Here is a 57,188-nt window from a genome sequence, read left to right on the forward strand (position 1 = left end):
AGGCCCGATTTTGCCTCTTGACAATGTCCTGCTCATATTAAAAGGAACGTCCCTAGCTGCCGGTTGTGGGACAATACCGAGCGAACGTGATTGGGCGTCTGGGAAAAGGGGTCGCGATGAACAGGTTGAGGACGCTTTCCGACGTACTGCGACAGGCTGGCTTTGCACGCATCACGGGTCTGTTTCTTATCTTTTACCTGCTGTGCTCGACGGCTGTCTGGCTGTCCGAGCCCACGACCCTCACGTTTGGCGATGGTCTCTGGTTTAGCTTTGAGACGGTCTCGACGATCGGCTTTGGCGACATTCCGGCCGAGACACCGGTTGCCCGCGCCATTACCGTCATTCTGAGCATCATCAGCATCTTCTACATCGCCATGCTCACGGGCGTGGCGGTGAACTACTGCAATACGCTTATCAAGCTGCGCCAAAAGGACACCATGGCGCGCTTTATGGACGATCTTGAGCATTTGGAAGAGCTCGATCGTGACGAGCTCGCCGATCTTTCGCGTCGCGTGCGCGAGTATCGTCGACGCCAGCGCTAAGACGAACGTCGTGCGCCACAACAAGGGGGACCAAATATGAATATCACCGTGTATCTGGGTGCCAGTGCCGGCAATGATCCGGCGTTTCTGCCCGCGGTGCAGGAGCTGGGCAACTGGATTGGCGCCAACGGACACGCGTTGGTATACGGCGGGTCCAAATCGGGCCTGATGGGTGCGCTCGCCGATAGCGTGCTCGATGCTGGCGGACACGTGACGGGTGTTGAGCCGAGCTTTTTTATCGAGGCCGAGTTTCAACATGACGGTATCGACGACCTCATCGTGACGAGTGATATGGCCGAGCGCAAAGCCAAGATGATTGAGCTCGGCGATGCGTTCATCGCCTTTCCCGGTGGGACGGGCACGCTCGAGGAGATTGCCGAGGTCATGTCCGCGGTGTCGTTGGGGCACCTGAGTGCTCCGTGCATCCTGTATAACCTGGACGGTTACTACAACGACCTCAAGGCGCTGCTCGGGCACATGATTGATAAAGGGCTTTCGAGCCCGAGGCGCCAGCACGGCATCTACTTTGCCGACGATTTGCGTGAGATTGCCTCGATTATCAACGGATAAGTCTTGAGCCTGCTCCACTATGACTCCCAATGGTGCCGTTTGCGGCGCAGGTGGTTGGCTCGTTCGGGCAACGCGCGCTCTACAATAAAATGTATCTATGTCGACTTTGACCGCGGGAGGACCCGATGGATAACCTTGCCAAACCCACAAACCGCGCGCTGTTTTTGGTCAGCGTTGCTGTGACCGGTGCACTCGCGGGTGCTGCAGTCTGGCTATTCTTCTTTGCGATGGAGCACGGCATCGACTATCTATGGACTGAGATCCCGCACGCACTGGGCGTCGCTTCGCCCGAGCTCGCCAGCGGCCCGTTTGGCTTTTTGCCGTACCCGTTTTTCGTTTGCCTGTTGGGCGGCTTGGTGATTGGCCTATACGAAAAGATGACGGGCATCAAGACCGATGACCTCAACCAGGTGATGGCAAAGGTTAAGCAAGACGGGCGCTACCCGTACGACAACCTGGGCAAGCTTTCGCTCGCGGCATTGCTGCCGCTGCTGTTTGGTGGAAGTATTGGACCGGAGGCCGGCCTGACCGGCGTCATCGCGGGTCTGTGCAGCTGGGTCGGCGATCGCATGCGTCGCTTTGGCGCCGAGTTTAGGGAGCTCACGCTGCTGGGCACCCAGGCTGCTCTGACGGCGCTCTTTACCGCGCCCGTGTTTGGCTTTGTGGCGCCGCTTGCCGGAAGTGCTGACGGCCAGGGTGCCGGCGATGGTGAGGATTCCGAATCCGGTGAGATCACCATCAGGCTGCCCAAGGCGCAAAAGACCGTGGTTTACGGCATCGCGATTGCTGGCGGCCTGGGCACCTACCTGCTGCTCGGCCAGCTCATGGGCGGCGGCATGGGTATGCCGAGGTTCGAGGCTGCCGTGGTGGGCAATCTGGAGCTTATCTGGCTCATCCCTCTGTCGCTGATCGGAACAATCTGCGGCTGGCTGTACTTTGTCTCTGAGCACGCGAGCGAAGCGCTTGCTCATGCAATAGGGGCGCGCCCTGTCGTCAAAGCCATGCTGGCCGGTCTGGCGCTCGCCATCTGCGGCACGGTCCTGCCCTACACCATGTTTGCCGGCGAGACCCAGGCCGACGTGCTCATGGAGACCTATCTGACCATCCCCGCCGGCGTGCTTATCGCGACCGGTCTTGTTAAGGCCATGCTGACGCCCGCCCTCATCAACCTTGGTTGGCGCGGCGGTCACTTCTTCCCGGTTATCTTCTCGGGTGTGAGCCTGGGCTATGGCCTTGCTATCCTCACCGGCGCCGATCCGGTCTTTTGCGTCGCCGTCTGCACGGCATCGACGATGGGCGCCGTCATGCGCCAGCCGGTCATGGTCGTGGGCCTGCTGCTCATGTGCTTCCCACTCAAGGGTATCGTCTGCATGATCATCGCCGCCGTTATCGCCGCCGGCATTCCGCTGCCCAAGCCGCTGCGCAAGTAGCGCGGTTTTTCACGAGTCAATTCCAGGGGTACGAGATGATCCTGTACTTTAGCGCGACAGGGAACAGCGAGCATGTGGCGCGTCGCATTGCAGCGGCGACAAGCGACAAAGTTATGTCGATTGAGCGCTTTGATGCCGAGATCCTTCACCTTGCTGTGATGGAAGGCCCCTGTCGGCTGGGGTTTGTCGCCCCGGTATACGCCTGGGGCTTGCCGACGCCAATGATCGAGTTTTTGAAGACTGTCGACCTATCGGTTGCTGCCGGCACAAAGGGCGGCGAGCGCCCCTATACGTTCTATGTCTCGACATATGGTTCGACGACCGGGCAATCGGCCAAGTTCGCCCGCGATCTGCTACACGAGCGTGGGCTCGAGTTAGATGCGGCGATGAGCGTCAAGATGCCCGATACCTGGACGCCTGTTTTCGACCTGTCTGACCCTCAAAAGGTTGAGGGTATCAATAGAGCTGCCGAGGCGCAGATTGATGCCGTGATCGAGGCGGTGCGGGCACGCCGCACGGGCAACATGATGCGCCATCGCGTGCCTCTGTTTGCATCGTGCGCGTATCACGCAATTGGGCTGCCGCGCATGCAACAGACGAGCAAGTTTGCCGTCGATGCCGATCGCTGCATCGGCTGCGGCCTGTGTGCCAAGCGCTGCCCCATGGCGGCGATTGAGATGCGCGACGGCCTTCCCGTCTGGACAAAGCCGGAGTGCGCAGCCTGCCTTCGTTGCCTGCATTGTTGTCCCAAATTTGCCATCTCGCACGGTAAGCGCACGGCATCCCACGGTCAGTACAGGCATCCCAAGCCAGGTGTGAGGATGTAGCGGCTGCTGGCCGCGCTACTTCCAAACTGCGAGCGCGGCGGTGCCCAGTACGATGAGGGCGAGACCGATGACGCTGTGTCGTGAGAGTTTTTCGTTGAATGTCAGGCGCGCAAATAGTACTGATACGACAATCGATAGTTTGTCGATCTGCACCACGACGCTCACCTGGCCTGTGGCGATGGCGTAGTAATAGAGCAGCCACGATGCTCCGGTCGCGATGCCCGATGTTGCGAGAAATGTGAGTTCGCGCCGGTCAGCGTGCGCGACCTGATCCAGTTTTCCCTTGGCTGCCACGATCGCCCATGCCATAACCAGTACCACGCAGGTGCGGATTGCCGTGGCCAGGTTTGACTCGACGCCTTCGATGCCAACCTTGGCAAGGATGGACGTGAGCGCCGCGAACACGGCAGCGCCGAGGGCGTAAGCGAGCCAGGTCCGGTCTTGCTGCTGTTCGGGTCCGGCAGACTGCTTCTTCTCGATCATTAAAAACGTGCCGAGGGTGATGACAGCGGTTCCCACGAGCTTAACCGCAAGGTTGCTCGTCTCGCCAAAAAGCACGATGGCGATCAGTGCGGCGAGTACGGTGCTCATCTTGTCGACCGGTACGACCTTATTGACGTCTCCGATGCCCAGCGCCTTAAAGTAACAGATCCACGAAGCGCCGGTAGCGAGTCCCGAGAGGACGAGAAAGAGCCAAGATCTGGGTTCGATGCTGCCGATGGTTCCAATGGATCCAGAAATGCCCGCCATTGCCCAGGCGAAAACGAGCACCACGCAGGTGCGAATGGCCGTCGCGACATCGGAGTCGGTCTGCTTGATGCCGCATTTGGCCAGGACAGATGTGACGCCGGCAAAGAAAGCCGACACAAATGCTGCTGCGACCCACGACACGGGTGAAATGCCTCCCCAAAGAACGACCGCGCCAGATTTACGGCGCTCGTCCGATGATACCGCCCCGCCATGAAGCTTTGGTATCGCTGTGGTGAGACAGGGGCCATAGTTCGAGAGGGCATTTGGTTAAGGCTCGAATCGAAGGTGAATGGTTTTCCGCGAAGTGAACGAGTAAATCTGGACCCCTGGAACATACACACTTTTTACGAACAAAACTGCAGGATTCTTAGACAAAAACCGCAGGAATTGAGTCCTTAAAAATGTCGATGCTACAGGGCACTGTTTTTACTCGTTCACTTCTCGGAAAAGTATTCACCTTCGATATGCTGACGGTGTCTTTTTGGTTGCCAAGAACTAGACGGCCTGCTGTGAAGGGCGGTGGTGACGCTATGCCGCCTCGTTACATTGAAAAAATAAGCGGGGTACCACCTAAGCTTTTTTAGCCGTCGATTACAGATCGCGTGCTCGATAAACCTTGGTGCTGACAGCGCAGCTGATTACACATAGTGCGAGCGCCAGTACGGCAATTCCTGCACACAGACAGCCAAGGACGGCAGGATCGGGATTCGCCCCGGCAATCGACATGAGCCAGTTGCTGATGGGGTTGGAGGAGCTCAGCGTGGCCATGGTGCCGCAACCAAGCAGGGCAAACAGGCCAACGGATAGGCGCAGCGCCTCCATGTGACCAAATCGAAAGAACAGCGGCTGCGCCAAAAACACCATCATGAGGGAGATGAGCATCGATGCTGCCGAGGCGATTGCGATTTCAAAGACCGTCTGTCCCGTCGAAGGAATGCCCGCGCTGTTGAAGAGCGGGATGGAGGCGATGCTCAAAAGCGTAGCTGCACATGCCATGACGGCGGAGAAGACAATAACGCTCAGGTAGCGTGCGCGGATGATGTCTTTGCGCGAGAAGGGCAGCGTTGCCCGGTAGCGCTCCCAACCGTTTTGATTGTCGAAACCGGCCAGTGAGTTCATGACTATGATGGGCGACATGGCACTGACGGCGCAGGCGCCGGCGCTCATACCGGAATCGCCATCCGACGCGTTGACGAGCGTCAGCACAACGAAGATGAACAAGCCGACGCCCGCAATGCTCGGGATGAGCGTGCGAACGATGGCGAGTTCGGACATAAAGGCGCGTTTCATTTCGAAGCCCCTTTCAGTATGAGGCGCAGATAGTCATCAATGGTTGCCCGATCGCAGGGAATCTCGGGAAAGGCCTCGAGCGTTTCGCGACGGTTGGGTACGAGTACGTCCACGCTGTAGGCGTGACGGGCGGCACGGGCGCCTTCGACGCAAGCCATAAGCTCGGCAGCCTGCGATTGGGTGCAGTGGGCGATGCCGGCGCGGTCGGTAATGTCCTCGCGCGGCAGGTCAAAAATAATCGAGCCATTATCGATGCAGATGACGCGATCAGCGGTGCGATCGAGGTCGGACGTAATGTGGCTCGAGAGCAGCACACTGTGCTGGCCGTCGGCGACAAAGGCAAGCAGCTCATCAAGCAGTTCCTCGCGTGCCATGGGATCGAGGCCCGCGGTGGCTTCGTCCAAAACGAGCAGCTTGGCCTTGTGACTGAGCGCACAGGCAAGCTGCAGTTTCATGCCCATGCCGCGGGAGAGGTCCTTGACCTTTGTCTTGGGATCGAGGCCAAATCGGTTGATGAATCCGGCGAACGTTTCGCGGTCCCACGTGGGGTACGCCGGGCCTACGAGCGACTCGATCTGGCCCACCCTGAGCGTGGAGGGGAAGGGGCACGTGTCCAGGACAAGACCGACGCGGGAGCGTAGATGACGTTGCGATTCATCGGGCGCGTCGGCGCCACAGCGCAGCCCAAACAGGTGCACCTCGCCGGCATCGAGCTTTATAAGCCCGAGCGCGGCGCGAATGGTCGTTGTCTTGCCGGCGCCGTTTGCGCCTACAAAGCCAACGATCTGGCCGGGCTCCACAGCGAGCGTGACGTCGCGTAGTGAAAAGCGGTCGCTCACACGGCGTGAGATGCCTTTGAGTTCTAAAAGGTTTTGCATGGTATAGCCTTTCTTGCAGATGGCTACTGCATGGTTTCGGGGGCTACCAGGTCGAGCATCTCGTGCAGTTTGTCGCGCGTGACGCCCAGGGTTTCGGCTTGGCTCGCCGCTTTCGCAAGTAGCTCTTCGATATGGCAGAGCTGGTTTTCGCGCAAGAGTTCCTGGTTGCCCTCGGCGACAAAGCAGCCCTTGCCCTGCACGGTGCAGATAAACCCGAGTTGCTCTAGGTCGGCGTAGGCGCGCTTGGTGGTGATGACGCTCACGCCAAGATCGCTCGCGAGTGCACGGATGCTGGGGAGTATGGCGCCCGCAGCGAGCGTGCCCGATAAAATCTGAGCTTTGACCTGCGAGGTTATCTGCTCGTAGATGGGCTTATCGCTCGAATTGGATAGGATGATGTCCACAGCGGCTCCTTAGCTGATGGGCTACACGTGTATATAACCGGTAAGCACAGTATATATACACTATGCACAGTTATGCAAGAGGCAAATGCTGATTGGGCCGGCTACCCAGGCCCCAACTGATGAATTTGTCCTGATAGGCGCCCTAGAGCGAGATTTCGCGGCTACAATAGTGCGGTTACAACGACGTAATGCACTCAATGCAAGAAAGGATCCGCATGGCAAGCCTGTCGGATGAAATCTCGTCGCGCCGCACATTCGCGATCATCAGCCACCCGGACGCCGGTAAGACCACGCTTACCGAGAAGCTGCTGCTCTATACCGGCAGCATCCAGACCGCCGGCTCGGTCAAGGGCAAGAGCTCGGCCAAGCATGCCGTTTCGGACTGGATGGACATCGAGAAGGAGCGCGGCATTTCCGTTACCTCCTCGGTGCTGCAGTTCACCTACAACGGCGCCTGCGTCAACATCCTCGATACCCCCGGCCACCAGGACTTCTCGGAGGATACCTACCGTACCCTTATGGCCGCCGACGCCGCGGTCATGGTCATCGACGGCGCCAAGGGCGTCGAGGCCCAGACCAAAAAGCTCTTTAAGGTCTGCACGCTGCGCCACATTCCCATCTTCACCTTTGTGAACAAGCTCGACCACGAGGCCCGCGATCCGTTTGAGCTCATGGAAGAGATCGAGAATGTCCTGGGCATCAATACGTATCCCATGAACTGGCCGATCGGCAGCGGCCGCAACTTCCGCGGTGTGTTCGATCGCCAGACCCGTCGCGTTATCGCCTTTGAGGGCGACGGCCACGCTAACGCCACCAAGAAGGTCGCCGAGGTCGAGGCCGAGCTGGGCGACCCCGCTATGGACGAGCTCATCGGCGAGGAGAACCATAAGAACCTGATGGACGACATCGAGTTGCTCGATGGTGCCGGCGACGAGCTCGACTTGGATGCCGTGGCCTGCGGCAAGCTAAGCCCGGCGTTCTTTGGCTCGGCGCTCACCAACTTTGGCGTGGAGCCCTTCCTCAAGGAGTTCCTGCGCCTGGCCCCGACGCCGCGCGCCTATACCGATACGCTCACCAACGAGCCGGTCGATCCCTGCCGCGACGACTTCAGCGGCTTTGTGTTTAAGATCCAGGCCAACATGGACAAGAACCACCGCGACCGCATCGCCTTTGTGCGCATTTGCTCGGGCAAGTTCGAGCGCGGCATGGACGCCTTCCACGTGCAGGGCAACCGCAAGCTCAAGCTTGCCACGGGTACCTCGATGATGGCCGATGACCGCGCCATCGTGGACGAGGCGTATGCGGGCGATATCGTGGGCCTGTTCGACCCGGGTATCTTTAGCATCGGCGACACCGTGTGCTCCGGCAAGCGCCACGTGCAGTATCCGCAGATCCCGACGTTTGCCCCCGAGATGTTCGCTCGCATTACGCAGGTCGATACGCTCAAACGCAAGCAGTTCGTCAAGGGCATGGAGGAGCTTGCCCAGGAGGGAGCTATCCAGATCTTCCGCGAGCTGGGTGCCGGTATGGAGAGCGTCATCGTGGGCGTGGTCGGCGTGCTGCAGTTTGAGGTACTCGAGCGCCGCCTCAAGGCCGAGTACCGTGTTGAGGTTCGTCGCCAGCCGCTGCCCTATACGGACATCCGCTGGATCCAGAACGACCCCGACACCATCGATATCCCGGGCCTTTCGCTCACGCGCGACACCCTGCGCGTCGAGGACATGCGCGGCGGCAAGCTGCTGCTGTTCACGAGTCCGTGGAACGTGGATTGGGCAACCGACCACAACCCCGACCTTATCCTGTCGGAGTTTGGCAACGTAGCGTTTTAACGCATCGGCGCGGTGGCCCTGCGGAGCTGCCGCGCCGTTTGCTTGCCTGATGCCGTGTGAGCGGCTATCATACCCACCGTCGTCTCAAGACCGGGGCGTCCGAGCAGTTCGGGTCCGATATCCTGCTCGTTAAACCTAAAACCAAAGGAGTACATAATGATCAAGAAGGTCATGGAGGACTACAAGGTCCTGTTGCGGAGCATTCCCGCGGCAACGGTTTCGCTGTTTTTCGTGAGTGTCATCATGATGAACCTGCTGGCCAACAAAGAGCTCATCAGCCTGCCGTATCTGGCACTCGATTGCGGCTTTGTGGTGAGCTGGGTTTCGTTTTTGTGCCAGGACATGATCTGCAAACGCTTTGGCGCCAAGGCATCCATCAAAATCTCTATCCTCGCGCTGCTGGTCAACCTGGCCGTGAGCCTGTGCTTTTGGGCATGCTCGCTCACGCCCGGTATGTGGGGCGCCTACTACGACACGGGCATGATCGAGGTTAACACTGCCCTTAACGCTACCATCGGTGGCACCTGGTACGTGGTGCTGGGCTCTTCGCTGGCAATGCTCGTCTCTGCCGTGGTTAACTCCACGCTCAACCAGTCGCTCGGCCGCATGCTCAAAAAGAATAATTTTGCGAGCTTCGCCTTCCGCTCCTATGTGTCCACGGGTGTTGGCCAGTTTATCGACAACCTGGTCTTTGCCATTGTGGTGAGCCACACGTTCTTTGGTTGGACCTGGGTGCAGGTCCTTATGTGTTCGCTGACCGGCGCTGTCGCCGAGCTGCTGTGCGAGGTCTTCCTGAGCCCCGTGGGCTACAAGGTCGTGCGTGGCTGGGAGCGTGAGAATGTGGGCGCCGAGTACCTCGAGCGCCACGCAACCGCCTAAGGAGCGAGTATGCGGGTTTTGATCACGGGCGCTTCGGGCGGTATCGGAGCCGCGTGCGTGCAGCGCTTTTTGGACGAGGGCCACGAGGTCGTGGGTTTTGATCTACTGCCGGCGGCGATCGAACACGAGCGCTACCGCCATCTGATCGTTGATGTCCGCGAGCCGGACTCGTTTCCAGGCGACCTTGAACCCCAGGTAATCGTGAACGTTGCCGGTACGCAGGATTCGGCCGACGATATTGCTGCCAACCTGCGTGGCACCATCAACGTGACCGAGCACTACGCCTTTGTGGGGGAGGGGCTTGCCGCCAAGCCGACACTGGCTATCAAATCCGTGGTCAATGTGGGGTCGGCGAGCGGACATACGGGATCGGAGTTTCCCGCCTATGCTGCCAGCAAGGGCGGCGTTATCGCCTACACCAAGAACCTTGCAAACCGCCTGGCACCGCAGGCCATCGCCAACAGTGTGGACCCGGGCGGCGTTATCACGCCGCTCAACCGTTGCGTGATGGAAGACGAACACCTGTGGAACCAGATTATGGAGCTCACGCCGCTTAAACGCTGGGCCACCGCCCAAGAGATCGCCGAGTGGATCTACTTTGTGGGCGTGACCAACCGGTTTATGACCGGGCAGAGCCTGCTGATCGATGGCGGCGAGGCCGGCCGCACACAATTTATTTGGCCCGAATAGGAAACGCGCCCGATGGAAAGCCGTCGGGCGCGTTTTTGATGTATCGATTTTTAGCTGAGGCAAGTCCAGTTGACGGGGGTCGAGCCGTGCTGTTCGAGTAGCCGATTGGCAGCGGAGAAGGGGCGCGACCCCATAAAAGCGGGGAGTTCTGCCGTGGCACGGTTGGCCGAAAGCGGCGAGGGGTGCGTAGAGGCCAGGCAGAACTTGCCGGTTGCCTTGCCCGCGCCGATTGCAGCGAGCTTGCCTTCGACCATCTGCTGGGCAAAGCGGCCCCATGCCAAAAAGACGACCGGCTGGGGCAGCTGGCAGCAGCGTTCGATAACGTAGTCGGTGAGCGTGCTCCAGCCCAGCTTGGCGTGCGAGTTCGCGGCATGCTCGCGCACGGTGAGCGTAGTGTTGAGGAGCAGGATGCCCTGTTGTGCCCATGGGGTTAGGTCTCCCGTGGCGGGAATGGGGCAGCCTAAATCGGCTTTGAGCTCCTTATAGATGTTGCGCAGGCTCGGCGGCAACTTGGTTTGCGTCGCGGGGACCGAGAACGACAGCCCCATTGCCTGGTTAGGTCCGTGATAGGGGTCTTGACCCAAGATGACAACCTTGACCTGGTCGGCCGGCGTGTAGGCGAGGGCATTGAGGATGTCGTCTTGTGCCGGGTAGATGGTTTGCTCGGCACGCAAAAGGGCGATGCGCTCGAGCAGCTGGTTCGTAGTGTCACGTACCGGCTGCGGCGCATCGCCCAACCAAGTTGCTATGTTGTGGTCGCGGGTTGCGGTGTCCATGGGGCTCCTTTATGGTAGATGCTCTGTTGGCATCTATTGTAAAGGCGCACCGGTTGCCTTTATGACACGGCTGTATGAAGAACGGGGTCTACGAGACGCGCTCGGGCGCTCCTGCCATACGGGCCTGTCCATGTGCACGGAGGTGCGGAAGCTCGACGGTTGCCACCATGACGCCGGTGAGGATGAGGGTGGCGCCAAAGAAGGCGATGGGGTTCAGGACCTCGCCGACCAGGAAGAACGAAAAGACGGCAGAGCAGACCGGCTCGAGCGAGAAAGCGAAGCCGGTGGTCTCGGCAGGCACGTGGGGCTGCACGAGCGTTTGGGTGATAAAGCCATAGGCAGAGCAGATGAGTGCGAGCGCGACGACAACGACAATCTCGCTCGGCGTGCCGGGAAGCGTGAAACCGCCAAAGGTGAATGCGGCGATACCCGAGAATAAGCCGCCGAAGCCCAGCTGCCAAACGCCCAGGGCCAGCGGGTCGACATCTTCGACAAAGCGCTTCGCCACAATGATATGGCCGGCATAGACAAAAGCGGAGAGCAGCATGATGAGCGCGCCCGGGTTCAGGCTGGTGAAGTCGGCGCCCGAGAGCAGCAACATACCGCAGGTGACGATGGCGGTGCCGACGAGCACTTTGCGCTCGGGGGCACGACGCAGCAGGGCGGCGTTGGCAAACGGCACGATCACGACCGTCAGGCTCTGCAAAAAGCCGGCGGTGGAGGCGGAGGTGAGGCTGGAGCCCAGGCACATGCAGGTGAGTTCGGTTGCCATAATGGCGCCGATGATGGCAGCGCGGACCATAAGGTCGCGGTTGATGCGGAAAGCGCGCTTGTGGAAGAGCAGCAGGCAAGCCACAAAGGCGATGATGCAGCGCAGCGCAACGATGCTCGTGGCGTTCATACTGTCCATGCCGATCTTCATGAGGGGGTACGAAAAGCCCCATGCGACGGGAACGGAAAATGAGAGCGCGATTGGTTTTTTGCGATCCATGGGACTCCTTTTGTTACAGAACGGTTTCGTAAAAAGGATTCTGCTCCCAGATGTGGATGTAGTAAAGCGAATGTATCTTCAGTATGATTAAGAAATGCTAATGTCATTAGGAAAAGCGCTGGCAAAACGTTTTACGGCTGCATTGATGTGGAGGCACGATGGCATCGCGGTATCAGATTGTTTGTATGGTGGTCGATTGCGGCAGTCTGAAACGTGCAGCGGACGAGTTGGGCTATACGCAAAGTGCGGTGAGCCAGGCCGTCAAGGCGCTCGAGCGCGAGCTGGGCACCACGCTTATCGAGCGCGGAAAGCAGGGCGTTTCGCTTACGCGCGATGGCAAGCAGTATCTGCCGTACCTGCGCCAGATTGTGACCGCCGAGGCCGAGCTCGAGGGCAAGCGCCAGGAGCTGCTGGGGCTTTCGTCGACCGATATTCGCATCGCGACGTTTACCAACGTGAGCCGTACCGTGCTGCCGCGTGTGATCCGCGACTTTGGTACGCTGCACCCGGGCGTACGCTTTACCCTCAAGCAGGGCGATTACACGCGCAACGCTCAGTGGGTGCACGACGGCGTGGTGGATTTTTGCTTTACGGCGCGCGGGTTTACCGCAGGCCTCGAGAAGCGCGTGGTCTATCACGATGAGTTGGTGGCGCTGCTGCCGGCTGCGCATCCGCTGGCGGCAAAGGAAAAGGTGACGCTCGCCGACCTGGCGTCCGAGCCCTTTGTGCTGCTGGATGAGGGCGAACAGAGCCTGGTGCTCGATGCATTTGCGACACATGGGCTGTCGCCGCACGTGACGAGTGAGGTGACTGACGACTACACCATCATGGCGATGGTGGAGGAGGGCCTAGGCGTGAGCATGCTCTACCGTCGTACTGTGGAGGGCATGCGAGCCGATATTCGTGTGCGACCCATCGTGCATGCTCCCTCGCGCGACGTAGTGGCAGCTTGGCGCAGCTGGGATACCATGCCTATCGCCACGAGGCGCTTTATCGACTATATGAGCTCGCATATTGTCAATTAATGACTGGCGTGGCGTTGAGTGCGGTGTCTAGCGGGCTGTCGCTTTGGCTTGGGTGGCGCGATAGGTGCGTGCCGGGTGGCAAAGTAGTACCGCCACGACCATAAAGAACGCCGTGGTGCCCAGGCTGATGGGGTAGACCATCATGATGTTCGCAAAGGTGCGGAAGTGCGGGAACACGCAGAACACCCAATAGAAGCGGATGCCGCAGACGCAGATCATGGTGATGAGGGCGGGCGTGAGCGAGATACCAAAGCCGCGTAGGTAGCCGGACATGTTTTCGTAGAACATGCTAAAGGCGTACGCCGGGAAGATCGAACACACGCGGATATAGCCGATCGAGACGATGTTGGGATCGCTGTTGAACAGCGACAAGATCTCGCGCCCCAGGCCGACAATAACGATGATCGTGGTGAGTGCAACGATACCGCCTTCGACCAGGCAGACCTTGAGCGTTTTGGTGCAGCGGTCGATCTGGCGGGCACCGTGGTTTTGTCCCACAAAGGTGGTGCAAGCCTGGCTAAAGCTGTTGAGCAGGTTGTAGCATACGTACTCCAAGCTCATAGCGGCGCTCGATGCCGCCATGACCTCGGTGCCCAGGCTGTTGATAGCAGACTGGATGATGATGTTGGCGACGGCAAAGACGGCGCTCTGGATGCCGGCGGGCAGGCCGATCTTGACGATGCGCTTGAGGGCGACGGGGTCGATAGCCAGGTCGCGCGGGGTGACGCGGACGACGGAGTCGGTCTTGAGCAGGCGGATAAAGAGCGTAGCGGCGCTGACGGTGTAGGCGATGGCGGTGGCGATGGCGACGCCCGCGACGCCCCAGTGGAGTACGGGGACAAAGATGAGGTCCAGGCCAATGTTGAGGACGGTGGACACGGCAAGCGCCTGCAGCGGCATGCGGGTGATGCCGACGGAGCGGAAGATCGCGGCCTCAAAGTTGTAAAGCAAGATCGAGGGCATGCTGAGCAAAAAGACGCGTAGGTAGAGCGAAGCGAGCGGCATGGTTTCGGCGGGAACGTTGAGCGCGGCGAGCATGGGCTCGGCAAAGATCTCGCCCAGTGCGATGACGACAAAGCCCACAAGTGCCATAAGAATCGAGGTGTGGACGGCGCGTTTGACCATGTTCTGATCGTTGCGGCCGATAGCGTTGGCGATGACCACGTTGGAGCCAAGCGACATGCCAATAAACAGGTTGAGCATAAGACTGGTAAGCGGAACATTGGAGCCGACCGCCGCCATGGCGAGGGTTCCCTGGTCGCCCGAGAAGTTACCGATGATGACCGTGGCGATGAGGTTCGACAGTTGCTCCAAGATGCTCGTGGCGGCCACAGGGAAGGCGAACAGGGGAACATTGCGCCACAGCGATCCGGTGGTCATGTCAATGTGCTTAGATACGGTGTCAGCCATACGCTCTCAATCTCTAACATGCTCTTTTGTGCTTATTTGCGCAGACGATGATACTCCTAATCGCCTAGTCATTGGGGACGTTCTAAAACGATTACTCATTCAAGAACGTCCCCAATGACTAGGCGGGGAAGGCGTGCGACAATGGTGGGCGTTGTGTTGTTCGCGCTAAGGAGTTGCCATGTTGTTGTGTCCCGTTTGCCATGAGCCGCTGGTGGATGACGAACGCGGTGCTGCATGCGCGGGCGGACACCGGTTTGACCGTGCGCGCGAGGGCTATCTATATCTATTGCGCTCGTCCAAGAGCGGCGACTCCATGGGCGATCCCAAGTCACAGGCGCGCAGCCGTCGTGACTTTCTGAACCGTGGATACTACGCGCCGTTGCGCGATGCGATGGTCGAGCTGGTGCGCGAGCGGGTGTCTGGACGTGCTGCGTCTACGAGCGGTCCCATGACGCTGCTCGATATTTGCTGCGGCGAGGGCTATTACACCAGCGCCATGGGCGCGGTGCCGGGCGTGGATGCTTACGGTTTCGACCTGGGCAAAGAGATGGTGCGCCTTGCCGCCAAGCGCGACGATGCGACCTATTTCGTAGCCAACATGAAGGACATCCCTGTGGCCGATGGCGCCTTCGATATGGTGACCGAGCTCTTCGCTCCCTTTAACGAGCGCGAGTTTGCCCGCGTGCTGGCGCCGGAGGGCTCGCTCTACACCGTGGTGCCGGGTGCCCGTCATCTGTTTGGGCTTAAGGAAGTGCTCTACGATACGCCGTACCTTAACGACGAGAAGCTGCCGAAGACTACCGAGCTCGAGTTGGTCGGAACGCAGCGGGTATCTGCGAATATTACGCTCCAGACCCAGGCCGACATCGAGGCGGTGTTCCAGATGACGCCGTACTACTACCGCACGCGCCCTGCCGACAAAGAGCGCTTGGCAAACCTGGATACCCTTCAAACCGACATCGACTTCATCATCGCCGAGTACCGCCACAGCTAACAACCTGCCAAAAAGGGACAGGTTTGTTTTGGTAGGTTTTGTCTGGGCAAACGTAAAGGGCCGACCGCGGAGATGCGCGATCGGCCCTTTTTAGTTGCTTGGCTGCAGAGGTTATGAGAAGCGAGCGCTTACAGGCGGTCCTTGTTCTCGGCCTTAACGGCGTGTGCCTGCTGAACAAAGAACAGGTCGTAGACCACGATGACAAAGGCGACGATATTGACGGAGCTGCCGCCGAGCGCGGGAAGCGTGAGCGCGGCCTGCGCAATCGTGGCGATTGCGGCAACGATGCCGAGCTTAAACGCACCATCCACCTGCGAAGGCTTGTTGGCGCCCTTGATGCCCGCAACGCCCGCGGCGAGATCGATGAGGCCCTTGGCGACCAGCACGACCGCGGCGAGCATGGCGTTCGACCCGTACGTGGAATCGAGGTTGCCGGTCGCGATGCCGACGCCGGCGATGACGAGGCTGGCGATGCCCAAAACAAAGTAGACGAGGGCAAGGATTTTGAGAGTCTTGCGAGCGGAACTCATGGCTGGTCCTTTCGATACGAGTACGTCAATCTGACGTACCCCATGTGCTGCACATATGGTGAAGCACATTGTAGTTCAACGCGGCGATGCATGCGCCTGAAAGCGCTTTGACCCCGCGCAGCCCACCCCAACCTTTCAAAAAGGAAAGCTGGACGTAAGCCAAATCGATGGCAGCCCATGTGCGGCGCTGCGATGATGAGGCCGTAACAAGGAGCTGGTCTCAAGGAGGAGTCATGATGTACGGAGCAGGGCAAGTGCGTGAGCCGCGGTCGTTGGGAAGGCGCATGGGTGATTCTGTGATCGCTGCCGTGTGCACGGGATTGATGGCGGTGCTTTGCATTGGGATGCTGTGGGCCATGTCGCATGTGGGACAATAGCGGACGGTTGGGTGCTGGCATGAACGGCGCTCACGTATTCGTTTAGCTTGTTAAGGAGTACCCATGGGTGTCGTCGATCCCTTTTCTGTTGCTCGGGCCGCGGGGCTTGAGCTGACCTGGAAGTCCGAGGGCCTCACGCTCACCGACGGCACGATGGAGCTGCGTGCCGATTTTGACCGCATGCTTCCGCGGCTCAAGCAGGGCCGTCTGCAGCAAGAGCTGTTGGTAAAGGCTGCGCGCGCAAAAGGCATCGAGTGCCCATGGGCGATTGATGCCACGGCAGGCTTTGGCGAGGATTCGCTGCTGTTGGCGGCCGCGGGCTTTACCGTCGATCTGTATGAGCAGGATTGCGTGATCGCGGCGCTCCTCAAGGATGCTTTGAATCGCGCGGCAGATGATCCGGCGCTTGCGGCTGCCGTGGCGCGCATGCGCTTACATGCGGGCGAGGACAGCATTGCTGGCCTTCGCCATACAGCTGAGCTGATCGGGCAGGGCGAGCTTGCCGCTCCCGACGTGGTGTATCTGGACCCCATGTTTCCCGAGCGCACCAAAAGCGCGGCGGTGAAAAAGAAGTTCCAACTCTTGCATCATCTGGAACAGCCGTGCGCCGATGAGGAGACGCTGGTCGAAGCTGCGCTTGCCGTGCACCCGCGCAAGGTCGTTATCAAACGACCGGTGAAGGGGCCACTGCTTGCCGGCGTTAAGCCGAGCTATCAGCTTGCGGGCAAGGCCGTCCGCTACGATGTTTTGGTGCCGCCGCGCCCGTAGCTTGCGTGCGATGGCTGGCGCTCCGTCAGTGTTGTGCCGATGCGGGGTCTATTTCCAAGGGTGCGACGTCAGGTGCCAGCCGCCGCAGTATTCGCATTTGTAGCAGGCCAGCCCGCGGCGTCCGCGGTTTTCGCAGTCGGCCATAACGGCCTCGGCCTCGGCGCGCGTGTCGTAACGGTTTTTGCGCTCGCACGACTTGTAGCGCCAGGCTTCATCTCGCTCGGCATCCAGGGCGTCGCGGCGCTCATCCTCGCGCGCAAACAGGTCGCTCATATCGTCGCCGGTGGCAGCGCCCAAAAACTCGCTTTTGGCCTTTGACCAGGCGGCTCGCTTTTTGCTCCCCATCTGCTTCGCGCCTCTCTCCAAACGTTGGTATCATTGCTCAATCAAAGTGATACCAATAAACGTGAGGTCGCCGCGTGATGATCAGAAAAACCCTCGATACCGACATTCCCGCCGTCATGGCTATCTATGACGCGGCCCGCGCCTTTATGCGCGCGCATGGCAACGCCACGCAGTGGCCCGAGGGCACGCCTTCTGCCGAGCAGCTGGCTGCCGATATTGCCGCTGGTGGCAGCTATGTGTGCGAAGTCGACGGCCGCGTGGTGGCGACGTTTGCCTTTTTACCGGGCCCGGACGAGTGCTATGACGTAATTGAGGACGGTCAATGGCGTAGCGACAATCCGTACGCCGTGCTGCACCGTGTGGCATCCGACGGCACCGTGCACGGTATCGCGGCTGCGATGTTTGCCTTTGCCAAGGAGCGTGCCGACCACCTGCGTATCGACACGCATCAGGATAACCTGCCCATGCAGGGTGCGAGTATTAAGGCGGGATTTGAGCGTGCCGGCGTCGTGTATGTGTCGGACGGTACGCCGCGTGTTGCGTTTGACTGGCTGCGCGAGGCGTAAGAGCGACGCCTCATATCAATAATTCATGCGAACGAAACTGGCCCAGGTGGGGTCATTTTCGTTCGCTGTGCTGATTTGCAAGCCGGCTTTCGCAAGGCGCGAACCTACGAAAATCGCCGCACGGCAACGCGGGGCGATGAGCTCGGTCGGGGGATAGGGCCCGCTTCGCCCGCCGGCCCGTAAATTGTATCATCCAGTGTGGAACGAGGACGCCCGTTGCCGCGTGCGATGGGCTTGCAATAAGAGGAGAGCCATGTCGAAGCAAGTGGTCGTTGGAATCTTGGCGCATGTCGATGCTGGCAAGACCACGCTGGCCGAGGCCATGCTGTTCAACGCGGGTCGCATCCGCAAGCGCGGCCGCGTGGACGATGGCGATTCGCATCTGGACACGAACGCGATCGAGCGCGAGCGCGGCATCACGATCTTCTCGTCGCAGGCCGTGCTCGACCATGGCGATACCCACGTCATGCTCGTGGATGCGCCGGGGCATGTCGATTTTTCTGCCGAGGCGGAGCGCACGCTGCGCGCACTCGACTACGCGATTTTGGTTGTGGGCGCCAACGACGGCGTGCAAGGGCACACCGAAACCCTGTGGCGCCTGCTTGCGCGCTATGACATCCCGACGTTCATCTTCATCAACAAAATCGATTTGGAGAATCCCGGCCGCGATGTTTTGCTGGCACAACTTAGGCAACGTCTTTCCGAGGGCTGCCTGGATGCCAACGAACTGCTGGCGGGCGGCGCCGTTCAGGAGGACGCTGCTGCGTTGGACGAGGCGGCGCTCGAGGAGTTTTTTGAAGCGGGCGAGCTTTCTGTCGCAACGCTGTCGCGCATGGTTGCCGAGCGCAAGCTCTTTCCCTGCTTTGCCGGCTCGGCGCTCAAGGACCAAGGCGTGGACGAGCTGCTGGATGGCATATGCGCGCTGATGCGCGAACAGGCGTGGCTCCCGGAGTTTGCCGCGCGCGTCTATCGTGTCAGCCGCGGGGATCACGGCGAGCGTTTGGCTTGGGTTAAAGTGACCGGCGGCACGTTGCATGCCAAGCAGATGATTGACGGACGTTCCGGTGCCGAGGCATGGGAACAGAAGGTCGATCAGGTACGCATCTATAACGGCGAGAAGTATGAGCTTGCCCAAGAAGTTGCTGCTGGCGGTATTTGTGCTGTGACGGGTCTTGCGCACGTTCGCCCAGGGGACGCCCTGGGCGCGGAGCCCGCGGGCGATGCGCCCGTCATTGCTCCGGTCCTCACCTATACGGTGCTTCCGGGCGAACACGATGTCCACGCGGTGTTCAAAGCGCTGACTGAGTTGGCGGACGAAGATCCCATGCTCGGCGTAAGCTGGAACACGCATCTTGAACAAATACATCTGCAGCTCATGGGGGCGGTGCAGCTCGAGGTCGTGCAGCGGGTGTTGGCCGATCGTTTTGGCCTTTCGGTTGCGTTTGAGTCTGGCGGCATTCTCTATAAGGAGACTATTTCGCAGCCGGTCGAGGGCGTGGGCCACTTTGAGCCACTGCGCCACTATGCCGAGGTGCATCTGTGCCTGGAACCGTTGCCGGCGGGTTCGGGCGTGCAGTTTGGCACCGTGACCTCGACCGACGAGCTCGATCTTAACTGGCAGCGTCTGGCACTCACCAACGCCATGGAGCGCGATCACCTGGGCGTGCTGACCGGCTCGCCCATCACCGATGTGCGCATTACGCTCACGGGCGGCCGTGCGCATGCCAAACACACCGAGGGCGGCGATTTTCGCCAGGCCACGTACCGCGCGATTCGTCAGGGGCTCATGCAGGCGCGTGAGGCCGGCGCGACGGTGCTGTTGGAGCCGTGGTACCACTTTGAGGTTGAGGTGCCGGGGGAGTGCGTGGGCCGGGCGCTCTCGGATGCCACGCGCATGGGTGCCGAGTACGAGCCACCGACGATGGCGGGCGATCGGGCGACGCTTGTGGGTCGCGTACCGGCATCCGAGGTGCAGGATTACGCGCTGGAGGTGGCTGCCTACACGAGTGGTCGTGGGCATCTGTACCTGGAGTTCGCCGGCTATGCGCCTTGCCATGATGCCGAGTGCGTAATCGAGACGGCCGCCTATGAGCCCGAGGCCGATCTGCCCAACACGCCCGACTCGGTCTTTTGCTCTCACGGCGCCGGCTACACGGTCAAATGGTACGACGTACCCGCCGCAGCTCATGTAAAGGTCGATCCCGCCACCTTCCGCCCCTGGCGAGCGGCGGACGCCGAGTTTTTCGGCCATAGGTGATAGAGGGTCAGTCTCTTTGCCGCATTTAATTGGTATAACTCGGTATAAGTTGGTATAACTGTTACCAGGGTTTATGGATCCGAGGAGGCCGACATGAATCCAAATCCCTTTAAGCCCACGGCTGGCAAGCGGCCTCCGATGCTCATCGGTCGCGAGTCGGTCGTCGAAGATTTCGAGGAAGGGCTCGATAACGGCGCCGGAGCGCCGGGTAGGCTCATGCTCATTACGGGAAACCGCGGCTGCGGCAAAACGGTTCTCCTGCGGGAGCTGCAACGTCTAGCCAGCGAGCGCGGATGGGCGGTTATCTCCGATTCCGCTTCGCTTGGCTTATGCGACCGCTTAGCCGACGCGCTTCGCTCGAATAAACCCGTTGTGACGTCAATGGAGTTCGGGCCGTCGTTTGGCCGGATGTCGGTCGAGGCGGCGCGAGCAAAGGGCGAGACGTTACGAGGGCTGGTCAACGAGCGCCTCAAGAAGCTCGGTCCAGGCAAGGGCATACTGTTTGCGATTGACGAGGCGCAGTCTGCGTCTATCGAGGAGCTGGCGGCTCTTGCCGTTCTCTATCAGCAGGTGCTCGGAGACCAGGATGCCACGGGCTTGTCCGATAGCGATCAGCGCGGTCTTGCGCTGGTGCTCGCCGGCTTACCCAGCATGGTTGACGATCTGCTCGAAGAGCCGAGCGTAACGTTTTTGCGGCGTGCCCAGCAGCGTACGCTGGGGGCGATATCTTTGCCCAAGGTGCGCGATTCATATATCCAGACGGTCAAAGACGCTGGTCTTTACGTTGACGCGGAGACGGCGGACCTTGCGGCACACAAGAGCATGGGGCATCCCTATATGGTTCAGCTGGTGGGCTATTACATGTGGCGCTCTGCCGTCCGGCGTGGCTCTCAGGTCATTGAAAGGTGCGATGTCGAGAATGGCCATGCGGATGCCGTCTCCGAGTTCTACGAAGCGGTCGACGCGCCCCTGTATTATGGATTGCGCAGTCCGCAACGCCTCTTTATCGAGGCCATGGCTGCTGACGAGGGTAAACCGACGCGTATGGCGGATATCATTGAGCGCTGCGACCGTACTCAGAGTTGGGCGAGCAAATATCGCGCAAGCCTGATTCGCGAACGCGTCATCGAGGCTGCCGGATACGGTCTCGTCCGGTTTACCGTGCCCATGCTGGGCGAGTACATTCGCGATCGAGTTTTATGGCATGAGTAGGGTGATAAAGGTGACGGAACAGAAGATGAGCCCGCAGGCTATCGAGGTGCGTGGCGCGCGTGTCCATAACCTTAAGGACATCGATATTGATATCCCGCTGGGAAAGCTCGTGGGTATTGCCGGCGTGTCGGGTTCGGGCAAGAGTTCGCTGGCACTGGGGGTTCTTTATGCCGAGGGCTCGCGTCGCTACTTGGAAGCACTCAGCACCTATACTCGACGTCGCCTGACGCAGGCCGAGCACGCCCAGGTGGACGAGGTATTGCACGTACCGGCGGCCCTCGCATTGCATCAGCGCCCCAGCGTGCCGGGCGTGCGTTCCACTTTTGGCACCATGACCGAGCTCAACAACAGCCTGCGTCTGCTCTTTAGCCGTTGCGCCCATCACGTGTGCCCGCACTGCGGGGCGTGCGTGGAGCCGAGCCTTAACGTGGCTGCGGGCCTGTCGCTCACGTGCCCTGCATGCGGTCGCGAGTTCTACGCGCCGAGTGCCGAGGACCTTGCCTTTAACAGCGGCGGTGCGTGTCCCACCTGTGGTGGCACCGGTGTCATGCGCGAGGTGGACGAGGCGAGCCTGGTGCCCGATGAGTCAAAGACCATCAACGAGGGTGCGGTCCTTCCCTGGGGCACGCTCATGTGGGATCTGATGAAGCAGGTGGCAGGCGAGATGGGCGTGCGTACCGACGTGCCGTTTAACCAGCTCACGCCTCAAGAGCGCGACATCGTGTTCCACGGCCCGGCGGTTAAAAAACACATTCTCTACGTGCCCAAAAACGGCGAGGGCGCCACGCCGCTCGACTTTACCTATTACAACGCCGTCTATACCGTTGAGAATGCGCTCGCCAAGGTCAAGGACGATAAGGGCTTAAAACGCGTTGCTCGCTTTTTGCGCGAGGGAGCATGCCGCGATTGCGGTGGCACGCGTCTCTCCGAGGCTGCGCGCCAGCCCCAGGTGCGCGGTATCAATCTGGCGCAGGCGGCGGCCATGACGCTGGGCGAGGCGATTGAGTGGGTGCGCGGGGTGCCCGCATCCTTGCCGCCCGAGATGCGGCCCATGGCGACGGATATCTGCGATTCGTTTTTGAGCGCGGCCCGTCGCCTGGTCGACTTGGGCCTCGATTACCTTTCGCTCGATCGTGCTGGCGCCACGCTCTCCACGGGTGAGCGCCAGCGCGTGCAACTTGCTCGCGTGGTGCGCAACCGATCGACAGGCGTGCTTTATGTGCTGGACGAGCCTTCGATCGGCTTGCATCCTGCCAATGTCGACGGCTTGGTAGGCGTGATGCGCGATCTGGTGGATGACGGCAACACCGTGGTTGTTGTCGACCACGATACGCGCGTGCTGGCGGAAGCCGACTATCTGGTCGAGATGGGCCCCGTTGCCGGAGCAGGCGGCGGTAATGTGATTGCCGCTGGCACGGTGGACGAGCTCGAACAATCGCAGGGCAGCCGCATCGCCCCGTTTTTGCGCTCGGACCCCAAGCGCTTGCGTCCGCAGGTGACTGACGACGAAATGTTCGACCAGGGCCACATCCGCATGGCAACCGATGCCATCCATACCGTCAAGCCGCTCGAAGCCGATATCCCGCGCGGCCGCCTTGTCGCGGTGACGGGCGTTTCGGGCTCGGGCAAGACGACGTTGGTGCTCGAGACGCTCATCCCGGCGCTTAAGGCGCAGGCAGCCGGCGAGCGCCTGCCAAAACATGTGTGCTGGGTCGATGCCGAAGGCATTGCCCGCGCAAACCTGATTGACGCTACGCCTATCGGCGCCAACGTGCGCTCGACAGTGGCGACTTATGCCGACATTCATGACGAGCTGCGTCGCGCCTTCGCCCGTACGTCCGAGGCCAAAGCAGCCGGCTACAAGGCGGGTGCCTTTAGCTACAACACTGGCGCCTTGCGCTGCCCTACGTGCGATGGCACGGGCTCGATATCGCTTGACGTGCAGTTTTTGCCCGACGTCGAGATCGTCTGCCCGGCATGTCGTGGATCACGTTATGCAGACGCGGCTTCGCATATCCATCGCGAGGGCAAGGACGGGAGCCTGCTTACGTTGCCGCAGCTCATGGACATGAGTGTGGACGAGGCTATCGACGCCACGCTGGGACTCAAGAAAGTTCAGACGCGCTTGCAGACCTTGCACGACCTGGGATTGGGCTATCTCACGCTTGGTGAGCCCACGCCGGCGCTTTCGGGCGGCGAGGCACAGCGTCTTAAGCTTGCGAGCGAGATGGGCCGCGTGCAGGATGATGCCGTATTCGTGTTCGACGAGCCCACGATTGGACTACATCCGCTCGATGTTCAGGTGCTGCTGAACGTGTTTGACGGTCTCGTTGCCAAGGGCGCCACGGTTATCGTGATCGAGCACGATCTCGACCTTATCCGTAACGCCGATTACGTGATCGACATGGGCCCGGGCGGTGGTGGCGCCGGCGGGCAAATCGTCTGCGCCGGTACGCCAGGCGACATCGCGGCCTGCTCCAAGAGCATTACCGGTCGCTACCTATAGACAATGAGGCAAAGGGACAGCCCCTTTGCCTCATTGATGCCTATTTCACGCACTGAGCGGCGAGATAGTCGCGGAAGAATGGCAATTCAAAAGCGACGATTCCGCGCCCGCGTTCTCCAATGATGCCGGCATCTATCATGCGGCGTCGGTAGCGGGAGACCTGCTGCGGCGAACGCTTAAGGCGCTCGACAAGGTCAGCGGTGGTGGACTCTTCCTCGTCATCGAGCATGGCGATGAGGAATCGCTTGTCCTCTGCAGTGAGTTCCCGATAGGTTGCCGCAAGGATTCGGTCGTCCATCTCGTCACGCGCGATTTTGATTCCCAGGTCAAAGTCGCGTGACGAGATTTCCTTCGAATCGCTTGTGAGATCCCAGGCACGGTAGCCTACGAGTTGCAATAGGAAGGGAAAACCAGAGATCGAGCGAACGGCTCTATCGATTCCCTCAGCATCTGCCAGGCGATCGTTTTCCTGAATTGTGCGAATCAAGGCCTCGCGTACGTCATAGTCGGCAATGCGACCCAGATGATATTGTTGGGCGCGGCGAAGGAACGAGACCGTCTTGTGGTTCAGCAACGTCGAGACGTTGTTGGGAAGTCCCGCCATGAGCAGGGCGACGCGTTTCCCATCGGTCACAAAGTGCTGATACGTCGCTGCAAGCTGAATCATCTCGTCGAGTGTCGGGTCCACCTCGTCAACCGTGACGAGCAGACCGGTGCCCGCCTCGTTGAGCTGGTCGATGATGTCGCTCATGCGATAACGCCAGGTTGAGGCATCGTGAACGCGATTGACCTCGATGCTGCCGAGCGGTGCAATTCCGAGGCCGGTGACTTCGAAGTGGGTGGACGAGTCGATGAGATGGGCTGCGGCACGTTTCGTCCCGAGCTCGATTTCCTCAAGCATTCCCGGGAGCGCGGTCGTCTTTACGGCTATCCAGCCGTGGGATTCCGCCCTTGTCGCGAGCGACGACATGAGAGCGGTTTTACCGGTTCCACGCGCGCCCGAGAAGATCGAGGTCAATTCTGGGCGCCTGCGCTGGCTCAAGAAGGCACGGTCCAAATCCCGAATAATCTGTTGTCTGCCAGCGAGATGGGCAGGAACCTCACCAAAACTAGGGGTAAACGGGTTTTCGAGGTATTTCACAAGGCTCTCCTTTCACACCGCCGTTTAACTTCATTTTACTTTAGTTAATTCTGATTAAAAATGAGGGCTCTTTATCTAGAGCATCAATTAGGCGTGCGTGCCATCGGCGTGGCGCTTGAATGTAACAAAGGGAAAGTTCCTTTGTCACATTCCCGGAAAGCCTGTTTGGCGCAGAGCCTCGTAGAGGACGATGGCGGCGCTGTTGGAGAGGTTGAGTGCGCTGATGCGGTAGTCGTTCGGATTGACGAAGTTGCCGCAGATGTCCTGTTGAAGGATGGCCTCGTGGCTGTCCTCGGTATGCCCCAGCGATTCCTCGTGGGTTTCCCAGGCCTCGGCGTTGTCAAGCGAATCGCAATCGCGCAGCATCGGGATGCGCTCGCAGCACGTGGGCGCTGCAGCGAGTAGCTCCTCGGGAATGCCCGAGCTCTCGCTGCCAAAGACCAAGTAGTCGCCATCGCGGTAGGTACTCTGCGCATAGGTGCGGCGTGCCTTTTTGGTCAGCAGATGCAGGCGTTCGTCGGCAGGGGAGAGGTCATTGCGCGCAAGGAAGTCCTCCCAGCCGGCATAGGTCGTCACGTCCAAGTTTTGCCAGTAGCCCAGGCCGGCGCGACGTACCGTCTTGTCGTCGAGCGAAAACCCCAGCGGCTCCACCAGATGCAGGCGGGTGCCGGTAACCACGCAGGTGCGGCCGATATTGCCCGTATTGGCCGGAATCTCGGGCGCATACAGCACAATGTTGAACATGAATCTCCTTGGCTCAGAACGAAAAACCACCACGAAGGGCACCTTCGTGGTGGTTTGGCAGTTACATAGGCGGAAAAATGCCCGCTTGGATAAACCTAGGCGCGGTGCCAGTCGGTCAGGCAGGCATCGAGGGAGGCGATGAGCGCGTCCTTGTCCATGTGACGGCCGATGATGCACAGGCTCGTCATGCGGTCGCCCGTCTCGTCGTCCCAAATTTGCATGATCTCGGGGTTCTCGTCGATGATCTTCTGCTTCTCGCCCTCGGGCGCGGAGTCAACGAACAGGCCGTTCTCCATCAGGCGCATCTGGTGGCCGGCCTGCTCAAACATGTAGCACATGTCCGGATCGCCGGTCTGCCACAGCGGACCCTTGACGCGGATGACCTCGTCGGGCCACTCCTGCTCAACAAAATCAGTGAACTTCTGCAGGTCAAACGGCTTGCGGCGCGAGTACACAAAGGTCTCGATGTCGTACTCGAGCACTTCGGGGTCGTCGTGCTCCTCGGGATGCTCCATGGCCTCGATCCAGGCGGCGGAGTTGTAGGCGCGCATAAAGTCGAAGCGGTCGGTATCGAGCAGCTCCTCCATGGGGACCTCGCCGTTTTGGGCCTCGACGATCACGGCGTCCTTCTGCAGGCTGCGCACGATGGCCTTGAGCTCGGCGATCTGCTCGGGCGTCACGGTATCGGTCTTGTTAAGGATCAGCGTGGAGCAGAACTCGATTTGCTGGATGAGCAGGCTTTCGATGTCGTCCTCGTCGATATCCTCAGCCAGCAGGTCGCGACCGCCGTTGAACTCGTCGTACATGCGGGCGCAGTCGACCACGGCCACGATGTTGTCGAGCGCGAGCTTGGGCTCGCCGCCCACCTTGGCCTCGTCGCAGAAGCTCGAGATGGTGTAGGCGATGGGGATAGGCTCGCAAATACCCGATGCCTCGATGATGATGTAGTCGAACTTGCCCGAATCGGCAATGCCCTGCAGCTGGTTGGCCAGGTCGTCCGAAAGCGTGCAGCAGATGCAGCCGTTGGTGAGCGGGATGAGGTCGTCGGTCTCGGAAAGGCCGCCGTCGGCGATAAGACTGGCGTCGACATTGATCTCGCCGATATCGTTGACGATCACGGCGGCGCGGATGCCGCCGTCGTTAGCGAGGATGTGGTTGAGCAGCGTGGTCTTGCCGGCACCGAGGTATCCGGTAAGCATGATGATCTTCACGGGTTTGTTGGGCATGTGCCCTCCTTTGTTAGACATGGCTTACAGTTGAATCTTATGCCAAACGCCTGCTCTTATACCCACGCGCCGGCAAATAACACAGGCTACTCCCAGGCTCCCCATACATCGGGGCAATAACCGACGGTGGCCTTTTTGCCGTTGCGCACGATGGGTTCGGCTAGAACCTGCTGGTTTTCGAGCAGTTTGTCGAAGCGCTGGCTAGGGGTAAGGTGCTGGATGAGCGCGAGCGTCTCCTCGTCCTTGGCCTTGGGGTTGAGCAGCTTGTCGATGCCGCCGACCGCCTGCATCACGCTCGTGAGCTCGCCCTTGCTCATCTCCTTTTCCCTAAGGTCAATAAACTGCACCTTAATGCGGCGCTCCTTAAAATAGCGCTGGGCCTTCTTGGTATCGAAAGACTTTTTGGTTCCAAAAATCTGGATATTCATGCTCCGCCGCTCTATCGAATGAAGTTGGTCGTTGCTCGATCTGCCTCGGGTGCGTTGATACCGGCGGCCTGTCCTGCCTCGATACAGCGCAGGAGCCAGGCCATGTTTTTGCCGATGTTTCGCATGGTGGCCAGGCCCTCGGCGTCCTGGGTGGCCTCGCCCGGCATGGCACCAAAGACGTTGTTCCAGTACGTGGAGGCCACCACGGGCATCTGGTTGATAGTGAAGTACTTGTTGAGTACATCGAAGGTGGTCGACGTGCCGCCACGGCGGGCGACGGCGACCGCGGCACCCGGCTTGTGCGCAAAGGCCTTGCTGCCAGCATAGAATGCGCGGTCGAGAGCCGAGAGGATGCGTCCGCTGGGATGCGCATAGTAGACGGGGGAGCCAAAGACAAAGCCATCTGCCTGCTCGGCGGCAGCGATCAGCTCGTTCACCACGTCGTCGTCAAAGGTGCAGCGGCAATCGAGCTTGCCGCACTGGCCACAGCCAATGCAGTCGCGAATGGGCTTGGCGCCCAGCTGGAACACCTCGGTATCGATACCCTCGGCGTTGAGTTGCTCGGCGACTTCGGCGAGTGCGCGGGCGGTGTTGCCGTTTGCCTTGGGACCGCCATTGACCAAAAGAACCTTCATCACAAACTCCCTCTGCTGTTGGTGACTTCTGCAGAGGATTATCGCACGATGGGGGAGGCGGTGCGGGCGCGGTGCTAATCCAGTTTGGTACCTGGAACCTGCACGGCTTTACCGAGCAACGCTTTGAGCTCGTTCAAAATGGAAACGGGCTGTCGGTCAACGCTGTTCAGATGGAGCGTGGCCACGCGAATGGGCGGCTGATATTCAAGCGAGCCGATGAGCACGGGAGAACCCAGGAATCGTTCGATTTCGTTTGCGAGCTCGTCGATTGCCTCGGGGCCGAGCTCATCGAAAAGCGCCACGAACATTGGTCCCGTCGAGCGGAACAGGCGACCCTTGCCGCGCGAACAATCCATGAGGCAGGCGGCACTTTCGGCGAGCACGCGGTCGCCTGCATCGAATCCAAAGCGGGCATTGACTTCGGCGATATCGTCGACCTTAATGGCAATAAAGCCTGCCTCGCGCGCCACGCGGCGCATCTCTCCAATAGCGTTGACCAGCGCGTGGACATCGCCCAGGCCCGTTACCGAGTCGGTCGTATCTGCCAAGCTTCGGTTGATGATAGTGCCCACATACATGCTGGGCTCGGTATCGGTGCCGTCCAAGCGGTAACCTGTGCAGTCGCAAAGCACGTATTTTCCGGTGGCATCCATTACGCGATACTGCATGTAGTGGAAGTGCCACGTGCCGTTTATCACCATGTCGAGCTCGGCGCGTACGTTGTCGCGGTCCTCGGGATGAACGCGGGCGAGCCACATGTCGAGTGAGTTAAAGGGGTGCTGGGAGGGCAGGTCAAAATCGCGCACGGCGTTAACCGACCATTGCGATTCTCCCCTATCGAGGTTAAGGATGAACGGATAGCGCGTCTCGGAGCTCATGGAGATCGCTTGGAACACCCGGTCGTTGCGGGGAAGCTGATCGACGATTGGGCGTTGTGGTGCGTCATTGTCTTTCGGTTGCTGTACACGATGCATAAGCTTATAGCGATACATCTTGCGATCGGCATCCATCGTCATCTGGCGACGCGTGTCGCCGGCAAGTGGATCGACGCGCGAGCAGCCAAAGCTAAAGCTGGCGATCATGGGCGCCTTGCCACTTGAGCTCGCCTCGATCAGCCCGGCACGTACCCGCTCCAAGCGCTGCTCGAGTTCGGTCTCGTTTGCGGAGAGCGAGATGAGCACAAACTCGTCTCCACCGATGCGGAACAGCATCTCATCGTGCTCCATGGTTTCGGAGAGCGTGCGGCAGATGCTCAGAATATAGCGATTGCCTTCGGCGTGGCCAAACCTATCATTGCAATGTTTGAGATGGTCGATGTCAATATAGGCGCAGGTGAAGGGGTCACCTTTGTGCCAGAGTTGCTCGACGTGACGGTCGAGTCCGCCGCGGTTGCCCAAGTTGGTGAGCGGGTCGATATAGGCGTTGCTCTCAAGCAGCCGGCGCTCTTGTTGCAGGATGGCATGCGTCTTTTGCAGTTGCTCGCCAACGGCGCGCAGCTCAGCAGGCAGCGCGGCAACATCGAGTTCGGCGGTCGAGATGCCATTCGCAAGTCGCTGAAGATAGGCAATAATCGATTGCTCACCCAGGCGATATGACTCGTTCATGATGGATAACCTCCTTGGGCGGAACAACGGTTTGTATCATATCCCCAATTCGGTTTGAATTGGGGTAATAAGTTAGCTAATGGAGACAAATGCCCCCTTCGACGGTGGCGTTTTGCGCGCGAGCGTATCAGTTGTTATTGCCACCATCGAGCAATGCCTCAAAATCCTTCGCCGGCATGGGGCGGTAGTAGAGGAAGCCCTGAGCGTAGCGGGCACCCATGTGGCGTAGCATGTTCGCCTGCTCATCTGTCTCGACGCCTTCGATTACAATGGGCAGATGGAGCGACTGCGCCATCTCGAGCATCGATGACACGATCTGCGCGCTGCGGCCTTGATTGCGGTCGGTGGGCACAAAGGTGCGGTCGAGCTTGATGACGTCGACGTTGACGTTCTTGAGCATCGCGAGCGTGGACTGACCGGTGCCAAAATCGTCCATATAGGTCGAGAAGCCGCGGGTGTGCAAGTCGGCTGTCAGTTTGTCCACGGCTTCGGACTCTCCCGTATAAGCCGTCTCGGTGATCTCGATGCGCATGAGCTCGGGCGGCAGGTTGTATTGGGCGGCAAGCGCCCCCATATGCTCGGCAACGTCGCAGGCAAGAATGTCCACGCGAGACACATTAAGCGAGACCGGAACCACGCGAAGACCGCGATCGAGACACCCGCGAAGCCATATGGCGACACCCTGCCAAATGTACTTGTCGAGCGTCACCACAAAGCCGCTTTCCTCGAGTGCGGGAATAAACGTTGCGGGCGAAATGAGAGAGCCGTCCTTGTCAATCCAGCGCGTAAGTGCCTCGGCGCCAATGATCTCGCCGGTTTCCATATCGACCTGGGGCTGCAGGTAGTACGTGATGCGGCCATTTGAGAGCGCGTACTGGAACTCGGTCAGCGTGCGGTGGAACGCAATCTCGTGTTCATATTCTTCGGGGCGGAAAATAGCAATGCGCTCCTTGAAGTCGTTTTTGGCGCGTCGATTGGTAAACATGGCCTTTGCCTGCGCATCGATGGTGATCTCCTCATTGGAGTCGATGGGGTAAATGCCCATGGACGGCCAAAAACCTACGCCGTCATCATGCCTGGCTACTGCCTCGCGAACGCGGTTGTAGATTTGATGGACGGTGATGTGCTTAAAGGGGATGAGTACGCAAAAGTCATCTTGGCCCCAGTACCCTGCGACGCCCATATCGGCATTCTCGATGTCCTTGAGGACCGTGCCCACATCGGCGAGTACGCGGTCGCCCTCGGCCTGGCCGTGCCATTCATTAAACAGGCGCATGTGACCCATGTCGACGGTGGCGATGCACCAGGTGTCGTCGCGCCTTGCCTCGAGAAATGCGTTGGCGCGCCGCATAAACTCGCTGGGTCGATAGAGGCCCGTGAGCGAGTCGATACGTTCGGCGATGGCGCTTTTGCGCTCCGCCTCGGGTATGGGGAGGCTGTCGTTGGGAACAAGCCCGCCGGCCGTGCGAAGGCGACGGTCGAGTTCGCCTAAAACGGCGGTCGCTTGATGGGTTAAGTGCTCGTAAAAGGCCGGGACGACAAGGCAGACGGGAGTAATGGTGTCGCCTGCGATTTGAACAGGAGCGAAAACGGCCTCTTTAAGGTGGCGGGTCAGTTGCTCGAATGCCTCGTGGTCCAAGTCGTTGCTGAGCACGACGAACTGGACGCTTCGTGAACGGTAGACCCGGCTCCTGCCGCGGGTGATCGACAGCATGCGGCCTGCGTATTCGGCAAGCATGTTGTCGACAGCCTCGGCCCCGTAGAGCTCGTTGAGCTTTGTCGTGCCACGAACGCGCACCGCTATAAGCCCTGTCTCGCAACGATCGCGGCGGCAGGCATCGATAGCGTTGATCAGCATACGCTGCGTTCCGAGGCCCGTGGCGGCGTCGACGGTCTCGGCAAGTGAGTGGTTGACAAGTTCGCCGACATAGAGCGAGGGGGCATTTCCGTCGCCGTCGATGCGAAACCCGCGAGCACGGCAGAGAACGTAGTCACCCGCGGCATTGCGCATGCGGTACTGCATGACGCGGCGGTGTTTGGAGCCGTTAAAGATCTGGTTGATGTCGTTGGCGTAGGCCTCGAGGTCATCGGGATGGACACGCGTTTTCCAGAAATCGCGGCAGCTGTCTATGTGCTCCGAAGGAAGACCGAGATCGCGCAAGGCACCTTGCGACCAAAGGGTGCGGTCCTTGTCCAAGTTCTCGATAAAGAAATAGCGGCCTTCGTTGAGCATCGAAAAGGCGTCGAAAATACGGTCGCTTATTTCGAAGTCGTCGGTGTGGACTTGCGCGATATTACGTCGATCAAGATGCATGGCATGACGTAGCTTGTAGTCGTACATGCGATGGTCGGCATCGAGCGTCATGCGATTGGAGGCTTCGCCCAGGGCGGGGTCGGCGTGTGCCACTCCGTAGCTAAACGAGTGGGGCATCTCGGAATCGTTGTTTTTGAGCAGGATCGTTCGGCAGTGTTCCAGACGTTCGGCGAGGTCGTCCTCGGTCGCAATCGTAGATAGGATGGCAAACTCGTCGCCTCCCAGACGAAATGCCGCCTCGTCTACCTTCATATACAGCTTGAGATAAAGGCTTACCTGCAAGATATAGCGGTTGCCCTCGTCATGGCCAAAGACATCGTTGCAGTGCTTGAGATTGTCGATATCGATGAACGCCATGGTAACGGGAGCGTCCTGCTCCCAGAGCTCCTCGAGGGAACGGGCAAAGCCGCCGCGGTTGCCAAGTCCGGTAAGCTGGTCGGTAAAGGCGGTCCTAATCAGATCATCCTGACGCTCGAGAAGGTCGCGGACGGTCTTTTCGAGCGTTTCGGTGTAATGGCTGACAGTTTCCATGTTCTAAGCGGCTTTCTGAGGTCGGGGCGGATTGCGTCGGGCGAGCTCGTTGTGTACACGTATCGTTGTTCGGCGTTTTGCGTGCATCCAGGCCCCCGCCTTGCTGCGTTGTTGAGTTACTTTGCCGGCTAATGTTCGCTGTTGATAACAGCTGGGTAGTGTAAACAACAATACCCAATTATATATGGGTGCACATGCTGTGGGCGGCTATTGTTCGACAAGCGGTAGCGCGACGATGCGATGCTTGATAAAAATGCGACTGGAGCGGTATATGTTGACGGGTATACTTGTTCCGTTTGAATTTGCGGGGACGGAGATGGTCGCATGGCACAGTCAAATATGATGCGCACGGTGGGGCTGGCGCTCGAAGGAGGCGGCTACCGCGGTATGTATACGGCGGGCGTGCTCGACGTTTGGATGGAGCACGGTTTGACCTGCGACCATATGGTGGGTGTCTCGGCGGGCGCGGCGTTTGGCTACAACTTTAAATCGCGGCAGATTGGACGCGCCATTCGCTACAACAAGGCATATTGTGCCGATAAGCGCTATGCGGGTGTAGCAAGCTGGCTGCGGACTGGAGACATGTTCAATGCCGATTTTGCCTATCATGAGGTGCCCATCGAGCGCGATCCCATCGACCTGGAGGCATATCGCGCCTGCCCCATGCGGTTTACGTGCGTGTGTACCGATATCGAGACGGGCAAGGCCGTCTATCACGACCTGCCTTATGGCGATGAGCGCGATATCGAGTGGATCCGGGCGTCGTCGGCTATTCCTGTGGCGACGCGTCCCGTTGCTATTGACGGACATAAGTATCTGGATGGTGGCGTGGCTGATTCTATTCCCAGCGCATGGCTGTTTGCGCAGGGGTATGACCGAAACATCGTGGTACTCACGCAGCCGGCGGGCTTTGTGAAGCAGCCCAACAGCGTGATGCCCATGCTGCGGCGCGTGTTCCGTCACTACCCGGAGTTTGTCGCAGCGCTTGAGCATCGGCATGAGGTCTACAATGCCACGCTCGATGACTTAGCACGTCGCGAGGCTGCCGGCGAAATCTTTGTGGTGCGGCCGAGCGAATCGGTGAAGGTACCGTCGCTGTGCCGCGAGCCCGATGAACTCGAACGCATCTATCAGATCGGCCGCCGCGATGCGGAGGCAACCTTGCCGGCACTGGAGACATATCTGGCAGGGTAGAGGCTGCTGCCGCCATCTCGGCGGGAAGCGCATCCCGGAATGGAGGTCCAAACTGGGATGCGCTTTCCATCGCTGAAGATATGAGGCTGCGAATCGGCTGCTCGGCTTGAGCCTATGCCTGCTGCCAGGTATCGACGAGCTCCTTGGCGGCGGCGTAGGGGTCGTCGGCACTGCAGACGGCGCTCACCACAAAGAAGCCATCGACGCCGGTGGCCTTGAGCTGTGGCAGGTCGGCCGTCTTGACGCCGCCGCCCACCACGATGGGCACGGGGCTTGCCGCGTGGAGTGCGGCCAAGTCCTCAAAGCTCTTGGTGATGATAGAGCCGTCGGCCGCGCGTCCGCAGTCGCGCTTGGTCTCGGTCTCGTGGAGCGGGCCGATGCCCAGGTAGTCGACCAGGCTCATGTCGGCGGTCTTGACGTACTCGAGCATCTCCTCGCAACGGGCCGAAAGGCCCACAATGGCATCGGGGCCCAAAAGTTTGCGGCAGACCTCGACGGGAATATCGCTCTGGCCAACGTGCACGCCGTCGACAGCGATGCCCTGCTCGCGCGCGGCGAGTACGCAGTCCAGGCGGTCGTCGATCAGCAGGGCGACCTGACCGGTCTTGCCGGCCTGTGCGATTGCCTGCGCGGCGTCGCCCGTCAGCGCGATGATCTCGCGGGCACTTGCCACCTTGGAGCGCACCTGGATGCAGGTAAAGCCTGCGTCGAGCGCCTGGGCCACCACATCGCCCACGGGACGCCCGAGCGTGTTTTCGGGGCCGAGTACCAGATAGGCCGAGATATCAAGGTTGTCGCGGATGCTCATCGTGCTTCCTCCTGCTTTTTGATCTGTGCTTCCATGCGCTCGAGCTTGCCGGTCATGGTGTCGGTAAATCCGGGTCGAATATCGGCTTTGAGCACGACTTCGGTGCGGATGCCCTTGCTCGCCAATACAAAGGTTGCGTCGCGCACGACCTGCATGACCTCGTCCCAGTCACCCTCGATCTCGGTGAACATCGAGGTGGTGCGGTTGGGAAGGCCGCTCTCGCGAATGACGCGCACGACCTCGGCGACCTCGGCGGACAGTTCATCGCCGGTGCCGCACGGGGCGATGGCCACGGCGACGAGTGTGTTCATGCCGGCATTGGTTGCAGGCTCGGACATGGCTTATGCCTCCTCGAGCTCGAGTTGGTTATCGGCGATGTCCTGGGCGGTCGCGCGGTAGAGCTCGTCGATAAAGGCGACCTTAAAGCTTGCCGGGGCATCGGCGACGGCGGCGGCACGCGTGCCGGCAACGTTGTAGACGGCGGTGCCGCAGACGGCTGCCGTAAACGGGTCGGCGGCGCAGGCGTACACGGCCAGCACGCCGCCCTGCGAGCAGCCGCAGCCGGTGATCTTGGACATGAGCGGGCTGCCGCCGTGGGACTTGGCCACGGTCGTGCCGTCGGTAATCAGGTCGACTTCGCCCGAGACGACCACGGCGCCGCCGGTGTAGCGGGCGAGCGCCACGGCGGCATCGCGGGCGGCGTCGACCGTGTCGGTGGTATCGACGCCGCGTACGCGGCTCAGATCGGCCGCCTCGCCCTCAAGACCCCACAGGCCGGCGAGCGCAATGATCTCGGAGGCATTGCCGCGCACGATGGCGGGCTTGTACTGCTTGAGCTCGTTTACCAGCTGGGTGCGCAGGCTACCGATGCCCAGGCCCACCGGATCGAGCACCCAGGGCTTGCCGGCGTCGTGTGCCGCCTTGGCCGCTCGGGGAATCGTCTGCTCGTAGATGGGGAAGAGCGTGCCCATGTTGAGATAGATGGCGCCGCCGCCGGCAACGAGTGCCTCGCCTTCGTCGGGCAGATAGACCATGGCGGCCGATCCGCCCACGGCGAGCTGTGCGTTGGCGACAAAGTCGATCGTCACCGTGTTGGTGATGGAGCCGGCCATCGGATTGGTGGCGCGAATCTCCTCCACGGCCTTGACCATATGCTGCTTAAGCTGTTCCGAATCAATCACTGCACATGCCTCCTTGGCATAGAAAAGGGGCGCTGTGCATAGACAGCGCCCCTGTAAAGGCGGCATGCTCCCTACGCCAGCATTAACTGACAGGTTCAAAGGATTGGGCCCCATGCCCTCTCAGCCTTGTGGTTTGCACCGCCGGCACTCCCGCATCGAATCTGTTGTTCCCTATACTAGCGCACCTGCCAAAAAGGGACAGGTTTATTTTGGCAGGTCGTTACAATAGGTAGGACCGATACGAATGGGGGCCTTATGATTAAACTTGTGCTGACCGATATGGACGATACGCTGATTCCAGCCGGGCATGACGGCGCCAGCGACTACGCCATCGAGGGCATTCATGCCATGCAGGCGGCGGGTCTGCACTTTGGCCCGGTTTCGGGTCGCCAGCCGTCCGCGATGGGCTGGATGTTCCGCAATTGCGTCGAGTGCTTCTCGACCGGCGCGTTCTGCAACGGCCAGGTCATGTTTGTGGACGGCGAGGCGGTGGCCTCGCATGCGACCGACAACGATGCCCTGACGCGTCTGGCCGATTACCTCGAGCAAGAGACCGACGATACGTATCTGAAGGTCTACAGCCTGGGTGATGACTTTTGGGATAACGATGCCTATTGCGTGACGAACGACCCCGAGCGCGTACGCCGCGCCATGGAGTCGGGCGGCAACGCGTGGCTCAAGGGCGAAGAGGCCCCGTGCCGTCCTGTTGTCGATGATGCCCCGGTGTTTAAGGCGAATATTTGGAGTGCCCGTTCACGTGAGGAGCTCGTGGAGCTACGCGAGCGCGTTGCCGCCGAGGTGCCGGAGCTCTCGCTTGTGTTTCCCAACAACCGCGTGCGCCTGTTTGACATCCTTCCGGCCGGTTGGGACAAGGGCTGCGCTGCGCTGGAGCTGGCGCGCGCTTTGGGCCTGACGCCCGACGAGGTGGCCGTGTTCGGTGATTCCGATAACGATCTGCCCATGATCGATGCCGTTCCCAACTCCGTTGCAGTCGCCAATGCCAACGAGGCTGTCACGGCTGCCGCGCGCTGGCATATCGGCGCTGCGGCAGACGATGCGGTTGCCGGGGCTCTGCATCAGATTGCCGCCTGTGCCGCGACGGGGGAGATGCCGCCGTTTATGCGTCAGATGGATGCGACGGGTTTCGACGTCACGAACGTCTAGGGAGAAAGCTATGAAGCTTCAGCAGCTCAGGTATGTCGTCAAAGTTGCCGAATGCGGCAGCATCACCGAGGCCTCGCGCCGGCTTTTTGTGTCGCAGCCTTCGATTACTGCGTCGATCCGCGATCTCGAAAACGAGATGGGTGTGCACATCTTTGAGCGCACCAACAAGGGTGTCATTGTGTCCGAGGAGGGCGAGACCTTCTTGGGCTACGCGCGCCAGGTGCTCGACCAGGCGGATCTGCTCGAAGGCAAGTACAAGGGCGAGTCCGAGCAGGTGCCGCACTTTAGTGTGAGCTGCCAGCATTATTCCTTTGCCGTCAACGCGTTTGTCGATGTGATCCGTGAGTTCGATGCCGCGCGCTACGACTTTACCCTGCGCGAGGAGCAGACTCACGAGATTATCGAGGACGTCGCGCATATGAAAAGCGAACTAGGCATCTTGTACTTGTCCGAGCACAATCGCGAGGTCATCGAGCGCATGCTGGCGGCCAACGAGCTCGTGTTCGAAGAGCTCTTCTGCGCCACGCCGCACGTTTTTGTGTGCGCCGACCATCCGCTGGCGGGCCGCTCCAGCGTGACGCTCGAGGACCTGGAGGACTATCCCTTCCTGTCCTACGAGCAGGGCAGCTACAACTCGTTTTACTATTCCGAGGAACTGACCTCGACGTTTGAGCGCCGCAAGAACATCCGCGTGCGCGATCGCGCGACGCTGTTCAACCTGGCCATGGGCCTCAACGGCTACACGGTGTGTTCGGGCGTGATCAGCCACGAGCTCAACGGGCCGGGTATTATCTCCATTCCGCTCGATGTGGACGAGTACATGGAGATCGGCATCATCACGCGCAAAAATACGACGCTCACGCGCTACGGTCGGGCCTATATCGACGCGATCCGCCAACATATCTAGGCTGCTGCGTTCTGCACAGGTCAAATCTCTTTAAGGCAGCCCAAACTGATATAGGAAGCATCTATATCAAACTGTTATAAACATATATTATACGATGGCCATAGGAGCGCTCATACTCTGTCCCAGTAAAGCAACCAATTCAAAGGGAGATATCTATGAGCACTTCGATTCAACCGAACGCGCCGTTTCGCGCCGATATCGTCGGCAGTTTTCTTCGTCCTCAGGCCGTGAAGGACGCCCGTGCCGCCTACGCCGCGGGCACGCTTGATGACGACGGCCTTAAGGCCGTCGAGGACGATGCCATTCGCGATTTGGTGGCAAAGCAGAAGGCCGCCGGCCTGCAGGTCATCACCGATGGTGAGTTTCGCCGCAGCTACTGGCACCTCGATTTTATGTGGGGCCTTAACGGCATTGAACGCCGTACCTCGCGTACGGGTTATATGTTCCACGACGAGGAGACCACAGCCGACACCGCCGTGGTAACCGGCCCCATTAGCGGCGAGAACCATCCGTTCGTCGAACACTTTAAATTTGTCAAGGTGCTCGAGGGGGAGGGCCAGGTCGCGCGGCAAACCATTCCGGCGCCGATCCAGACGTTCTCCGAAGTCACGCTCGACCGCTGCGACGGCCAGCAGGAGAGCCTGCGCGCTGTCTATAAGACCGATGAGGAACTTGCCGACGCCATCGCAGCCGCTTATCGCACGGTGATCGCCGACCTGTACGCAGCAGGCTGCCGCAACATCCAGTTTGATGACTGCACCTGGGGCATCTACTGCGACACCGATTTTGTCGCCAAAACCGGCATGAGCCCGGTCGACCTGCAAAAGGTAAGCGAGCTGGGCGTGGCGCTCAACAATGCCGCCATCGCGGACAAGCCCGACGATCTGGTCATCAACACGCATGTGTGCCGCGGCAACTACCACTCCACCTATGCCTTCGAGGGCGGCTATGACCCCATCGCGCCGTACCTGTTCGCAAACGAGGATGTCGATGCATTTTACCTGGAGTTCGATACGCCGCGCGCCGGCGGTTTTGAGCCGCTCAAGTACGTTGCCCCGGGCAAGAAGGTCGTGCTGGGCTTGGTAACCACCAAGGCGGCAGAGCTCGAGAACGAGGATGTTATCGTCGAGCGCATCCGTGAAGCCGCAAAGTACGTGCCGCTCGAGAACCTGTATCTGTCGCCTCAGTGCGGCTTTGCCAGCTGCGAGATTGGCAACAAGCTGACCGAGGATGAGCAATGGGCAAAGATCGCGCTGGTCAAGCGCATTGCCGAGCGCGTTTGGAAATAGCGCTAGTGTTTGCAGGTGGCGGCGCGTGCGAGGCATAGTGTATCGCGTACAATGGTTCGGATCGTATCGTTCGGGCAGGTTATCCGATATGCCTGATCGCCCTTCCATTCGAAAGGACATCCATGTCCCAGTCCTCGACGCCCGCCGTCAGCGATGCCATCTACGACGCATCGTCGCTCGGCCGCCCGCGCATGTTTCTGCTCGGCCTACAGCACCTGTTTGCCATGTTTGGCGCCACCGTGCTGGTGCCCGTGCTCACCGGCCTCTCGGTATCGGCAACGCTTTTGTTTGCCGGCTTGGGCACGCTGCTGTTCCACTTCCTGTCGCGCGGTAAGGTGCCGGCATTTTTGGGCTCATCGTTTGCCTTTATTGCCGGTTATGCCGCAATCGCGCCCAACGGCGAGACCGAGCTTTTGCCCTACGCCTGCCTGGGCGTAGCTTGTGCCGGTCTGCTCTATCCGGTGCTGGCGGCGCTCTTCCGCGCGTTTGGCGCCAAGCGTGTCATGCGTTTCTTTCCGCCGGTGGTGACTGGCCCCATCGTCATTTCCATCGGCTTGATCCTGGCAAGTTCCGCTATTGCTAACTGCCAGACCAACTGGCTTGTGGCTGTCATTGGCGTTGCCGTTATCGTCATCTGCAACATCTGGGGCCGTGGCATGGTCAAGATCGTGCCGATTTTGCTGGGCGTTGTGGTGAGCTATGCCGTTGCGGCTGCGCTCGGCGAGGTTGATTTCTCGGGCGTTGCCGCCGCTCCGTGGGTCGGTCTGCCCATCGTGTGGGACAACACCGTGTTTGCACTCTTTGGGCCGCAGTTCGATAGCGGTCTTGCCACGACGGCCATCATCACCATCATGCCGCTGGCCTTCGCGACCATGATCGAGCATATCGGCGATATCTCTGCTATCGGTTCGACTTGCGAGTGCAACTACATTGCCGATCCCGGTCTGCATCGCACGCTGCTCGGCGACGGCCTTGCCACGATTCTGGCTTCGCTCTTTGGCGCTCCGGCCAACACTACGTATGGTGAGAACACCGGCGTGCTCGCCCTGACGCGCGTGTTCGACCCGCGCGTAATTCGAATTGCCGCGTGTTGCGCCATCGTGCTTTCGTTCTGCCCCAAGTTCGCGGCTGTCATTGCGGCCATGCCGGCGTGTGTGATCGGCGGTGTGTCGCTCGTGCTCTACGGCATGATCAGCGCTGTGGGCGTCCGCAACCTCATCGAGAACCAGGTCGATTTCCAGAACAACCGCAACGTGCTGGTTGCCGCGCTGGTGCTCGTGCTTTCGCTCGGCATCGCGTACAGCACCGCCGGCGCCATCGTGTTGGAGCTCGGCGGCGTGACGATTTCGCTGTCCGGCATTGCCGTGGGCTCACTGGTGGGCATTGTGCTCAACGCCATCCTGCCGGGTAACGACTTTGAGTTTGATGTCTCCGAGCTTGAGGAGGCTGCTGAGTAGCAGCTGCGTTCAGCTAAAACAAGATATGGTGCCCATGCGTATATGCGTGTGGGCACCATTTTTAATGTGTCAGTATCCAGTGGATGCCGCGGGCCATGCGTAAGTCGGTTTGGGCAAAGTGATTGCCGGGGTTGAGCTCCAGCGTTGTTGGAATGCCGCGCTCGACGAGCAACGCTTCCATCGCGCGTGTGTCGTCGAGTACATGCCGCATCATGCGGTTGGGCGTCTTGGTTTCCTTTTTGCCGAGTGACAGGTAGACGGCTTGCGGGCTGCCGGCAAAAGGGGCCGTGCTGGCACGGTCGACAAAGTCGGGAAACCATAGCGACCCCGATGCGCTCGCGGCGCGGTCAAAGGCGTCGGTTTGCCAGAGGGACCAAAGCGAAAATAGGCCTGCCAGCGAATAACCGGCAATGCCACGCCAAACAGGTGGCTGTGGGAGCGATGATTCGACTTTTGGGATTATTCGGTTCAGAAGTTCATCGAGAAATTCGGACGCCTGTCCGCCAAAGGGCTCGGCATCGCGCACGGTCCCGTCGCATTCCCAGGGACTCAGCTCGCGATTCCAATCGAGCCCGCCAATGGTGACGAGGGCGAATGGCGGACAGTCGAGCTCTCGGCAACACTTATAAACCTCGCTGCCGTCGCCCACGACCACAGGAAGGTAGATGACAGGCGCGCTTTCCGTATGATTCGAATAAACGGTTATCTGCTTTTGATGCGCTTCCATGACGGGCTTCTCTCAGCGTTGTGATATCGGCAGCCCCAATTGTCGCACGCTGGCACATACAGGTTGGGCTGCATTAAGAACAATCGCATGCGCACCGCGCGAGTGCGAACAGGAAAACGCCACCGCCGGAGGGGAGCTCGGCGATGGCGTCGTTAAACGGTGCTCGGGCTCGGGGCCTTCGCGGGAGCTGCCATGTGCGCAGAGGCGTCTAAGAACGCTTACGGCTCGCCATGGTGCCTGCGGCGATAGCGGCTGTTCCCGCAAGGACGGTTGCCACGATGGCCGCACCCGAGGTGTCGCCGGTTGCCGCGAGCACGCCGGTAGTCTTGGCTTTCGTGGTTGAAGCCGCAACGGCCTTGGTCGGCTTTGAGCCCTCAGGCTTGGGGTTCTGCTTGGACTCCGCGGGCTTGCTTTCTGCGGGCTTGGTCTCGTCGGGCTTGGGGTCTTCCGGCTTGGCTACCTCGGGAGGTGCGATGGTCGTACTTTTGGCGACTGCTTTGATATAGAGGGAGTCGACCGTGGCGTCGCCCGTGCCGATGGCTTGGCCTGCCTCGTAGATGCCGTCACGGAGCTTGCGATAGTCAATGACCTTGCCGCCTTCGGACGTCTGGATGGCGGCGTTCTCAATCTTGATGGTGCCGATTGTCTTGCCGTCAGCGCTCATGGCACGGGCAAAGATTGCCGCTGTATCTCCTTCGGCCGTTACCTTGCTGCGGATGATCGAAATGGCTGCGGGTGTGACGCCCTCGCTGGTCTGGGCGATGATGCCGATGTTCTCGCCTTGGGGTTCGCGCCTCGTCTCGCCATCTTGGTTTTCGCTGTAGGGGATGGGGCCGTCGCCGTTCTCGACATAGCGGGCTATGGCCTTGACAACGGAGTCGCTGATGTAGATGTGGCCGCCCTTCTCGTTGGGTCGATCGTTTCTGGTGGAGAATGCAGCCGAAACCTCGCCTTCCGCAAACGCGTCCACGGTGGAGCCGTTCTTGACGACGATGTCGTCCTGGTAGGTGAAGAGGGCGTTGGCGCCACCGTATCTGCCTTTACTTGCACGGACCGTCACGTTTGCATGATCGAGGGTGATGCCCTTGTGGGCATAGACGCCATATTCAACACCGTTTACGTTGAGGGAGGCGTTTGTGGCTGCGAGGCTGCCCTTGGCCTCGACGGCAGCGTCTTTCTCGGAGCTTGCCTTGACCTGGCTGCCGTCCGAGATGTTGATATTGCCGCCGCTCCAAAGGGCCTCACCATCGGCTGAGCTTGCCTCGACCGTCCCGCCACCCTTGATGGTGAGGTTCTTGTCGGCTCCAATACCCTTGTCCTTGGTAGCCCTGGCGGTGACGGCTCCGCTGTCGTCAATCGTGATATTGCCGTTTGCCCTGATGCCATCCGATGCACCCGTGGCGTTGACGTTGCCCGAACCTTTGATAGCGAGATCACCTCCGGCATTGATGGCATCAAACCCAGTGCTCGTGGCGTTGACGGATCCGGCTCCGTCGATGTTGATATTACCCGTGGAGAGGATAGCGTCCTCAGTAGATGTCACGCTGAGCGTGCCGCCCTCGTCGCCTTGGATATTGAGCTCGGCATTCTCGTTAGTGCCATGAGAAACGTTGATGCTTTCGATCCATTCGGCAGTGACGATGTTGGTCCCCGAGTAATTCACGTTGAGCTTGCCTGCGGCCTGGATCTCGCCGCCGTTATAGTTGTTGAGCTTCAAGTCGTCGGCGCCGTCCCACGACCAGGTACCGGCCTCGTCGCTCGCCGCGGTGTTGTACTTGTTGCCGCCGACCTTGACCCATTCCGCTGCGAGCGAGACGCTCGGCATGAGCAGCGAGCTCACCGTGAGCGCGCACACGGCGCCCACGACGATGCGGCGCGTCACGCGGCGCCAGCTGCCGTGCGCGAGTCCTATGCGATGGCGAACGTCGGGTTCGGCAACATGGGTTCCGGCGGTAGTGTCATTGCGTTTGGGGGTCGTGAACAAGGCTGCCATGGTTGCTCCCGTTCTCATAGGGCCTATACGACTAGATTCAGCGTATCTGCTGGATGTTGCCGGCGGTAGTGCCGTTTGGAGGGCAAAATGGCCAAAATTGGGGAGAAATAGGCCGCACGCCGGCGCAGGGACCGGCGCTAAAAGAAAAGCGCGGGGCCGCATGGCGACTCCGCGCTTTATTGTTCAGCTTTTGCAGCCTTGCCCTTACGCTACGAAGAAGTAGACGAGGAAGGCAAGGGCCGCGATCCACCCGTCCCGTGCGAAAAAGTGTTTACGAGCGCTTGCGGCTCACCACGGCGCCCGCGGCGATGGCGGCTGTTCCCGCAAGGGCGGCTGCCACGATGGCTGCGTTCGAGGCGTCGCCGGTTGCCGCGAGCTTGCCGGTGGTCTTGGCTCCCGTGGCTGCAACTGCAACGGTCTTGGTCGTCTTCGTGCCCTCGGACTTGGAACCCTCGGGCTTGGTCTCGCCGGGCTTCTCCTCGGGTTTGATCTCCTCGGGAGGCATGATGACCGTGCTCTTGGCGACAGCTTCGTTATAGGGGGAGTCGATCGTGGTGTCGCCCGTGCCGATGGTTTGACCCACCACGTAGAAGATGCCGTCATCGAGTTCTTCCTTGTTGCGATAGCCAATGATCTTGCCGCCTGTGGGCGTCTGTATGGGAGCGCCTTCGATCTCGATGGTGCCGATTGTCTCGCCGTCCGCGCTCACGGCAAGGGCGAAGATTGCCGCCGTGTCTCCCTCAGCTGTGACCTTACTGCGGACAATCGAGATGGTCGCGGGCGTGATGCCCTCCTTGGTCCGGGCAAAGATGCCGATGTTCACACCCCTATGCTCGGGAATGACCGCGCCGCTTTGGTCGTTGCTGTAGTGATCGGGGCCGTCGCTACCGGACTCGACATAGCGGGCTATAGCCTTGACAACGGAGTCACTAATGTAGATGTGACCACCCGCTTCGTTGGGGTAGTAGTTTCTGGTGGAGATTGCGGTCGAGAACTGGCCTTCTGCGAACGCATCCACGATCGAGCCGTTCTTGATGACGATGTCGTCCTCGTCGGTGAAGAGGGCGCTGGCTTCATCGTTCCCTGCGCTTGCACGGACCGTTACGGTTGCGCCATCGAACGTGATGCCCTTGTAGACATAGATGCCATACCCAACGCCACTTGCGTTGAGGGAAGCGTTCGTGACCGTGAGGCTGTTTTTACCGTCGATGGCGGCGTCTTCCTCGGAGCTTGCCTTGACCTGGCTGCCACCCGAGATCTCGATGTTGCCGTCGGCCCAAATCGCATTGTCTTTGATAGAGCTTGCCTCTACCTTGCCGCCGCCCTTTATGATGAGGTTCTCGTTAGCATCGATACCCTGATCCTCGGTGGCCTTGGCGGTGACGGTTCCGCTGTTGTCGATCGTGATGTTGCCGTCGGCCCTGATGCCATCCGAATCGCCCGTGGCGTTAACGTTTCCCGAGCCCTTGATGGTGACATCGCCCCCGGCATCGATGGCATCGTGCTCGGTGCTCGTGGCGTTGACAGTGCCAGCGCCGTCGATGTTGATGCTGCCGACGGAAGTGATGGCGTCACGAGAAGATGTCACGTTGAGCGTGCTGGACGCGTCGCCCTGAATATTAAGCTCGGCGTTCTCGTTCGCGCCATCCTTAACCTTGATGCCGCGGCCGTCGCCGTTAGTGACGATGTTGTCGCCCTCGTAGCTCACGTTGAGCTTGCCCGCTGCCTCGATCGCGCCGCCGTTATAGCCGTTGAGCTTCATATCGTCGGCGCCGTCCCAGGCCCAGGTGCCGGCCTCGTCGCCTGCTGCAGTGTTGTACTGAGTGCCGCCGACGTTGACCCACTCGGCCGCGAGCGAGACGCTCGGCATGAGCAGCGAGCTCACCGTAAGCGCGCATACGGCGCCTACAACGATGCGGCGCGTCACGCGGCGCCAGCTGCCGTGTGCGAGCAGCGTGCGACGGCGCACGTCGGGCTCGACAAAATGGGCTCCAGAGGTTTTGTCATTGCGCTTGGGGGTCGTGAACAAGGCGGCCATGGTTACTCCCATCCTCATAGGGCCTATGCGATTACGCCCAGCATATCTGCAGGATGAAGCCGGCGGTAGTGCCGTTTGGAGGGCAAAATGTCCAAAACTTGGGAAGCAATACATCGCGCGTCCGTGCGTTGCCTGGCTTTAAAAGAAAAGCGCGGAGCCGCTCGATGCGACTCCGCGCTTTGGTGTTCTGCTTTGGCAGCTTTGCCGCTACGCTACAAAGAAGTAGACGAGGAAGGCAAGGGCTGCGATCCACATGAGCGGCTTGATCTTGGAGGCCTCGCCCTTAAAGAGCGCGACGATCACGTAGGCGATAAAGCCCAGGCCGATTCCGGCAGAGATGGAGTAGGTGAAGGGCACGCCGGCGACAATCATGAACGCCGGGAAACCCTGCGACACGTCGGACCAGTCGATCTCGGAGGCCTCGCTCATCATGAGGTAGCCGACGTAGACCAGAGCACCGCAGGTGGCGGCGCTGGAAACGATGGTGACGATGGGGGAGAAGAACGCGGCGAGAATGAACAGCACGCCGGTGGTGACGGAGGTGAGGCCCGTGCGGCCACCGTCGGCGGCGCCAGAAGTGGACTCGACGAAGGTGGTGATGGAGGAGACACCCATGAAACCGCCCACAGCGGCGGCGGCGGAGTCGACGATTAGGATCTCCTTGATATTCTCGACGTTGCCGTCGTCGGTGAGGAACTCGCCCTGCTTGGCTACGGCCATCGCGGTGCCCATGGTGTCGAAGAAGTCACTCATGAGCAGCGAGAACGAGATGACGAGGAGCGCGGGGTCGGTAAGGACCTTGACGATGGCGGGCACGCCGCCGGCGTCGGCGATGGGGCCACCGATGCTCGAGAAGTCGAGCGGGGCGATGATACCGGTCGGAGCCTGGGTCACACCTAGGGGGATACCGGCGATGACGGCGACGACGATGCCGATGAGCAGCGAGCCGGGGACGTTGCGGCAGGCGAGGGCGACCGTCACCAGGATGGAGATGATGCCGACGATGAAGGTGGGGGAGGTGATGTCGCCCAGACCGACGAGTGTACCGGCGCCAGCGGTGATAATGCCGGCATCGCACAGGCCAATCATGGCGATAAACAGGCCCAGACCCACCGAGATGGCGTGACGCAGGACAACCGGGATGGCGTCCATGATGGCCTCGCGCAGGCCACAAAGCACGAGCAGCAAGATGACGATACCCTCGAGGAAGATAACGCTCATGGCCACGTGCCAGTCACCGCCGCAGACGGTGGTGGCGATTCCAGCGATCATCGCGTTGACGCCTAAGCCCGACGCGCAGGCGAGCGGGCGGTTGGCGAAGATGCCCATGCAGATGGTCATGATGCCGGCGCCCAGGCAGGTGGCGCAGGCGAGCGCTCCCGCATCGATGCCGGCGCCCGAGAGCACCGCGGGGTTGACGGCGATGATGTAGGCCATCGCCAGGAATGTTGTCAGTCCAGCGCGGAGTTCGGTCCCGATTGTGGACTTGCGCTCACTGACGTGAAATAGTTCGTCCATGCATACCCTTTCCTTGTTCGGCCCCGAGTTTAGGCCGATTGACACGAACTCACCCACTATATCGCCTTTGTGAAGTTGGTGTTCCTCGCATGTTGATGTTCGGCGGTTTGTAACGGACGGGCGGTATCTTTCGCATGAAATTGTGTAGGTACCGTATACTTAAGCGGTTACAACGACCCCTATGGAGGAACGTATGATTAAAGAGCTTTGCCACGACGAGGCTATCCTGTCCCAGCGTTGCGAGGTTGCGACTGTCGAGGACGAGTCGGTTGCTCAGGACCTGATCGATACCATCAAGTCGCTCGACGATGCCGGCTGCTTGGCCGCTAACCAGATTGGCGTTACCAAGAAGGTTTGCGTCTACCTGGACGATGCCGGCGAGCCCCACGTGCTCTACAACCCCCGTCTGGTGTTTGGCCTGGGCGCCAGCAAGATGGAGGAGAGCTGCCTGACGCACGAGGAGGTCACCAAGTCCACGCGCTATATCAAGTGCAAGGTCGCTTATGACGTGATCGTCGACGGCAAGATGCGCGAGCGCAAGCAGGACTTTGTGGGCTTCGAGGCGCAGATGATTCAACACATGATTGACCACTGTCTAGGAAAGTTGGTCTAAGGGGACCAAAGCACCGCACTTCGTCTCTTTTGGTCCGGGCGTGACATTGTTGTCATGTCCGGGCTTTTGTGTTTAGCGCCTTTTTGTTTGGTGACAATAACCTTAGCAGGAACGTAAAGCTAGGAGGCGCTATGTGTACGAGCATTCGATTTACCGATAATTCTGGCCACATGTATCTAGGCCGCAACCTCGACTGGAGCTTTGACTACGGCCAACAGGTTCGCGTGATGCCGCGCGGGTTCCACATTCCGTATTCGTTTATCGACGATGCGTCGGCGGCGCACGCGGTAATCGGCATGTGCATCGATTACGAGAACTACCCTATGTTTTTCGACTGCGGTAACGATGCGGGTCTGGCTGTGGCGGGGCTCAACTTCCCCGGCTATGCCGAGTATGCCGATGGCCCTGTCGACGGCAAGAACAATATCGCGGCCTATGAGTTTCCCCTGTGGGTGGCAGCGACGTTCTCGACGGTCGATGAGGTCGAGGCCGCGCTGCGCGACACGGTGATTGTCGCCAAATCTGCCGGAGAGGGGCTGGGCGTGTCACTGCTCCATTGGATTATCGGCGACAGCCAACGCAGCATCGTGGTCGAGATGATGGCTGACGGCCTGCATGTATACGACAATCCGGTCGACACCCTTGCCAATCAGCCGACTTTCCCGTGGCACATGGAAAACCTGCGCACCTATATCACGGCCACAAGCGATTTTCCGCAGACGGCGACATGGCGTGGCGCCGAGCTTAAGCCCTATGGAGCCGGTGCCGGCATGCGCGGCATTCCGGGCGATTGCTATTCGCCGAGCCGTTTTGTAAAGGCGGCGTACCTCAATGCCAATTACCCACAAAAGGAGAGCGAGACCGAAAACGTCGTTCGCATGTTCCGCTCGCTCGAGGGCGTGGTGATGATCGAGGGAGCGTCCAGGATGGGCGATGGCAAGTTCGAGAAGACTATCTACACCGGATGCTTTAGCGCGCGCACGGGCAATTATTACTACGCGATGTATGGGGATCCGTCGATTCGCTACGTGAGCCTGATGGATGCCGAGGGCGCGAGCCCCGATAGGCTCGTGGTTCCCGAGCCGCGTCGTTCGTAGCTCACTGGTCCGTTGCGACATAAAACGGCCTCGCACCTCTTATGAGATGCGAGGCCGTTGTCGTCAATGGCTGGTGGCGTGTTAGAAGTTGGCGTCGTTGAACTGGGTGCTCTCGAGTCCGTCGAGTTGCTGTTCGGGCGTATCGGCGACGCTCTCGAGCAGCTCGGTGGGATCGACGTTCATGCTCTTGCCGGCCTCGTTGCCGTTGACCAAGTCGTCCGAGAAGATGTCGACCTCCATTTCCTCGGCCTCTTCGATCTGAACTTCGAGCGGCACCTGGGTGCGCACAAGTTTGACGGCCGGGCGCATGCGGGCAAAGAGCGGTACGTACTCGATGATGATGGCCGAGTTCTCGAGACCGTACCAGCGTGCCGGGCTTCCGCAGGCGCGGCGGACGGCGTACTTGATGGCCATCACGCGGTGGTCATTGCGGTTGATGTCCGTTTCGGGGGCAAGCATCTTGCGCAGCATACAAAAGCGGAAATCGCCCACGTTGCCGCGCGTCTCGTAGATGGAGTAGGTGTGATGTTGCGGCGGCAGCTCGCCCGATGCCATCAGGTCGCCAACGATCTGACGCAGATAGGCGTTGACGCGCTGGTTGACCTTAAAGCCCAGGTCCAGGCGCACGCGGAACAAAAAGTCCGTGCCAAAGGTCTCGACGGAATACTCGTGCGTATAGGGTTCGTCGGTAACGTGCACGTTGATGAACCAATATGCCTTGGCGCGCTTGGGGTGCTTGTCCAGGATGGAATAGAGCACGTCGCGGTCGAGTGTGAGCGGGTCGGGGCTGTTGGTGAGAAATACCAGATTGTCGGCGAGCACGGGATAGGTCTCGTCGTTGCGCAGGCGGTTGAGCTGATCGATGTACTTGGAGACGGGCAGCAGGATCGTCTGCGTGCGCTCGATGGCGGTGCCGCGGCGCCACACATACATAAGGCCAAACAGCAGCGCGGCCAGGAAGATCATGACGTAGCCGCCGTCAAAGAACATGGTGAGGCATGAAGCGAAGAAGCACAGCTCAATGGCGCCAAAAAGCAGGGCGAAGACGCAGGCGCTCAGTCTGTGCTTGAGAATGCCGACGATATAGCTCGTCAAAAGCGTCGTGGTCATAAGCATGGTCACGGTAATGGCGAGGCCATAGGCGCTCTCCATGCGCTCGGAGTTCTGGAACAGCAGCACGATGAAGATGCAGCCGACCCACATGATGTTGTTGACGAGCGGAATATAGAGCTGACCCTTGGTGTCGCTGGGGTAGTGGATGCGCAGGTGCGGCATAAGGTTGAGGCGCGTGGCCTCGGATACCAGCGAGAACGAGCCGGTGATGAGCGCCTGCGAGGCAATGATGGCCGCCACGGCCGAAAGCACGATGGCAAAGGGGCGCAGGGGCTCAGGGAGCATCATATAGAACGGGTTGACGATATCCATCGCGAGCATCTGGGGATTGGAATTGTTTGCGAGCAGCCAAGCGCCCTGACCCAGGTAGTTAAGGATAAGCGCCGCCTTAACAAACGGCCAGGATGCGTAGATGTTGGCCTTGCCCACGTGGCCCATGTCTGAATAGAGCGCCTCGGCGCCGGTCGTCGACAGGAAGACGAAGCCGAGCACCATGATGCCCGAGTGGTTGATGAGCGAGAACAGAAACATGACGCCGCGGATGGGGTTGAGCGCGCGCAAGATGGACAGGTTGCCGAGCATGTTGAACAGACCGGCGCCTGCCAGGAACAGGAACCACAGCGTCATGAGCGGACCGAACAGCTTGCCGATTGACGAGGTGCCAGCGCGCTGCATGGCAAACAGGCCGCAGATAATGATGATGGTAATAATGATGACGTTAGTTTGCCCGTCACCCAACAGCGCGTGGCCCCACTCGATGGTGCGCAGACCCTCGATGGCTGTGGTGACCGTGACAGCGGGGGTGAGGATGCCGTCGGCGAGTAGCGCCGCACCGCCGATCATGGCGGGGAGAATCAGCCACGGTGCCACCTTGCGCACCAGGCTAAACAGGGCGAAGATGCCGCCTTCGTTGTGGTTGTCGGCCTTCATGGCGATTACCACGTACTTGACCGTGGTCACGAGCGTCATGGTCCAGATGACGAGCGAAAGCGCGCCCAGGATCATGTCCTCGCTGACGGTACCGATGCCGCCGTTGTTGGCGACGATTGATTTCATGGTGTACATGGGGCTCGTGCCGATGTCGCCATAGACGACGCCGAGCGTTACGAGCAGCATGCCAGCGGAGAGGGGGATGGCTCCGTGCCCGCCTTGACCACGCTGGTCTTGGGGGCTTGCCTCCAGTTTGTTGTGTGCCACGTGGACTCCCTTTGACATCCGGTTATCTGTCTAGGACAGATAATCTTTATGCCGTCTTTATACATACAAGAGCAGTTTGGCACATCAGGTTATTTTAGACAATAATCCCCAGCTGGGGATTATTTATGTACGTAGGTAGCATTTCAAAACAGGGGCTTTTAAGCACGTGCTGTCTGGGCTATGCCAGCCTTGGCGCTTGCGCGCTTGCCGGCGAGTTCGCAAAAAATCGCGCCGCCGATGATAAGCGCGGCGCCCATCAGGCGGACCGGTGTTATGGTTTCGCCCAAAAGGACGGCCGAGAACACGACGGCCGAAAGCGGCTCGAGGTAGCCGACGACGGCGACGGTCTGCACGGGCAGTTTGGCGACGGCACTAAAGTAGAGCAGGCAGCCGATGCCGGTGTTGACGACGCCGAGCATGACGACGGCGCGCCAATCAATACTGGCGGCGACGCCGGCGGGCAGGAATGAGGGAGCACCCTGCGTGATGAGCGTGAGGACCAGCGCGGTCACAAAGGCGGCGCTCACCTGGAGCGTGGAGTTCTCGAGGCCTTCGATGTGTGGCGCGCCCTTGCTGGCGATGACCATCAATGCGTAGCAGAAGGCCGAGACGATGCCGCAAGCGATACCCGCAATGGGCATATTGCCGCCCAGACCTTGTGCCGCGATGAGGAAGGCGCCGCAGGCGACGGCGATAAACCCGGCGATTTTGCCGCCGGTCAGTTTTTCGCCAAAGATGAGTGGGGAGAGCGCCATAACGATGATGGGGCCGCAGTAGTACAGCAGCGAGGATACGCCGACGCCGATCGTCTGGTAGGCGCGGAACAGAAAAATCCAGCTGGTGCCCAGCGCGGCTCCCGAGAGGAGGAGGGCCGCGGCTTCGCGGGGGCGAGATGGCGCCTGCAACTTATGGCGTTGGGTGATGGCGAGGATGGTGACAAGCGAGAGTGCGCCCAAAAACGTGCGCAGTAGCACGATATCGGAGCTCGGCAGCGCGATGGCGGCGGCGATGATGCCGTTGGAGCCAAACAATAGCAATGCTGCTAAGTACGTAAACAGTCCGTTGTTCATGCGCTGACATCCCCTCTATATCTGAGCATGTTCACTATGGGTGAACTGGCTCTAGAAGAAAAGCGAATATAATGCATGGAGAACATGACAAAAACTCATGCAAAGGTGGAAGGGTGCCGTGGAAACGAATATTCAAAAGATGCAGGTGCTGCTGGAGACGGTGCGCGCCGGAAGCTTTACGCGTGCTGCCGAGCGCCTGAGCTATTCGCAGCCGGGCGTGAGCCGTATGGTGGCCGATCTTGAGGCCGACTGGGGTTTTAAGGTGCTCGACCGCAGTCGCGAGGGCGTGGCTCTTTCTGCCGACGGGCGGCAGGTCATGCCGGCTGTCGAGGCGCTCTGCGAGGAATTCACTCGCTTGCAGCGACGGGTGGATGAGATGCGTGGACTCATGCGCGGCAAAATCTGCATCGGTACGTTTTCGAGTGTGGCGACCCACGTGCTGCCGCCGGTGATTGCGCGCTTTCGCGCCGATCATCCGGATGTCGATTATGAGTTGCTGATGGGCGACTATTCAGAGATCGAACAATGGGTGGCAGAGGGCCGCTGCGACCTGGGCTTTATTCCGCGCGAGCCACGCGGCGCCGGCATGGCGTCGCGACCGTTGGTGCAAGACGAGCTGATGGCCGTGGTGCCAGCGGACTCCTCGCTTGCCACCGCGGAGGTCGTTTCCCTTGCCGATTTGGCCAACGAGCAGTTTATCCTGCTGGAACGCGGTAGCGACGACGAGATTACGCCGCTGTTTCGCCGCGCGGGCCTGGCGGTGCGCTCTAAGCTGTCGACCTGGGATGACTATGCGATTATGGCCATGGTCGAGGACGGCCTGGGCGTGAGTATTCTTCCCGCGCTCATCTTGCGCCGTTGTCAGTTCGATGTTGCCGTGCGTTCGCTCGAGGGACATCCCCATCGGCAGATCAATGCGATATATCGCACGGCTGACGTTTCGCTTGCCGCCGCTCGATTCCTTGAATACCTCTAAACGCGTACACGCCATTGTCCGCTTTGGGCAAACCTCGGAGTTCGGTACGTTTTCTTATGAAATTGAACTTTCGAATGAGGCGCGGCGCTATACTGCTTACTAAATTGAACCTCGGTTCAATTCGTGTTCTATAAATTGAACTTTGCCAGCGAGGAGGTTCCTGTGGCCCAAGAGACGTTTAGCGATCGCCTGCGACAGGCTATGTCCGATCGCGACGTTCGCCAGTCGGACGTGATCCGCGCATCGGAGATGCTCGGCAAAAAACTCGGCAAGAGTCAGATGAGCCAATATGTGAGCGGCAAGACGATCCCGCGGCGCGATGTGGCTGAGCTGCTCGCTCGTATTTTGGAGGTCGATGTTACCTGGCTGCTTGCCGGCGACGCCGATCAAGGCGAGGCATCATCACCCCGCAACGATTCCAAGCCCGAACCCCATCCCTCAGCTCAAATTGCAAGGAGCACCACCATGCGTACTTTTTCTAAATCCACCAAGCTCGATAACGTCCTGTATGACGTGCGCGGTCCCGTCGTCGACGAGGCCGCCCGTATGGAGGACGAGGGCGAGCGCATCCTCAAGCTCAATATCGGCAACCCGGCGCCCTTCGGTTTCCGCACGCCCGATGAGGTCATCAAGGACATGCGCCAGCAGCTGCCCGACTGCGAAGGCTATTCCAACTCGCGTGGCCTGTTCTCCGCGCGCAAGGCGATCATGCAGTATTCGCAGATCAAAGGCCTGCCCAACGTTCAGATGGAGCATATCTACACGGGCAACGGCGTGTCCGAGCTCATTCAGCTTTCGATGAACGCGCTGCTCGACAATGGCGACGAGATTCTGATCCCCAGCCCCGACTATCCGCTCTGGACGGCGTGCGCTACCCTTGCTGGCGGTCATCCCGTACATTATCTGTGCGATGAGCAGGCGGATTGGTATCCCGACCTAGAGGATATGGAGTCCAAGATTACGAGCGCGACCAAAGCCCTCGTCATCATCAACCCCAACAACCCCACGGGCTCTGTCTATCCGCGCGAGGTGCTCGAGGGCATCGTCGAGATTGCACGCAGGCATCAGCTGATGATCTTTGCCGATGAGATCTACGACCGCCTGTGCATGGACGGCTACGAGCACGTCTCGATTGCCTCGCTCGCCCCCGATCTGCCCTGTGTCACCTTTAGTGGCCTTTCCAAGTCGCACATGATTGCGGGCTATCGTATTGGCTGGATGGTGCTCTCGGGCAACCAGCGCTGCATGAGCGACTTCATCATGGGCATCAACATGCTTTCCAACATGCGCCTGTGCTCCAACGTGCCGGCTCAGTCGATCGTTCAGACGGCACTCGGTGGCCATCAGTCCGTTAACGATTACATCCGTCCCGGCGGCCGTGTCTACGAGCAGCGCAACTTTGTGTATGAGGCACTCAGCAAGATTGACGGCATCTCGGTAGTTAAGCCGCGTGCGGCGTTCTACATCTTCCCCAAGATGGATGTAAAGAAGTTCAACATCACCGATGACGAGCAGTTCGCCCTTGACCTGCTGCACGAGAAGAAGATCCTGATCACGCGTGGCGGCGGCTTCAACTGGGCTGAGCCCGACCACTTCCGTATCGTGTACCTGCCGCGCATGGAAGTACTCAAAGAGTCCCTCGAAGACCTCGCCGACTTCTTTGACCATTACCGCCAATCGTAGGGGATTAGGTGCCTGCCGCCGCAAGAATCGAGGCGTCGCAGGATAGACATACGACAGCGAGCGAGCCGCATTTGCGCCAAGGTGACGTGAAATGAGAGGGCGCTGACCTTCTGGTCGCGCCCTCGAAATTGAACGTCAGATTGGCGTGAATGCGGCTCGCGCAGCGTCAAGTGGTCCGCCGTTCGGTAGAACGGCGGAACTAAATAACAATCCCGTTGCAGTGGTCGATTTCGTGTTGGATGATCTCGGCGGTGTAGCCCGAGAAGTTTTTGATGCGGTGGACGAAGTCCTCGTCCAAATACTCAACCTTAATGCGGCGATAACGGGTACAGGGACGCTCGCCGACGAACGAGAGGCATCCTTCGCTCGTCTGATAGGCATTGACCTGCTCAAGAATTTGAGGGTTGTACATCAGGAGTGTCCTGTTGCCGTCCTTTACGCAGATGATGCGTTTGCGCACGCCGATCATGTTGGCGGCGAGGCCCACGCACTCGCGCTCATGCTCGTGGAGTGTATCCAGGAGATCCTGCCCGGTTGCGGCATCGTCGGGTCCCGCGTCTTCGGAAGGCAGACGCAAAAAGAACTCGGACTTCATGATGGGTTTAATCATGGCGGGCTCCTCATGTCTTATGCTTTCGTGGACTTTTAATAATAGCGCGGAAGGAAAGCTGTGCGTCCGCGTTACAATCTTTCGATGTTGGACCATGTTGCCAGATTCGTCGTGTACGGCGTCTGGCGTAAGTCTAGGGCTCATTTTTCGCCCTGGACTGTCCCTCTGGGGCGATGCGACTGTCGTTCCAAGAGGAAGGAAATGCATGGGGAGCAAATCTCAGCAACAAGTTCAAGTAACGCCATCGGCCACTGCGGCGATTCTCGTCGTAATGTATATTGCAGCCTTTGTTGCCGCGTTTAACGAGAACATCATTAACGTGGCGTTGCACGACATTATGGCGGCCTTTTCGGTGAGTGCCACCACGGCACAGTGGCTCGTCTCGGGCTACATGATCGTGACGTCGATTTTTACGGCCATCATGGCCTTCCTGTCCGGCCGTTTCTCGACGCGCAAGCTGCTGTTTTTCGCATGCGGATGCATGGTCGCCGGCGAAGTCCTGTGCCTGGTCGCTCCGTCGTTTAGCGTTTTGCTGCCAAGTCGTATTTTGCAGGCTGCGGGATCGGGCATCTTGTTCCCGCTCATGATGAACGTGGTGCTGTCTTGCGCCCCGCGCGAGAAGCTCGGTCTGTATCTGAGCCTGGGCGGCGCCTGCATTACGCTAGGGCCGGCGTTTGGACCCGTGATTAGCGGTTTTATGTGCACGTTATTTGGCTGGAGGGCGGTGTTCGTAGTGCCGCTGGTGGGCGGTATTGCGGTCGCTGCGGCGGGCGTAAAGCTCGTTCAGAATGTCGGAGAGCGCTTGAACACCACGCTTGATATTCTGTCGGTTGTTTTGCTCGCCGCCGGCATTACGGCATTTGTGTATTCCGTAGGCGAGTTCTCGACCAATCTGATTGCCGGCATCGTGACGCTTTTCGCTGCCATTGTGCTGCTCGGCCTGTTTGCGGCCCGCCAGCTTAAGCTCGAGCATCCGGTGCTTAACGTGCGTCCTATGGCGAGCGTTCGTTTTTGGCCTGCGTGCCTGCTCGTGGTGGTGTCGATGACGACGACGTTCTCGATGAGCGTTTTGTTGCCGCTCTATTTTGAGGGCGCATACGGCATGACCGCACTTGTTGCGGGCCTGCTCATTTTGCCAGCAATTGCCTGCAACGCCGTGACCTCGATTGTGGGCGGACGCGTGATGGACGCCCGCGGCGCATGGCCGCTGCTGCCGGTCGGCTTTGCCCTGATTGCCGTGGGGCAGACTGCCATCTCGATGACGGCGGCAAGCATGAACATCGGCGTCGTCGTGGCACTGACCGTTGTGGTGTATGCCGGAGTCGGTTTGGTGCTGAGCCCCTCGCAAACGGCCGGCTTGGAGACGCTACCCGCCGCTGAACATCCTCACGGAACGGCATTGCTTAACACGTGGAATATGATTGCCGCATCGTTTGGCCCGTCGCTGTTTATCGGTCTGCTCTCGAGTTCTGCGGCGACTGCCGGTGCGGCTGGCGTTGCGACCGACGTTGCCCAGGCGATTGGATTTGCAGCTGCCGTGCGTGTGGCGGCTGTAATTGCCGTGGTCGGGTTCGTGGCGTCGCTGGTGTACGCTCGTCGCGAGTCACACATGTCGCATTAATGTGTACACATAGATTCTGCAGCTAGATTGGATGGCGACACCATAAACTAATGGACGTTTTGCCGAGAGGCATGAATGTTTAAAGCGCAAAGAGTGCGCGACGGGCCCCGCGAATGGGGCGATGATGCCCGAGAGGGCCAAGAAGGAGTCTCATGTCTGAGAACGAAGAGATCATGAACGAGACCGAGAACGAGACCGTGGCTGCCGAGGTCGAGGCAGTCGAGACCGTGGAGACCGAAGCTGCCGAGGTTGAGTCTGCTGACGAGGTTTCCGCCGAGGAGGAGGCCGAGGTTGTCGAGGCCGCCGTTGATTACGATGACGAAGAGCTGATGGACAAGATGCAGAAGGCCGCCCGCCTGCTGCGTAGCCGTCGCTTTGCTATTTCCAAGGAGGAGGAGGCCAAGGCCGAGCGCATGGCGAACATCGAGCGCGCCATCAAGCTTCTTGACCTCAAGCCCAAGAT

Annotated in this window: 51 protein-coding genes and 1 riboswitch (1 of these 52 running past the window's edge); of the genes, 25 read left to right on the top strand and 26 right to left on the bottom strand. The window is 59.8% G+C overall.

The window, feature by feature from the left end; all coding sequences use genetic code 11:
• The first annotated feature begins 116 nt into the window (after nt 1-116).
• The 4 genes from I2D41_RS06455 (at nt 117) to I2D41_RS06470 (ending at nt 3,369) form a co-directional block, all read left to right on the top strand.
• Complete coding sequence (locus I2D41_RS06455; RefSeq protein WP_195233074.1) at nt 117-542, top strand: potassium channel family protein; 426 nt, start codon at nt 117-119, stop codon at nt 540-542.
• Nucleotides 543-578: 36 nt separating this feature from the next.
• Nucleotides 579-1,112, top strand: a complete 534-nt coding sequence (locus I2D41_RS06460; protein WP_195233076.1) for an LOG family protein — start codon at nt 579-581, stop codon at nt 1,110-1,112.
• Nucleotides 1,113-1,237: 125 nt separating this feature from the next.
• Nucleotides 1,238-2,542 carry a chloride channel protein gene (locus tag I2D41_RS06465; RefSeq protein ID WP_195233078.1) on the top strand — a complete coding sequence of 435 codons (1,305 nt, stop codon included), beginning with the start codon at nt 1,238-1,240 and terminating at the stop codon, nt 2,540-2,542.
• Nucleotides 2,543-2,577: 35 nt separating this feature from the next.
• Complete coding sequence (locus tag I2D41_RS06470; protein WP_118259592.1) at nt 2,578-3,369, top strand: EFR1 family ferrodoxin; 792 nt, start codon at nt 2,578-2,580, stop codon at nt 3,367-3,369.
• Nucleotides 3,370-3,384: 15 nt separating this feature from the next.
• Here the strand turns inward: I2D41_RS06470 and I2D41_RS10170 are convergent, their stop codons facing one another.
• The 4 genes from I2D41_RS10170 to I2D41_RS06490 form a co-directional block, all read right to left on the bottom strand.
• The gene (locus I2D41_RS10170; protein WP_195233082.1) at nt 3,385-4,260 is read right to left on the bottom strand and encodes an EamA family transporter; all 876 of its coding nucleotides are present in this window, start codon (nt 4,258-4,260) and stop codon (nt 3,385-3,387) included.
• A gap of 450 nt (nt 4,261-4,710) precedes the next feature.
• On the bottom strand, nt 4,711-5,409 hold the full coding sequence (locus I2D41_RS06480; RefSeq protein ID WP_195363946.1) for an ABC-2 transporter permease: 699 nt from the start codon (nt 5,407-5,409) through the stop codon (nt 4,711-4,713).
• Nucleotides 5,406-6,287, bottom strand: coding sequence for an ABC transporter ATP-binding protein (locus I2D41_RS06485; protein WP_195363947.1), 882 nt, complete (start codon nt 6,285-6,287; stop codon nt 5,406-5,408). Before I2D41_RS06485 ends, I2D41_RS06480 begins: the two co-directional genes overlap by 4 nt.
• Nucleotides 6,288-6,310: 23 nt before the next feature.
• A complete protein-coding gene (locus tag I2D41_RS06490; protein WP_195363948.1) occupies nt 6,311-6,691 on the bottom strand; it encodes a GntR family transcriptional regulator in 381 nt (126 codons plus the stop codon).
• 215 nt (nt 6,692-6,906) lie between these two features.
• On the opposite strand from I2D41_RS06490, the gene I2D41_RS06495 reads away from it, so the two are divergent.
• The 3 genes from I2D41_RS06495 to I2D41_RS06505 all read left to right on the top strand — a co-directional run bounded on the left by I2D41_RS06495 (nt 6,907) and on the right by I2D41_RS06505 (nt 10,089).
• Nucleotides 6,907-8,520, top strand: a complete 1,614-nt coding sequence (locus tag I2D41_RS06495) for a peptide chain release factor 3 (RefSeq protein WP_195363949.1) — start codon at nt 6,907-6,909, stop codon at nt 8,518-8,520.
• A gap of 156 nt (nt 8,521-8,676) precedes the next feature.
• Nucleotides 8,677-9,399, top strand: a complete 723-nt coding sequence (locus I2D41_RS06500) for a VUT family protein (RefSeq protein WP_226812554.1) — start codon at nt 8,677-8,679, stop codon at nt 9,397-9,399.
• Nucleotides 9,400-9,408: 9 nt separating this feature from the next.
• A complete protein-coding gene (locus I2D41_RS06505; protein WP_195363950.1) occupies nt 9,409-10,089 on the top strand; it encodes an SDR family NAD(P)-dependent oxidoreductase in 681 nt (226 codons plus the stop codon).
• A gap of 50 nt (nt 10,090-10,139) precedes the next feature.
• Here I2D41_RS06505 and I2D41_RS06510 read toward each other — a convergent pair whose 3' ends face one another.
• Together I2D41_RS06510 and I2D41_RS06515 are read right to left on the bottom strand one after the other, a co-directional pair.
• Complete coding sequence (locus I2D41_RS06510) at nt 10,140-10,865, bottom strand: uracil-DNA glycosylase (RefSeq protein ID WP_195363951.1); 726 nt, start codon at nt 10,863-10,865, stop codon at nt 10,140-10,142.
• Between the two features lie 88 nt (nt 10,866-10,953).
• Nucleotides 10,954-11,856 (bottom strand): DMT family transporter, encoded by a 903-nt coding sequence (locus tag I2D41_RS06515; protein ID WP_195363952.1) that lies wholly within the window; start codon nt 11,854-11,856, stop codon nt 10,954-10,956.
• 158 nt (nt 11,857-12,014) lie between these two features.
• Between I2D41_RS06515 and I2D41_RS06520 the strand changes: the two genes are divergently transcribed.
• Complete coding sequence (locus I2D41_RS06520) at nt 12,015-12,881, top strand: LysR family transcriptional regulator (protein WP_195363953.1); 867 nt, start codon at nt 12,015-12,017, stop codon at nt 12,879-12,881.
• Nucleotides 12,882-12,908: 27 nt separating this feature from the next.
• On the opposite strand, the gene I2D41_RS06525 is transcribed toward I2D41_RS06520, so the two are convergent.
• Nucleotides 12,909-14,291: an MATE family efflux transporter gene (locus I2D41_RS06525; protein WP_195363954.1), complete on the bottom strand. Its 1,383-nt coding sequence runs from the start codon at nt 14,289-14,291 to the stop codon at nt 12,909-12,911.
• A 178-nt stretch (nt 14,292-14,469) separates the two neighbouring features.
• Between I2D41_RS06525 and I2D41_RS06530 the strand changes: the two genes are divergently transcribed.
• On the top strand, nt 14,470-15,285 hold the full coding sequence (locus I2D41_RS06530; protein WP_195363955.1) for a putative RNA methyltransferase: 816 nt from the start codon (nt 14,470-14,472) through the stop codon (nt 15,283-15,285).
• Nucleotides 15,286-15,413: 128 nt separating this feature from the next.
• On the opposite strand, the gene I2D41_RS06535 is transcribed toward I2D41_RS06530, so the two are convergent.
• Nucleotides 15,414-15,815: a hypothetical protein gene (locus I2D41_RS06535; RefSeq protein WP_118081369.1), complete on the bottom strand. Its 402-nt coding sequence runs from the start codon at nt 15,813-15,815 to the stop codon at nt 15,414-15,416.
• 440 nt (nt 15,816-16,255) lie between these two features.
• Between I2D41_RS06535 and I2D41_RS06540 the strand changes: the two genes are divergently transcribed.
• Entirely contained in the window at nt 16,256-16,960 is a 705-nt protein-coding gene (locus I2D41_RS06540) for a class I SAM-dependent methyltransferase (protein ID WP_195363956.1), read from the top strand.
• A gap of 48 nt (nt 16,961-17,008) precedes the next feature.
• On the opposite strand, the gene I2D41_RS06545 is transcribed toward I2D41_RS06540, so the two are convergent.
• Nucleotides 17,009-17,305 (bottom strand): hypothetical protein, encoded by a 297-nt coding sequence (locus I2D41_RS06545; RefSeq protein WP_195363957.1) that lies wholly within the window; start codon nt 17,303-17,305, stop codon nt 17,009-17,011.
• A 77-nt stretch (nt 17,306-17,382) separates the two neighbouring features.
• Here I2D41_RS06545 and I2D41_RS06550 point away from each other — a divergent pair, with 77 nt between their 5' ends.
• The 4 genes from I2D41_RS06550 (at nt 17,383) to I2D41_RS06565 (ending at nt 23,846) form a co-directional block, all read left to right on the top strand.
• On the top strand, nt 17,383-17,871 hold the full coding sequence (locus I2D41_RS06550; protein ID WP_195363958.1) for a GNAT family N-acetyltransferase: 489 nt from the start codon (nt 17,383-17,385) through the stop codon (nt 17,869-17,871).
• Between the two features lie 253 nt (nt 17,872-18,124).
• On the top strand, nt 18,125-20,128 hold the full coding sequence (locus I2D41_RS06555) for a GTP-binding protein (RefSeq protein WP_195363959.1): 2,004 nt from the start codon (nt 18,125-18,127) through the stop codon (nt 20,126-20,128).
• A 93-nt stretch (nt 20,129-20,221) separates the two neighbouring features.
• Nucleotides 20,222-21,340 carry an AAA family ATPase gene (locus I2D41_RS06560; protein ID WP_195363960.1) on the top strand — a complete coding sequence of 373 codons (1,119 nt, stop codon included), beginning with the start codon at nt 20,222-20,224 and terminating at the stop codon, nt 21,338-21,340.
• Nucleotides 21,333-23,846 carry an excinuclease ABC subunit UvrA gene (locus I2D41_RS06565; RefSeq protein ID WP_195363961.1) on the top strand — a complete coding sequence of 838 codons (2,514 nt, stop codon included), beginning with the start codon at nt 21,333-21,335 and terminating at the stop codon, nt 23,844-23,846. The genes I2D41_RS06560 and I2D41_RS06565 overlap by 8 nt, the downstream gene beginning before the upstream one ends.
• A 40-nt stretch (nt 23,847-23,886) precedes the next feature.
• On the opposite strand, the gene I2D41_RS06570 is transcribed toward I2D41_RS06565, so the two are convergent.
• The 7 genes from I2D41_RS06570 to I2D41_RS06600 form a co-directional block, all read right to left on the bottom strand.
• Nucleotides 23,887-24,864 carry an ATP-binding protein gene (locus I2D41_RS06570; protein WP_229042214.1) on the bottom strand — a complete coding sequence of 326 codons (978 nt, stop codon included), beginning with the start codon at nt 24,862-24,864 and terminating at the stop codon, nt 23,887-23,889.
• A 267-nt stretch (nt 24,865-25,131) separates the two neighbouring features.
• Nucleotides 25,132-25,731 (bottom strand): tRNA (cytidine(34)-2'-O)-methyltransferase, encoded by a 600-nt coding sequence (locus I2D41_RS06575; RefSeq protein WP_117820871.1) that lies wholly within the window; start codon nt 25,729-25,731, stop codon nt 25,132-25,134.
• Between the two features lie 95 nt (nt 25,732-25,826).
• Nucleotides 25,827-26,957, bottom strand: coding sequence for a GTP-binding protein (locus tag I2D41_RS06580; protein WP_117635529.1), 1,131 nt, complete (start codon nt 26,955-26,957; stop codon nt 25,827-25,829).
• An 86-nt stretch (nt 26,958-27,043) separates the two neighbouring features.
• Nucleotides 27,044-27,385: an arsenate reductase family protein gene (locus tag I2D41_RS06585; RefSeq protein WP_117769844.1), complete on the bottom strand. Its 342-nt coding sequence runs from the start codon at nt 27,383-27,385 to the stop codon at nt 27,044-27,046.
• 11 nt (nt 27,386-27,396) lie between these two features.
• The gene (locus I2D41_RS06590) at nt 27,397-28,020 is read right to left on the bottom strand and encodes a flavodoxin family protein (protein ID WP_195363963.1); all 624 of its coding nucleotides are present in this window, start codon (nt 28,018-28,020) and stop codon (nt 27,397-27,399) included.
• Nucleotides 28,021-28,094: 74 nt separating this feature from the next.
• Entirely contained in the window at nt 28,095-29,624 is a 1,530-nt protein-coding gene (locus tag I2D41_RS06595; RefSeq protein ID WP_195363964.1) for a diguanylate cyclase domain-containing protein, read from the bottom strand.
• A gap of 127 nt (nt 29,625-29,751) precedes the next feature.
• On the bottom strand, nt 29,752-32,469 hold the full coding sequence (locus tag I2D41_RS06600; RefSeq protein ID WP_195363965.1) for a bifunctional diguanylate cyclase/phosphodiesterase: 2,718 nt from the start codon (nt 32,467-32,469) through the stop codon (nt 29,752-29,754).
• Between the two features lie 324 nt (nt 32,470-32,793).
• On the opposite strand from I2D41_RS06600, the gene I2D41_RS06605 reads away from it, so the two are divergent.
• Nucleotides 32,794-33,663, top strand: a complete 870-nt coding sequence (locus I2D41_RS06605; protein WP_195363966.1) for a patatin-like phospholipase family protein — start codon at nt 32,794-32,796, stop codon at nt 33,661-33,663.
• Between the two features lie 112 nt (nt 33,664-33,775).
• Here I2D41_RS06605 and I2D41_RS06610 read toward each other — a convergent pair whose 3' ends face one another.
• From I2D41_RS06610 to thiM, 3 genes are read right to left on the bottom strand one after another with little or no spacing between them, the layout of a single operon-like run.
• Nucleotides 33,776-34,471 (bottom strand): thiamine phosphate synthase, encoded by a 696-nt coding sequence (locus tag I2D41_RS06610; RefSeq protein WP_006234517.1) that lies wholly within the window; start codon nt 34,469-34,471, stop codon nt 33,776-33,778.
• Entirely contained in the window at nt 34,468-34,809 is a 342-nt protein-coding gene (locus tag I2D41_RS06615; protein WP_225093307.1) for a thiamine-binding protein, read from the bottom strand. Before I2D41_RS06615 ends, I2D41_RS06610 begins: the two co-directional genes overlap by 4 nt.
• A 3-nt stretch (nt 34,810-34,812) precedes the next feature.
• Nucleotides 34,813-35,652 (bottom strand): hydroxyethylthiazole kinase, encoded by an 840-nt coding sequence (gene thiM / locus I2D41_RS06620; protein WP_271741668.1) that lies wholly within the window; start codon nt 35,650-35,652, stop codon nt 34,813-34,815.
• Nucleotides 35,653-35,703: 51 nt separating this feature from the next.
• Nucleotides 35,704-35,814, bottom strand: a riboswitch (TPP riboswitch).
• Between the two features lie 93 nt (nt 35,815-35,907).
• On the opposite strand from thiM, the gene I2D41_RS06625 reads away from it, so the two are divergent.
• The 4 genes from I2D41_RS06625 to I2D41_RS06640 all read left to right on the top strand — a co-directional run bounded on the left by I2D41_RS06625 (nt 35,908) and on the right by I2D41_RS06640 (nt 40,469).
• Nucleotides 35,908-36,816, top strand: coding sequence for an HAD-IIB family hydrolase (locus I2D41_RS06625; RefSeq protein WP_118081348.1), 909 nt, complete (start codon nt 35,908-35,910; stop codon nt 36,814-36,816).
• 10 nt (nt 36,817-36,826) lie between these two features.
• Nucleotides 36,827-37,723, top strand: a complete 897-nt coding sequence (locus I2D41_RS06630; protein WP_118081346.1) for a LysR family transcriptional regulator — start codon at nt 36,827-36,829, stop codon at nt 37,721-37,723.
• A 155-nt stretch (nt 37,724-37,878) separates the two neighbouring features.
• Complete coding sequence (locus I2D41_RS06635) at nt 37,879-39,012, top strand: 5-methyltetrahydropteroyltriglutamate--homocysteine S-methyltransferase (protein ID WP_118081344.1); 1,134 nt, start codon at nt 37,879-37,881, stop codon at nt 39,010-39,012.
• A 122-nt stretch (nt 39,013-39,134) separates the two neighbouring features.
• Complete coding sequence (locus I2D41_RS06640; RefSeq protein WP_195363967.1) at nt 39,135-40,469, top strand: uracil-xanthine permease family protein; 1,335 nt, start codon at nt 39,135-39,137, stop codon at nt 40,467-40,469.
• Nucleotides 40,470-40,530: 61 nt separating this feature from the next.
• Here I2D41_RS06640 and I2D41_RS06645 read toward each other — a convergent pair whose 3' ends face one another.
• From I2D41_RS06645 to I2D41_RS06660, 4 genes are all read right to left on the bottom strand, one after another.
• On the bottom strand, nt 40,531-41,196 hold the full coding sequence (locus tag I2D41_RS06645) for an alpha/beta hydrolase (RefSeq protein WP_195363968.1): 666 nt from the start codon (nt 41,194-41,196) through the stop codon (nt 40,531-40,533).
• A 208-nt stretch (nt 41,197-41,404) separates the two neighbouring features.
• Nucleotides 41,405-43,189, bottom strand: coding sequence for a carbohydrate-binding domain-containing protein (locus I2D41_RS06650; protein WP_195363969.1), 1,785 nt, complete (start codon nt 43,187-43,189; stop codon nt 41,405-41,407).
• 271 nt (nt 43,190-43,460) lie between these two features.
• Nucleotides 43,461-45,227, bottom strand: a complete 1,767-nt coding sequence (locus I2D41_RS06655; RefSeq protein ID WP_195363970.1) for an LPXTG cell wall anchor domain-containing protein — start codon at nt 45,225-45,227, stop codon at nt 43,461-43,463.
• 207 nt (nt 45,228-45,434) lie between these two features.
• Nucleotides 45,435-46,745 carry an NCS2 family permease gene (locus I2D41_RS06660; protein ID WP_138341126.1) on the bottom strand — a complete coding sequence of 437 codons (1,311 nt, stop codon included), beginning with the start codon at nt 46,743-46,745 and terminating at the stop codon, nt 45,435-45,437.
• Between the two features lie 193 nt (nt 46,746-46,938).
• Here I2D41_RS06660 and I2D41_RS06665 point away from each other — a divergent pair, with 193 nt between their 5' ends.
• A complete protein-coding gene (locus I2D41_RS06665) occupies nt 46,939-47,358 on the top strand; it encodes a peptide deformylase (RefSeq protein WP_117746174.1) in 420 nt (139 codons plus the stop codon).
• Nucleotides 47,359-47,489: 131 nt separating this feature from the next.
• Nucleotides 47,490-48,455, top strand: a complete 966-nt coding sequence (gene bsh / locus I2D41_RS06670) for a choloylglycine hydrolase (protein WP_195363971.1) — start codon at nt 47,490-47,492, stop codon at nt 48,453-48,455.
• An 81-nt stretch (nt 48,456-48,536) separates the two neighbouring features.
• Here the strand turns inward: bsh and I2D41_RS06675 are convergent, their stop codons facing one another.
• Nucleotides 48,537-50,783 (bottom strand): KUP/HAK/KT family potassium transporter, encoded by a 2,247-nt coding sequence (locus I2D41_RS06675; RefSeq protein ID WP_195363972.1) that lies wholly within the window; start codon nt 50,781-50,783, stop codon nt 48,537-48,539.
• A 140-nt stretch (nt 50,784-50,923) separates the two neighbouring features.
• On the bottom strand, nt 50,924-51,835 hold the full coding sequence (locus I2D41_RS06680) for a DMT family transporter (protein WP_195363973.1): 912 nt from the start codon (nt 51,833-51,835) through the stop codon (nt 50,924-50,926).
• A gap of 118 nt (nt 51,836-51,953) precedes the next feature.
• On the opposite strand from I2D41_RS06680, the gene I2D41_RS06685 reads away from it, so the two are divergent.
• A complete protein-coding gene (locus I2D41_RS06685) occupies nt 51,954-52,811 on the top strand; it encodes a LysR family transcriptional regulator (protein ID WP_271741669.1) in 858 nt (285 codons plus the stop codon).
• Between the two features lie 201 nt (nt 52,812-53,012).
• On the top strand, nt 53,013-54,494 hold the full coding sequence (locus tag I2D41_RS06690) for an aminotransferase class I/II-fold pyridoxal phosphate-dependent enzyme (RefSeq protein ID WP_271741670.1): 1,482 nt from the start codon (nt 53,013-53,015) through the stop codon (nt 54,492-54,494).
• A 199-nt stretch (nt 54,495-54,693) separates the two neighbouring features.
• Here I2D41_RS06690 and I2D41_RS06695 read toward each other — a convergent pair whose 3' ends face one another.
• Entirely contained in the window at nt 54,694-55,104 is a 411-nt protein-coding gene (locus tag I2D41_RS06695) for a peptide deformylase (protein WP_195363975.1), read from the bottom strand.
• Between the two features lie 205 nt (nt 55,105-55,309).
• On the opposite strand from I2D41_RS06695, the gene I2D41_RS06700 reads away from it, so the two are divergent.
• Both I2D41_RS06700 and I2D41_RS06705 read left to right on the top strand, forming a co-directional pair.
• Complete coding sequence (locus I2D41_RS06700; RefSeq protein ID WP_195363976.1) at nt 55,310-56,725, top strand: MFS transporter; 1,416 nt, start codon at nt 55,310-55,312, stop codon at nt 56,723-56,725.
• Nucleotides 56,726-56,877: 152 nt separating this feature from the next.
• Nucleotides 56,878-57,188: the start of a hypothetical protein gene (locus I2D41_RS06705; protein ID WP_195363977.1), read on the top strand. It continues 601 nt past the right edge of the window; the window shows 311 of its 912 coding nt (coding positions 1-311); the start codon lies at nt 56,878-56,880; the stop codon falls past the right edge of the window.

It is taken from the genome of Collinsella aerofaciens (assembly GCF_015552075.1).
In the GTDB taxonomy this organism is placed as follows: domain Bacteria; phylum Actinomycetota; class Coriobacteriia; order Coriobacteriales; family Coriobacteriaceae; genus Collinsella; species Collinsella aerofaciens_Y.

Bases quoted from the DNA above. Each gene is read 5' to 3' on its own strand.
- I2D41_RS06455 (WP_195233074.1), top strand. From the start codon at position 117: ATGAACAGGTTGAGGACGCTTTCCGACGTACTGCGACAGGCTGGCTTT.
- I2D41_RS06460 (WP_195233076.1), top strand. From the start codon at position 579: ATGAATATCACCGTGTATCTGGGTGCCAGTGCCGGCAATGATCCGGCG.
- I2D41_RS06465 (WP_195233078.1), top strand. From the start codon at position 1,238: ATGGATAACCTTGCCAAACCCACAAACCGCGCGCTGTTTTTGGTCAGC.
- I2D41_RS06470 (WP_118259592.1), top strand. From the start codon at position 2,578: ATGATCCTGTACTTTAGCGCGACAGGGAACAGCGAGCATGTGGCGCGT.
- I2D41_RS06480 (WP_195363946.1), bottom strand. From the start codon at position 5,409: ATGAAACGCGCCTTTATGTCCGAACTCGCCATCGTTCGCACGCTCATC.
- I2D41_RS06485 (WP_195363947.1), bottom strand. From the start codon at position 6,287: ATGCAAAACCTTTTAGAACTCAAAGGCATCTCACGCCGTGTGAGCGAC.
- I2D41_RS06495 (WP_195363949.1), top strand. From the start codon at position 6,907: ATGGCAAGCCTGTCGGATGAAATCTCGTCGCGCCGCACATTCGCGATC.
- I2D41_RS06500 (WP_226812554.1), top strand. From the start codon at position 8,677: ATGATCAAGAAGGTCATGGAGGACTACAAGGTCCTGTTGCGGAGCATT.
- I2D41_RS06505 (WP_195363950.1), top strand. From the start codon at position 9,409: ATGCGGGTTTTGATCACGGGCGCTTCGGGCGGTATCGGAGCCGCGTGC.
- I2D41_RS06510 (WP_195363951.1), bottom strand. From the start codon at position 10,865: ATGGACACCGCAACCCGCGACCACAACATAGCAACTTGGTTGGGCGAT.
- I2D41_RS06515 (WP_195363952.1), bottom strand. From the start codon at position 11,856: ATGGATCGCAAAAAACCAATCGCGCTCTCATTTTCCGTTCCCGTCGCA.
- I2D41_RS06520 (WP_195363953.1), top strand. From the start codon at position 12,015: ATGGCATCGCGGTATCAGATTGTTTGTATGGTGGTCGATTGCGGCAGT.
- I2D41_RS06525 (WP_195363954.1), bottom strand. From the start codon at position 14,291: ATGGCTGACACCGTATCTAAGCACATTGACATGACCACCGGATCGCTG.
- I2D41_RS06530 (WP_195363955.1), top strand. From the start codon at position 14,470: ATGTTGTTGTGTCCCGTTTGCCATGAGCCGCTGGTGGATGACGAACGC.
- I2D41_RS06535 (WP_118081369.1), bottom strand. From the start codon at position 15,815: ATGAGTTCCGCTCGCAAGACTCTCAAAATCCTTGCCCTCGTCTACTTT.
- I2D41_RS06540 (WP_195363956.1), top strand. From the start codon at position 16,256: ATGGGTGTCGTCGATCCCTTTTCTGTTGCTCGGGCCGCGGGGCTTGAG.
- I2D41_RS06545 (WP_195363957.1), bottom strand. From the start codon at position 17,305: ATGGGGAGCAAAAAGCGAGCCGCCTGGTCAAAGGCCAAAAGCGAGTTT.
- I2D41_RS06550 (WP_195363958.1), top strand. From the start codon at position 17,383: ATGATCAGAAAAACCCTCGATACCGACATTCCCGCCGTCATGGCTATC.
- I2D41_RS06555 (WP_195363959.1), top strand. From the start codon at position 18,125: ATGTCGAAGCAAGTGGTCGTTGGAATCTTGGCGCATGTCGATGCTGGC.
- I2D41_RS06560 (WP_195363960.1), top strand. From the start codon at position 20,222: ATGAATCCAAATCCCTTTAAGCCCACGGCTGGCAAGCGGCCTCCGATG.
- I2D41_RS06565 (WP_195363961.1), top strand. From the start codon at position 21,333: ATGAGTAGGGTGATAAAGGTGACGGAACAGAAGATGAGCCCGCAGGCT.
- I2D41_RS06575 (WP_117820871.1), bottom strand. From the start codon at position 25,731: ATGTTCAACATTGTGCTGTATGCGCCCGAGATTCCGGCCAATACGGGC.
- I2D41_RS06580 (WP_117635529.1), bottom strand. From the start codon at position 26,957: ATGCCCAACAAACCCGTGAAGATCATCATGCTTACCGGATACCTCGGT.
- I2D41_RS06585 (WP_117769844.1), bottom strand. From the start codon at position 27,385: ATGAATATCCAGATTTTTGGAACCAAAAAGTCTTTCGATACCAAGAAG.
- I2D41_RS06590 (WP_195363963.1), bottom strand. From the start codon at position 28,020: ATGAAGGTTCTTTTGGTCAATGGCGGTCCCAAGGCAAACGGCAACACC.
- I2D41_RS06595 (WP_195363964.1), bottom strand. From the start codon at position 29,624: ATGAACGAGTCATATCGCCTGGGTGAGCAATCGATTATTGCCTATCTT.
- I2D41_RS06600 (WP_195363965.1), bottom strand. From the start codon at position 32,469: ATGGAAACTGTCAGCCATTACACCGAAACGCTCGAAAAGACCGTCCGC.
- I2D41_RS06605 (WP_195363966.1), top strand. From the start codon at position 32,794: ATGGCACAGTCAAATATGATGCGCACGGTGGGGCTGGCGCTCGAAGGA.
- I2D41_RS06610 (WP_006234517.1), bottom strand. From the start codon at position 34,471: ATGAGCATCCGCGACAACCTTGATATCTCGGCCTATCTGGTACTCGGC.
- I2D41_RS06615 (WP_225093307.1), bottom strand. From the start codon at position 34,809: ATGTCCGAGCCTGCAACCAATGCCGGCATGAACACACTCGTCGCCGTG.
- I2D41_RS06625 (WP_118081348.1), top strand. From the start codon at position 35,908: ATGATTAAACTTGTGCTGACCGATATGGACGATACGCTGATTCCAGCC.
- I2D41_RS06630 (WP_118081346.1), top strand. From the start codon at position 36,827: ATGAAGCTTCAGCAGCTCAGGTATGTCGTCAAAGTTGCCGAATGCGGC.
- I2D41_RS06635 (WP_118081344.1), top strand. From the start codon at position 37,879: ATGAGCACTTCGATTCAACCGAACGCGCCGTTTCGCGCCGATATCGTC.
- I2D41_RS06640 (WP_195363967.1), top strand. From the start codon at position 39,135: ATGTCCCAGTCCTCGACGCCCGCCGTCAGCGATGCCATCTACGACGCA.
- I2D41_RS06645 (WP_195363968.1), bottom strand. From the start codon at position 41,196: ATGGAAGCGCATCAAAAGCAGATAACCGTTTATTCGAATCATACGGAA.
- I2D41_RS06650 (WP_195363969.1), bottom strand. From the start codon at position 43,189: ATGGCAGCCTTGTTCACGACCCCCAAACGCAATGACACTACCGCCGGA.
- I2D41_RS06655 (WP_195363970.1), bottom strand. From the start codon at position 45,227: ATGGCCGCCTTGTTCACGACCCCCAAGCGCAATGACAAAACCTCTGGA.
- I2D41_RS06660 (WP_138341126.1), bottom strand. From the start codon at position 46,745: ATGGACGAACTATTTCACGTCAGTGAGCGCAAGTCCACAATCGGGACC.
- I2D41_RS06665 (WP_117746174.1), top strand. From the start codon at position 46,939: ATGATTAAAGAGCTTTGCCACGACGAGGCTATCCTGTCCCAGCGTTGC.
- bsh (WP_195363971.1), top strand. From the start codon at position 47,490: ATGTGTACGAGCATTCGATTTACCGATAATTCTGGCCACATGTATCTA.
- I2D41_RS06675 (WP_195363972.1), bottom strand. From the start codon at position 50,783: ATGTCAAAGGGAGTCCACGTGGCACACAACAAACTGGAGGCAAGCCCC.
- I2D41_RS06680 (WP_195363973.1), bottom strand. From the start codon at position 51,835: ATGAACAACGGACTGTTTACGTACTTAGCAGCATTGCTATTGTTTGGC.
- I2D41_RS06690 (WP_271741670.1), top strand. From the start codon at position 53,013: ATGTCCGATCGCGACGTTCGCCAGTCGGACGTGATCCGCGCATCGGAG.
- I2D41_RS06695 (WP_195363975.1), bottom strand. From the start codon at position 55,104: ATGATTAAACCCATCATGAAGTCCGAGTTCTTTTTGCGTCTGCCTTCC.
- I2D41_RS06700 (WP_195363976.1), top strand. From the start codon at position 55,310: ATGGGGAGCAAATCTCAGCAACAAGTTCAAGTAACGCCATCGGCCACT.